The organism is Neolewinella litorea, assembly GCF_004803465.1.
Lineage (GTDB): Bacteria > Bacteroidota > Bacteroidia > Chitinophagales > Saprospiraceae > Neolewinella > Neolewinella litorea.
The window spans coordinates 57,672-113,678 of record NZ_SRSF01000009.1 but is presented as its reverse complement, the minus strand read 5'-3'; the positions used below and the strand labels follow the sequence as shown (position 1 = coordinate 113,678).

Here is a 56,007-nt window from a genome sequence, read left to right as displayed (position 1 = left end):
GGGGGCAAGCGGGCTGAGCGACTCCAGGCGCGATTTTTATCGGGCTTGAAAGCGTTTAACCCGTGGAGGTAAGCGGGCTGCGCGACTCCAGGCGCGATTTTTATCGGGCTTGAAAGTCCTCAACCCGAGTGGGAAAGCGGGCTGAGCGACTCCAGGCGCGATCATTCTCGGGCTGGAAAGCCCTCAACCTGTGTTGGCAAGCGGGCTGAGCGACTCCAGGCACGACTGTAATCGGGMTTGAAAGCCCTCAACCCGTGGGGGCAAGCGGGCTGARCGACTCCAGGCGCGATTATGATCGGACTTGGAAGCCCTCAACCCGTGGGGGCAAGTGGGCTGAGCGACTCCAGGCGCGATTATGATCGGGCTTGAAAGCCCTCAACCTGTGTTGGCAAGCGGGCTGAGCGACTCCAGGCGCGACTGTAATCGGGCTTGAAAGCCCTCAACCCGTGTGGGGCAAGCGGGCTGAGCGACTCCAGGCGCGATTTTTGTCAAGCTTGAACGCCCTCAACCCGTGGGGGCAAGCGGGCTGAGCGACTCCAGGCGCGATCATGCTCGGGCTTGCAAGCCCTCAACCCGTGGGGGCAAGTGGGCTGAACGACTCCAGGCGCAATTATGATCGGACTTGGAAGCCCTCAACCCGTGGGGGCAACGGGCTGAGCGACTCCAGGCGAGACTGTGTTCCGTAAGAAACAATACATCTTATCTTCGACCATCCCCTTTTGCTCCAAACCATGGCTTTTATGCGACTACTCCTACTCTGCCTTTTTCTGACCACCGGACTGCTCCAGGCACAGGACAGCGATAAGAAAGAAACCCCCTCCATAGCCGATAAAACCGCAAAGCTGGAAAAGCAGGAAGGCTTTTTCGATTACTACTGGAGCGACGAAGAAGGAAAACTCTACCTGGAGATCGATCGGTGGGACGAGGATTTCCTTTACGTGAACAGTCTGGCCGCCGGACTCGGCAGTAACGACATTGGACTCGATCGCAATCAGCTTGGCGACAGTCGCGTAGTGTTCTTCCGGCGCGTTGGTCCCAAGGTGCTGCTGCAGCAGCGCAACCTGGATTACCGGGCCGTTTCCGACAATCCGGATGAGGCGAAGAGCGTATCGGAAGCCTTCGCCCAATCGGTACTCGAAGGCTTCAAAGTGGTGGCGCGCACCGACGACCGCGTACTGATCGACCTGACGCCCCTGCTCCTCAGCGACGCCCACGGCGTGGCCGCCCGGCTGAAATCGGCCAAGGAAGGCACCTACAAGGTGGCCGACGACCGCAGCGCCATATATCCCGAGAACACGAAAAATTTCCCGAAAAACACCGAATTCGAAGCCACCATCACCTTCACCGGCGAGCCCACCGGCCGCAACGTGCGCAGCGTGACCCCCACCCCGGAAAGCTTTACGCTGCGCATGCACCACAGCTTCGTAGAACTGCCAGACGACGATTACGAGCCCCGGGTGTTCGACCCGCGCTCCGGCTACTACGCCCGCGGCTACGCCGACTACGCTACGCCCATCGACCAGCCCCTGCAAAAACGCTTCATCACCCGCCACCGGCTGGAGAAGAAAGATCCCTCCGCGGCCCTGAGCGAACCGGTGGAACCCATTGTCTATTACCTAGACCGCGGGGCCCCGGAACCCATCCGCAGCGCCCTGTTGGAGGGTGCCCGCTGGTGGAACCAGGCCTACGAGGCGGCCGGCTACCGCGATGCCTTCCGGGTGGAGGTGCTGCCGGAAGGCGCCGATCCGCTGGACGTGCGCTACAACGTGATCAACTGGGTGCACCGCAGCACCCGCGGCTGGAGCTACGGCTCCTCGGTCACCGACCCCCGTACGGGCGAGATCATCAAGGGTCACGTACTGCTGGGCAGTCTGCGGGTGCGGCAGGACTTCCTGATCGCCCAGGGGCTTGTGGCGGCTTACGGACAGGACGGTACCACCCCCGACCCCCGACTGGAAGAACTAGCCCTCGCCCGGCTGCGGCAGCTCAGCGCCCACGAAGTCGGCCATACCCTGGGCCTGACCCACAACTTCGCCGCTTCCACCAACGACCGGGCCTCGGTAATGGATTATCCCCACCCCTACGTCACCTTGGGTCCCAACAACGAGATGGACTTCAGCGAAGCCTACGCCACCGGCATCGGTGAGTGGGACAAGCAGGCCATCAAGTACGGCTACACCGACTTCCCCGCCGGCACCGACGAGCGGGCCGCCCTGAATGAGATCCTGGCCGAGAACGAGCGGCTGGGACTGCGCTTCGTCAGCGACGCCGACGCCCGCCCCGCGGGGAGTAGCCAACCCGAAGGTCACCTCTGGGACAACGGCCAGGAGCCGGTCGCGGAAATGGACCGACTGCTCAAGCTGCGGGAAGTGGCCCTGCAACGCTTCAGCGAGCAGAATATCCCGGTGGGCATGCCGCTGTCGGAACTTGAAAGCGTACTGGTGCCCGTCTACCTCATGCACCGCTACCAGGTCGAGGCCGTCGCGAAAGTGATCGGCGGCTACCAATACGACTACGGCGTTCGGCAAGCGGGGGTGAAACCCGACTATCAACCAGTTGACGCGGCCCGCCAGCAACAGGCACGACAGGCCCTGCTTCGCACCCTCTCCCCCGCCGTGCTGGACCTCCCGCAGAACCTCTACACCCTCATTCCGCCACCCGCCATGGGCTACGGTCGCAATCGCGAACTGTTCAACACCCAGAACGGCGGCGGACTCGATCCGCTCGGCATGGCACAGTCGGCGGCGGATAACTCCCTGTCCTTCCTCCTGCAGCCCGAGCGACTGGCACGGGTGGTGGAGCAGCGAGCGCTCTTCGGCGCGGGCTATCCTACGCTGGCCGAGTACCTTAAGAGCATCCAGGAGTACCTGCAAGCGCAGGAGCGACAGTCGCGCGCTAATGACTACGCCGCGGAAGTGGCAGCAATGACCGAGCGGCGCTTTGTACATCACCTGCTGCAACTGGCCGCGGACAAGAAAATCAGCGGTGCGGTCACGGCCGCTGCCCTGGGAAAATTACTCGATTACCGTCAGCCGGAAACCGCGCAGCTCAGCGACCACGCCGCCTACCTCGATCAGCTGGTGCGCAGTTTCCTGACCAACCCCGACAGCTACGAGCCGGTGCCGGCACCCGCGCTGCCCGACGGATCACCGATCGGAAATTAGGATTGGAACCGGATGCCCGAAGGTCTTGAGGTCACTTCGAGGGTCGGGTTGCAACGGGCGGGCAACTACGAGAGCGGATGAAGGCACACGCCTTTAAAACCACTTTCAAACATTTTGTTAGTGAAGTGAAATTTCGTACCTTCGTGCGCGCTAGCCGAACGTCCATCTGGGCGCGGCCGCGGGTGCAAGGGCCGTGGGGTAAACCGCGGTGCGAATAGAAGAAAGCAGATGGAGAATCAACACGGAATTGAGGCGGACGGTGAGGCAGCCGGACTGAAGGGAATGTACGAGGATTACTTCCTCGATTACGCCAGCTACGTGATTCTGGAGCGGGCCGTTCCCGCCATCGAGGACGGGCTGAAACCCGTACAGCGCCGCATCCTCCATGCCCTTAAGGAGATGGACGACGGCCGCTACCACAAGGTAGCCAACGTGATCGGGCAGACGATGCAGTACCACCCCCATGGCGATGCCGCCATCGGCGACGCCCTGGTCAATCTGGGACAAAAAGAACTGATGATCGACCCCCAGGGCAACTGGGGCAATACGCTTACCGGCGACTCCGCAGCGGCCAGTCGGTACATCGAGGCCCGCCTTACGAAATTTGCCCTGGAGGTGGTCTTCAACCCCCAGACGACCGAGTGGCAGCTCAGCTACGACGGCCGCAAGAAGGAGCCGGTGAACCTGCCGATGAAGTTCCCCATGCTGCTCGCGCAGGGCGCCGAAGGAATCGCGGTGGGCCTGAGTACGAAGATCCTGCCCCACAACTTCATCGAACTGTGCAAGGCCAGCATCAAAATCCTGGAAGGCAAGAAGGTGAAGATCTACCCGGACTTCCCCACCGGCGGCACCATCGACGTCAGCGACTACCAAAGTGGCAAGCGCGGCGGCCGGGTCAAGATCCGCGCCACCATCGAAAAGATCGACAACAAGTTTATCGCCATCCGGGAGATCCCCTACGGGATGACCACCCAGACGCTGATCGACAGCATCATCAAGGCCAACGACAAAGGCAAGATCAAGATCAAGAAGGTAACCGATAATACGGCCGCCGAGGTGGAACTGCTGATCGAACTGGCCCCGGGGATCAGTCCGGACGTCACCATCGACGCCCTGTACGCCTTCACGAACTGCGAACTGTCGGTCTCGCCTAACGCTTGCGTAATTATCGAAGGCGACAAGCCCCACTTCGTCACCGTCGAAGATATTCTGCAGTACAACACCCAGCAGACTAAGGACCTGCTGCGGCAGGAACTCCTTATCCGCCAGGGGGAACTGGAAGAGAAGATCCACTTTGCCAGCCTCGAGAAGATTTTTATCGAGCGGCGCATCTACCGGGATATCGAGGAGGCGGAGAGTTTTGAACAGGTGCTCGAGATCATCCGCAAGGGATTGAGTAAGTACGTCCGCGAACCAAAAGAGAAAGCGAAGAAGAACGACGACCGCCTGCTGCTGTACCGGGCCGTCAGCGATGAGGACATCACCCGCCTCACCGAGATCCGTATCAAGCGCATCTCGAAATACAACAGTTTCAAGGCCGATGAACTGATGGCCAAGCTGGAGGAGGAACTGAAGGAAGTGCGCCATCACCTGCAGCACCTTACGGAGTACGCCATCAACTGGTACCAGGGCCTGCTCGACAAGTACGGCAAAGGCCGCGAGCGCAAGACCACCATCGGCACCTTCGAGAAAGTGGAGGTAGCCGCGGTGGCCGCCAACAACACCAAACTGTACGTCGACCGCAAGGAAGGCTTCGTGGGGCAGGGACTGAAAAAGGAGGAATTCGTCTGCGATTGCTCCGACGTCGACGACATCATCGTCTTCCGCCGCGACGGCGTGATGACGGTCACGCGGATCGACGACAAGACCTTCGTAGGGAAGGACATCATCCACGTCAACGTCTGGAAGAAGGGGGACGAACGGACGACCTACAACCTCGTATATCTCGACGGCAAGACGGGCCGTGCCATGGCCAAACGCTTCAACGTGACGGCCATCACCCGCGATCGGGAATACGACCTGACCAAAGGCAACAAGGGCTCCAAACTACTCTACTTCAGCGCCAACCCGAACGGTGAAGCGGAGATCATCACCGCCCAGCTGAGCCAGTCGTCAAAGGCCCGGCAGAAGAACTTCGACTTCGATTTCTCGGAACTGGCCATCAAGAGCCGCGGGGCCGCCGGTAACATCATGACCCGCTACCCCGTCCGGAAGGTGACGCTCAAGGAAGTGGGCAAGAGCACCCTCGGTGCCATGAAGGTGTGGATGGACGAAGTAAGCGGCCGGCTGAACCTGGACGAGCGCGGACAATACCTCGGCGGATTCGATACCGGCGACCTCATCCTCGCCCTCTACAAGGACGGCAGCTACGAGCGGGAAGAGTTGGACCTCACCCGTCGCTACGAACCCGATAACCTCTACTTCATCGGGAAGTACCACGAGGACATGGTGGTGAGCGCCGTTTACTTCGAAGGCGAGCGCGGCGTAACTCTCGTCAAGCGCTTCCAGATCGAAACGAGTTCGCCGGGTCAGGCCTTCAGTTTCATCACCGACCACAAGCAGAGTAAGCTCTACATTGCCAGCGTCCACCCGGATCCGGAGGTACGCTACGCCTGGCGGGAGAAGCGGGAGAAACGGGAAAAGACCGTCAAACTCGCCGAATTCATCGACGTGAAAGGGTGGAAATCACTCGGCAACAAGCTCCACGACGGGAAGCTCATCAGCGCTAAGGAGCTGAACGAGCCTTACTTACCCACGGAGTCTTCGTCGGAAAGCAAGAAATCGAAAGGATCCAATGGACAGGGTGGAAAGGAAGACCTGAAGCCCGGCGACACGATCGAACTCGACTTCTAGCGGCGGGACTACCTTTACCGAATGGGAAAGCAATCTACCAGGCACCGCTACCGCACCCGGCGGGAAAAGAATCAGGCCGTAGCCCGGATCGCGCGCATCCTGCTGATTGGCGGAGTCGTCTTCTTCCTCCTGCTATTGATCAAGAATTGGCGGGAGTGGTGGGCCTACTATAAGACCTACTTCTACTAAGGTCGAGCCCCTGCGGGGCGAGCGCAGGAAACAGGACTACCTATATCGGGCACTGGATAAAATACACCCTCCAGCCCATGACATCGGGCCTGGAGTCCCTCCACCCTAACCCATTAAGGTCGAGCCCCTGCGGGGCGAGCGCAGAAAAAGAACAACTCATACTGAGTACCGAAAAAATGCTACTTCCAGCCAGGCCATCGGGCCTGAAGACCCGTTACCCCATACCTAGCGCAGGTCCAGGATATTCCCCATGCGGAAGCACTTCCGGCAGCGGGCTTCGTAGAGGTCCTTCTCACCCAATACCACCGTATCCTGATCCGGAGTAAGGCGGTACGAATGGGTGGCCAGGTTACCGCAGTGGGAACAGATGGCGTGGACCTTGGTGATGTATTCGGCCACCGCCAGCAGATCCCCCATCGGGCCGAAGGGCTTGCCCCGGAAATCCATGTCCAGGCCGGCGATGATAATGCGCTTGCCCCGATGCGCGAGGTCTTGCGTGTGCTTGACGATGTCGGCGTCGAAGAACTGGGTTTCGTCCAGGCCAATGACCGACACCTCGTCGGACAGGTCAAGCAACTGAGCGGAACGCGTAATGGGGGTGGCCACGAAGGAGTTACTGTCGTGAGATACCACGTTCCGTTCCGCGTAGCGGGTATCGAGAGCGGGCTTGAAGACGGCTACTTCCTGCCCGGCGATGCGGGCCCGTTTGAGACGGCGAATGAGCTCCTCGGTCTTGCCCGAAAACATCGAGCCGCAGATAACTTCCAGCCAGCCACTGCGTTGACCGCTGAAGTGAGGTTCTAAAAACATAAGCGCCGCCGTATTTTGGCGGCCGAAGGTATCAAAAATTCCAGCAGTCATGCTCCAAACCAAAGCCGACAAACTCCTCAGCCGCATCACCGCCCTCCACCGCAGTCTGCAGCTCGACGACGAAGACGACGCCCCCTCCGCCCTGGAGCGCGACCTGATGCTGGGTTACCTGCGCGACCTCTACGCCCTGTACCTGGAGGTGGGTGAAAAGAAGGCCTCCAGCCCCCGGGAAATGCCACCCCGCCCTGCCACCCCCCCGGCCACGCCGGCACCCGAACCCCCACCACCACCGCCGGCGCCGGTGAAGACGCCGGAACCGGAGGTCCCCGCTACCCCGCGGCAACCCACCCCGGCACCCGCGGCCCCGCCCGAAGTCCCCGACGTCCCCGTACCGCCGCCGCCCGCCCCGGCCATGGCCGCGCACACCGCCCGCGTCGAACCGCAAACGAAGCCAACCAATGGCAAAGCATCCGGTAGTAATGCGCCGGCCGCCGTGGAGTCCCTTTTCCGCGAACCGGAAGAAAGCAGCCTCACCAACCGCCTCATGCGGCAACGGGTGACGGACCTCACGCGCTCCCTGAGCATCAACAATCGCGTGCTCTTTTCCAACAAACTATTCGGAGGCAATGAAGAGCTCAATGCCGCGCTCAAGGACCTGAACCTGCGCGGAAGTTTTGCCAACGCCAAGCCCCTGCTCGTGGAGCTGGCCCGCGAACACGAGTGGGCCGAAGAAGAGCGGCAGGAGACCGCCCGGGAATTTATCGACCTGGTACGCCGGCGGTATGCTTAGAAAGGTACTTACGGTAGTGACGCTGCTGGCGTCGGTGTTTCTCGTTTATCTGTTCGCCAAGGCGTACACCTCGCATTCGGCGGATATTCCCGCCGACCAGAGTATGCAGGTATCCGCTCCCCGGGTGTTGACGATCGCCTTTGGCAGTTGCAACCGGGAGAACCGTCCGCAAGGCTACTGGAATACCATCGCCTCGCACCGCCCCGATGCCTGGCTGTGGCTGGGCGATAATGTGTACGCGGATACCGGCGACCGGGACGCCATGGCGGCCGCCTACGCCACCCAACGCCAGGCCGTCGCCTACGACTCCTTCGTGAAGACAACCCCGGTCATTTACGGGACCTGGGACGATCACGATTACGGCAGCAACGACGCGGGACGGGAATGGCAGGGCCGCGATATGGCCAAGGAACTGATGCTCGATTTCCTGGATGTGCCCGACACCGCCGAGGTACGGCAGCGCGCGGGTGTGTACCAGTCGTACCGCATCGGTGAGGTGAAGGTCATACTGCTGGATACCCGCTACTTTCGGGATGCTCTCGCCCCGCCCGTGCGCCCCGGCGACCGTTACGGACCCAACCCCAAAGGCGACATACTAGGCGAGGCGCAGTGGAATTGGCTGCGCCAGGAACTGACCAACAGCGACGCGGCAGCGCACGTGATAGTAAGCAGCATACAGGTACTACCCACCGACCACGGCTACGAAAAGTGGGATCTCTTCCCCGCGGCCCGGGCCCGCCTGTTGGCCCTCCTGAAGGAACTGCGGCCCGCCCTGCCCCTGCTGCTGAGTGGCGACCGGCACCTGGCGGAGATCATGGTGGACAGCCTCGACAATTACCCGGTCTACGAGATCACCTCCAGCGGACTTACCCATTCGTACACGGGCAGCAACGAGGCCAACGACAAGCGGATCGGGCCCCTCATCACCGAGCGGAATTTCGGACTCCTGCATTACGTACCAACGGACCAGGGCCTGCAATTGCTGGCGGAAATCCGGGCCATCGACAACAACGAGGTGCTCGCCAGCCTGGCGCTCCCCACCGGGAATGAGAACAAAAGCAAGCTGAAGTCAATTGTCTACCCAAAAGAAACCATGACGCGCCAGCTCCAGCCCTGCCCCGAATCCCCCAACTGCGTCAGTACCCAGTCGCGTCAGGAACGAAAGAAACGCGACCCCATCCCGTTCACCGGATCGGTGAGCGCCGCCCGGGAAAAGCTTAAACGGGTGGTCGACAATATGCCGCGCACCACCCTCATCGAAGAAGATGAGCACTACCTCCACTATACCTTTCAGACCTGGCCCGTCCCCTATATCGACGATGTGGAATTTTTGATCTCACCCGAGGAAGGCGTAATCCACTACCGCAGCGCCAGCCGCGTCGGACACAGCGACCTCGGCGTCAACAGTCGGCGAATGAAAAAAGTAGTAGCTGCCTTCGAGAAGGCCCGGTAGGCCCTAACGGGGTACCTCGAGGGCCCGGATGATCTCCTCAATCACGTCTTGGGCGGAGTAGCCTTCCATCTCCCTTTCCGGGATGAGCAGGATCCGGTGATTCAGCGCCGGGCCGGCTACCGACTGAATATCGTCGGGGGTTACGAAGTCACGGCCGTCCAGTGCCGCCCGGGCCTTGGCGAGGCGCAGGATGGCCAGGGAGGCACGCGGACTGGCCCCGAGGTACAAGTCGGGATGGGCCCGGGTCCGGTGCACCAGATCGGCAATGTAATCGAGCAGTTCATCGCGTATGTAGATGGCTTCCACCACCTGGCGGAAGCGGGAAATTTCCGCTTGCGAAAGGACGCGCTGCACGTCATCCAGCTGCCGGTGCCGGAAATCGCTGCGGAAGCGGTACAGAATGTCGCGTTCTTCCTGCCGGTCGGGATAGTCGACAAGGATACGCAGGAGAAAACGGTCGAGCTGAGCCTCCGGCAGGCGGTAGGTACCCTCCTGGTCGATGGGGTTTTGGGTGGCGATGACGAAGAAGGGGTCGGGCAGGGGGTGCGTGGTGCCGTCCACGGTCACCTGCTGCTCAGCCATGACTTCAAAAAGGGCGGCCTGGGTCTTGGCGGGTGCCCGGTTGATCTCGTCGATGAGGACGAGGTTACCGAAGATGGGACCAGGGTTGAAAGTAAATCGCCCCTCCGCGGCATTCAGGATACTGCTGCCCGTTACGTCGCTGGGCATCAGGTCGGGGGTGAACTGGATCCGGCGGTAGGTAGCGTCGATCGTGCGGGCGATCAGGCGGGCGGTCAGGGTCTTGGCGATGCCGGGCACGCCTTCCACAAGTACATGTCCCCCGGCGAGCAGGGCAACAATGAGCAGATCAATCAGGTCACGCTGCCCTACGATCAGCTTGCCCACCTCCCCGCGGATGCGTTCGGCGGCGTTGTGAAGCGCGACCAGGGCTTCACGATCGGGCCGGTCATCCGGGAGTGGAATTTGGGCGGGGTCGCGGGTGCTGGGGTCTTCCATGGTGCAGATTGGGGTGGTTGCGGGGCCGGATACCCTGCGGCGGCGACTTACCGCGCGGTGAGGGGGGGCAGTTGAAAATAGTCGGCAAGGGCCATAAACCGTTTCGGATACCGGGCCGCGAAGCCGGGTGCGTGCGTGTGGAACACGGCCAGGGTAATGGCGGCGGGGTCGATGTCCGGCAGGCCGATGAACCCTTTGAGGGCCTCTTCCGAAAAGTCGGTGAGGCGGTGGATTTCTTCGAAGGAGAGGGCCTGGGCCTCGATGGCGGTGCGTACCCCGGCATCCGTATGGAAGAGGGCGCGGGCGTACTCGTAGAAGCCCAGCTGGAGGTACTTCTGAGGTTCCACTACCGAGCGCAGGAAGTATTTCAGGGTCCAGATGATGACCCCATCGGCCGGATAGAGTTCGGAGGCGTGGAGTACGTCGTGCTCCGGGGTGGGAAACTGGTGGGGGTAGAAAATGACGTTCTCGAAGCCCGGCACCAGAAAATCTTCCCGGTAGTAGGTAATCGTGGCGGCCGAGGCGGCCACCATCAGGCGCACGTCGGCCGGAATATTCTCGATGGCCATGCCCTGGAAGTCGGTCGCCTCCCGGATCAGGAAAGCGCGGCGACGGAAGTCGCGTTTGCCGTCGAGGTCGAGGGCCCGGTAGAGAGGAAATCGATCCAGAATGGGCGCCAGCTCGGTGGAGAGGTCCGGCGGGTGTCGTTTCCAGTACCACCAGCGCAACTGGGGCGCCAGGGTATAGGCGCCGGCGGCGGCCAGGGCGGGAAGGAGCAGGAGCTCGGACTGTACCTCCCCGGTCTGCCAGGTGAGGACGACGCCGAGCAGGATCAGACAGGTGGCGGCAAGGTATATAGCGCGTACGGGATCCATGGGTGGAGGGTGCCTGAATGGTACGCCAATATACCCGGAATTGTTGCCGACCGGTACTCCGGGAATCGGGGGGAAATCCGTACCTTAAGGGGAATAACCCCACTGAGCCGCCAAAGCCCTTTGCATATGATGAACGAAGCCGTGCGGACGATCATGACGACGGAGGTCGTAACCGCCTACCCTGAACAAACCGTCGGTGAAATCGCCGAGCTCATGCTCCGCGACCAATTGCAACAACTGCCCGTGGTCGACCACGAAGGCCGGTTGGTGGGACTGATCACTTCCTACGATATGTGGCGCGACTGCCGCGTGAACCCCGACAGCGAATCGCGCCTCGTCGGCGAGGTGATGAATACCCGCGTCATCAAGCTCGCCCCCAAAGATAAGGTGGGCACCGCCGCCGAACTCTTTATGGACCGCCGCTTCAAGACGATCCCCGTCGTCAACCTGAACGGCAAACTCAAGGGCGTAATCACGGCCTTCGACGTCATCCGCTACACCCTGCGTAAAGAGTACAAGGAGCCCATTCTCTTCCGCGATGTCATCCTTTGACCGGTACGATGCGGTTTCCCAGATAGCTGTTGAAGGTAAGAAGAATACCAGGCATTCTCAGTAGCTTGTCCACACACTGCTACTGAACCTCTCTATGCGTACCCTCTTACTCGGCTGCTTCCTACTATTTGCCTGCACCTGCGTCCGCGGCCAGGCCGTATTTTCCGTTCTGTTGCCGGAAAACCTGGCCGACAGTGCCCTTGATGGTCGGCTGATGCTCCTGCTCTCCACCGACGACAGCGCCGAGCCCCGCTTCCAGATATCCGACGGTCCGGAGACCCAATTGCTCTTCGGGCGGAACGTGACCGACTGGGAGCCCGGCACCCGCATGATGGTGGACGCTACCGCCTACGGGTACCCCTTTGAATCGCTGGCCGAACTGCCCGCCGGTACCTACCGTGCGCAGGTGTTGTTGCACAAGTACGAAACCTTCCACCGCGGCGACGGGCATACGGTAAAGCTGCCGATGGACCGCGGCGAAGGACAGCAGTGGAACCTCGCCCCCGGTAACCTGCTGAGTACGCCGGTGGAAATAACCGTCGCCGCCGATCGCTCGGCCCCGATTGAACTGGCGTTTGACGGTGCCATACCGCCTATCGCCGAGCCCGAGGACACCGAGTACGTCAAGCACATCAAGATCCGCTCCGAACGGCTCAGTGAATTCTGGGGGCGCGACATGTACCTCGGCGCCCACGTACTGCTCCCCGAAGGCTGGGCCGAGCATCCCGAGGTGGAATATCCACTGGCCATCATGCATGGCCACTTCCCGGACGACTTCGGCGGCTGGCGGACCACCCCGCCCGACACCACGCAGCCGTGTGCCTATAGCGCCCGCTTCGGCCTGGACTGCTACAACCGCACCGTGGAACAGGAGGCCTACGACTTTTACCGGATGTGGACGGGCCCCGACTTCCCCCGCGTCATCGCCATCGAGATACAGCACGCCAACCCCTACTACGACGACAGCTACGCCGTCAATTCCGAGAACCTGGGCCCCTACGGCGATGCCATCACTTACGAATTGATCCCCGAAATCGAGCGGCGCTTCCGGGGCATCGGGGAGGGCTGGGCCCGCTTCGTATACGGGGGTAGTACGGGCGGCTGGGAAGCCCTGGCCGTGCAGGTGAAATATCCGGACGAATACGGTACCTGCTACGCCGCCTGTCCGGACCCCATCGACTTTCACGACTACACCGTAGTGAACCTGTACGAAGACGCCAACGCCTACTACCTCGACAGCAAGTACAAACGCACCGAGCGACCGGGTCACCGCGATAGTCTGGGTCACCTCTCCAGCACCCTCCGCGAAATGAACCAACGCGAACTGGCCCTAGGCGACAACAGTCGCAGCGGGCAGCAGTGGGACATCTGGGAAGCCGTATACAGTCCGGTAGGACCGGACGGCTACCCCCGGCGCATCTGGGACAAGCGCTCCGGCAAGATCAACCCGGAAGTGGCCGAGTACTGGCGGGAGAACTACGACCTGACGCATATCCTGCAGCGCGACTGGTCGGACCTAGGGCCCAAGTTGAAGGGTAAGCTGAATATTTACGTTGGCGACATGGACAACTACTACCTGAACAATGCCGTCTACCGCACGGAAAAGTTCCTCCGCTCGGTAGACTTCGGCGGGGAAATCACCTATGGCGACCGCGCCGAGCACTGCTGGAACGGCGACCCTACCCAGCCCAACGCGATCAGCCGCCTGCGCTACCATCGGATGTTTATTCCGAAATGGGCGGAAAAGGTGAGAGAGTTGGCGCCTGCCGGGGCTGATTTGGAGGCTTGGCGGTATTGAATCAAACGGTATTCACCGTAATTGATATCTATTGAACCGCAGATACCTTGGATTAGAGCGCAATTTAATTAAGTGGATTACTTGCCTTTGGCAAGTCGCGGATGGTGGTTGAGATAATGTGTGCATTAATTCTAGTGATCATCGGTCGGCCGTGTCCGAGGGCATGAACCGCAGATGCCGCCGATTGGGGCGCGGATTTTATTAAGCGGATTACTGCCTTCGGCAAGTCGCGGATGGTGGTTGGGATAATGTGTGCACTAATTCTAGAGGCCATCGGTTGGCCGTGTACAAGGGGATGAACCGCAGATGCCGCTGATTGTGGCGCGGATTTAGGCTCGGATTTTATTGAGCGGATCACTTGCCTGGGGCAAGTGTCAGATTGTGGTTTGGACAGTGCGGTGCATTGCTCCTGGCGTTTCTCGGTCGGCCGTGTACGAGGACATGAACCGCAGATGCCGCGGATTGGGGCGCAGATTTTATTAAGCTGATTACTTGCCTTCGGCAAGTCTTAGACGGTGGGTGGTTTGGATAGTGTGGTGCATTGCTCCTGGCGTTTCTCGGTCGGCCGTGTACGAGGACATGAACCGCAGATGCCGCTGATTGGGGCGCGGATTCAGGCGCGGATTTAATTAGGCGGATTACTTGCCTTCGGCAAGTGGCGGATGGCGGTTTGAATAGTGTGGTGCATTGCTCCTGGCGTTTCTCGGTCGGCCATGTACGAGGGCATGAACCGCAGATGCCGCGGATTGGGGCGCGGATTCAGGCGCAGATTTAATTAAGCGGATTACTTGCCTTCGGCAAGTGGCAGATTCTTCTACAAGAAATCACCAGCTATAAGGAGTGTCACTTCATTCCCTTTTCCATGATGTAGCGTTTGATGCCGGTCTGCATGTTACTTACGTTGAAGTTCATAAGTAGGCCGAGGCTGATTTTAGACAGCCGCATGTATGTCAGCAGTTGAGCGGAGTGAATGGGGAGTATTTTTTCAGTGGCTTTCAATTCAATGACGACGGTATTTTCAACCACTATATCCATGCGGTAGCCGACGTCAATTTGTAGGGTGTCGTAGGTGAAGGGCACCGCCAACTGGGTTTCCACGTGGAAGCGTTTTCTTAGCTCATAAGTCAAGCAACGCTCGTAGACGCTTTCCAGTAGTCCGGGGCCCAACTTGGAATGTACCTTAAACGCCGCTCCCCGTATAGCATAGGTTAATTCATTGCGATCCATAATGCAAGAATCGTACATCCTACTCTACTACGGGTGGAGTCATGTTAAATCTTGGAGATCTCCGCAGTTTGCAAAGCAAGCTATCCGCTTAATCCTATCCGACAGGTTCGGGTTAAAAATCTGCGCAAGAATCTGCGCCTTAATCGGCGGAATCTGCGGTTCCCCTGCAAGCGCAGCAGGTAATTGATTGCAAAACCTACTTGCAACCGAACACGCAGAGATGCCAAACTAGCATAGGTCAGCTCACCGCGATCCATAATGTGAAAATCGGCTAACCAATTCTACTACAGGCGGAGTCACATTGAATCTTGGACCATATCAGCGGCTTGCAAAGCGAGCTATCCGCTTAATCCTATCTGACAGGTTCGGGTTAAAAATCTGCGCCTGAATCTGCGCCTTAATCGGCGGAATCTGCGGTTCCCCTACAAGCGCAGCAAGCAGTAGATTGCAAAACCTATTTGCAACCGAACACGCAGAGATGCCACACTAGCATAGGTCAGCTCACCGCGATCCATGATGCAAGAATTGGCTACCCCGCACTACCACGAGTGGAGTTGTATTAAATCGTGGACCATTCCGCGGCTTGCAAAGCAAGCCATCTGCTTAATTCCTTCAGCAGGGTCGGTTTGAAAATCTGCGCCTGAATCTGCGCCCCAATCAGCGGAATCTGCGGTTCCCCTGCAAGCGCAGCAAGCAGTTAATTGCAAAACCTATTTGCAACCGAACACGCAGAGATGCCACACTAGCATAGGTCAGCTCACCGCGATCCATGATGCAAGAATCGGCTACCCTACACTATCACGCGTGGAGTTGTATTAAATCGTGGACCATATCAGCGGCTTGCAAAGCAAGCTATCTGCTTAATTTTCTTGAGCCAAGTAGGGTTGAAAATCTGCGCCTGAATCTGCGCCCCAATCAGCGAAATCCGCGGTTCCCCTACTAGCGCAGCAACCCAGATATAGCAAAGTCTGCTTGCCACCCAACACAGAAGGCGTCGTACTACCCTAGGTCAATTCACCGCGATCCGTGATGCAAGAATTGGCTACCCCACACTACCACGGGTGGAGGTGTACTAAATCTTGAACCATTCCGCGGCTTGCAAAGCAAGCTATCCGCTCAATCCTATCCAGCGGGATCGGGTTAAAATCAGCGCCCGAATCAACGAAATCCGCGGTTCCCCAACGAGCGCAGCCAGCAATTGGAAAGTTTGCTTGCGACCTAACACACAGAGGTGCCCTAACCGTGTCAAGGCACCTCCGAGGTTCTTATCCAAACAGAAAAAGGACGAATACGTACGAAATCAACGGTAAAAACTACACCACATTGATTTCACCGGCGCGGAACATCTCACCGACCTTCTCGTAGGTGCCGTCTTCCAGCTTGTTGCGTACGGCCTTGAAGGCGTCGATGGTAGTCTGGATGTCCTCTTCGCTGTGCTCGGCAGTGGGGATCAAGCGCAGGATCAATTGTCCCTTGGGGATGACGGGCGGGAGTACGACCGAGCAGAAAATGTTGTAAGTCTCCCGCAAGTCGTAAATCAGGGCACCGGCCTCGTAGGTGCTACCCTTGAGGAAGACCGGCGTGACACAGGCTCCGGTGTTGCCGATGTCGAAACCGGCTTCCCGCAGTCCGTTTTGCAGGTGATGGACGTTCTTCCAGAGCTTTTCGCGCAGCTCCGGCTGTTCGCGGAGGAGCTTGAGGCGGGCAAGCCCGCCCTTGACCATCGGCATACAGAGGCTCTTGGCGAAGACCTGGCTGCGGAGGTTATAGCGGAAGAATTCTATGATCTCCTTGTCGGCGCTCACGAAGGCTCCGAAGCCCGACATGGCCTTGGCGAAGGTCGAGAAGTAGATGTCGATCTGATCCTGGACGCCCTGTTCCTCTCCGGCACCGGCGCCGGTAGCTCCCATAGTCCCGAAGCCGTGCGCGTCGTCGACCAGCAGACGGAAGCCGTACTTTTCCTTGTACTGGCAAATCTCCTTTATAATACCCTGTTCGCCGCGCATGCCGAAGACGCCCTCGGTAATGACCAGGATGCCGGAGCCCCGCTTTTCAGCTTCTTTCTTGGCTTGCTCCATCCGGACCAGGAAGTGGTCGATGTCGTTGTGGGTAAAGGCAAACTTGGGGCCCTGGTGCATACGGATGCCATCCATGATGCAGGCGTGGTCGTCACGGTCGTAGACAACCACGTCGTGGCGCGTGAGGCAGGCGTCGACGATCGACATGATGCCCTGGTAGCCGAAGTTGAGCAGCAGTGCTGCCTCTTTCTGGGTGAAGTCCGCCAGTTCCCGTTCAAGTTGCTCGTGGGCGTCGGTTTCGCCGCTCATGATTCGGGCACCCATGGGGTAGGCCAGGCCATATTCGGCGGCGGCTTCGGCGTCCGCCTTGCGGACGTCGGGGTGGTTGGTGATGCCAAGGTAGGAGTTGATGCTCCAGATGATGCATTCCTTGCCCCGGAACTTCATGCGGGGGCCGAGCTCTCCTTCGAGCTTGGGAAAGGAGAAGTAGCCGTGGGCTACATCCTGGTACTGACCCAGCGGGCCCTTGGATTCGCGGAATTTATCAAAGAGGTCTTTCATGCTTTCGCTTTTCGGGGGGCAAAGATACGATTTACGGAAGTATTGTTGAGTCCCATCTGGACGAATGCCAAAAGCTTCGTCTCCGCTCCACACTGCTGCGCCGGAAAGCCTACTGGATAAGCGAGGCGGCATTAAACGCCTGATGCTAAACCTTCTGTCGCAGAAATAAACGAATCGGGTACGGCGTTCTATGGAAGTTCTCATGAAAATTTCCACCGCGCGATAGGTGTCGATCGTCATCATGACCGATTATTCGGTTTGATCCCGATCCGGAATTTTTGCTTTGCGCGCGGTGACCGGCTTTTGCCCAAACCTATTCGACCGTATTTACCCAATGAAGTTTCTACTGCTGCCTGTCCTGGCCCTGCTCCCCCTTTTGCTGGGCGGCCAGACCATCCCTCACCAAATTAGCGTACTCGACATCCAGCCCGCTGGGGCCGACAAGGAGATCCTTGAGCTTGGCACCCTCGGCGGTAAAGTGTTCTGGTCGGTATCGGGAGATATCAACTACCTGTCCAGCGGTACCGTGTCGACCACGACCGCCTTTCCCGGCGGCCTCGGCTTCCGCGATGGCCTGCAAACCCTCGGACAGGCAGGCGATCTCTATTATTTCTACTACGCCCACCAGGGCAAGGGCTACTACGCTGAAGTCGACGGTCGCCTGCCCGCGCCCCGGGCGTTGCGCTTTCCCCTCATCAATAAGGACGGCTACACTTACACCAATCCGGTCATGAGCCGCAACAAGCTCTACCTCCTACGTGAGCAGCGGCAGGGCAGTCCGGCCCGGCACGTACTCCAGGTCCTCGAACTCGATCCGGTCACTGAAGGCGCGAGCATCGTCTACGCCGACACGGTCAACAGCACCGCCCTGCCCCTCAACGGCACCCTGGCCGAACTGGAAGGAAAACTATACTTCACCCACGCGCAGACAGGTGGCTCCGGTCCGGCCAGCTTCGACGTGACAACGGGCATCATAACCGATTTCGGTACCGTCGATGCCACCACGGCCCTCACCTTTCGCCGGGTTGGCAACCGGATGTTGTTCAACTACGTGGATGCCGCCGACCGGGCGGTAAGCCGATTCGTTGCCGAGACCGGTACCGGTCCGGCACACCAAACGGCCCTACAGACCACCACCGCCATAACGCTCACCTCCGGTCTGCTGGCCCTGGGGCACGACGGCCACCTGTACGCTACCGACTACTCGAGCGGGTCTTCCACGCAGCTGCTTGCCGGCACCTCCAGCCAGACGCTTAAACTGTTCCAGGTGGGCGATGCGGAAGCTCTATACGCGCGTCCCGACGGTTCCGGGCAGTGGGTACTGGGTCGTACCGACGGGACGCCGACAGGTACCCGCGACGTAGTGACCATACCCGCCTGCGCCGCGACGGGCCCCCGGGAGTTCGTCAGTCTGGGCGAATTTGTTGCTTTCGTCTCTACCAATCACCCCCTCTACCTCTTCGATCTCGGATCGGAAGTGCTGCAGGAGGTAGATGCGGACTGCACGCGCACCATTGCCGATCCCGGCTTGGGCACGATCGGCGACCGCCTCTACTTCGCGGCCGACCACCCCGAGTACGGGCATGAGGTACATTATCTGACGATCCCCAACCAAAGTCACTTCAGTGGGACGGCCTTCCGCGACGACAACGGAAACGGAACCCAGGAGGCGGATGAGCCGGGACTGGCCAATATCCCGATCGTCGTCACCGGCGGTGAGGACACCCGGATATATACCGATACCGCAGGGCGGTTCAGCTTGCTGGCCGACCACGGGGCCGAGTATTCCATCACAACCGATGCGCCGGATTGCTACCTCAACACCAGCACTCAGGAAACCTACACTTTCACCTACAGTGTTTCCGCTCCCCCGCCGGTACACTTCGGCTTTCAGCCGGAGGACGGGGCCGCCAGTCTGCGCCTAAAGCTTAATTCCGGCCGCGTGCGCTGTAACACTGAGGTTCCCTACTGGCTTACCGTCTACAACGACGGCTGCCTGCCCGCCGCCGGTACCGCCACCATTACCCTGCCGGAGCACGTCGGTTACCTGGAGGCCGATCCCGCTCCCGCATCCCAGTCCGGGCGGGAATTCACCTTCCATTTTGATACGCTGCAGCCCGGGCAGACCTTCTACACCGTGCTGAAGCTGAAAATGCCCGACGAAACCTTTGCCGGCGTAGACATCGAAGTGGGCGCGTCCGCGGGTGCCAGGACCGCCACCGGTATCCACGCTACGGGGTCCCATACCTACACCACCCCACTCCGCTGCGCCGTGGACCCGAACGACAAACTGGTGAGCCCCTTCCGCGAAGATCCCACCCAGAGCAATTATACCCAACTGGACGAAACGATCACCTACACGATTCGCTTCCAGAACACGGGTAACGATACCGCTTTCGACGTACGAATCGAAGACCAGCTTTCCGAGTACCTCGACCTGAACACCTTTCGGCCGCTGTCGGCCAGTCATCCCTACACCCTGCGGATACAGGAAGGCGGCCACCTCGTCTTCCGCTTCGACAATATCTTCCTGCCCGACAGCAACGTCAACTTGGTCGGCAGTGAAGGCTTCGTAAACTTTGAGATCAAGGCCCACCAGCACTTGCCCGACTTCACGGTGGTGGAGAATACGGCGGCGATCTATTTCGACTTTAACAAGCCGGTTTGGACAAATACTGTGGTGTCCACCTTGGTCGAGGAACTCGATATGGATAAGGACGGCTACAATTTCTACGAGGATTGTGACGACAATAACCCAGCGATAAATCCCGCCGCCCGGGAAATGGCCAACAGCGGATACGACGAGAATTGTGACGGCGTACAAGCCACTACGGCAGTGACCGAAGCCCTTGGCGGTACCTTCACGGTATATCCCAACCCGGCGGGCAACTGGCTGCACCTGGAGTACTCCGAACCACTGCCGCTACAGGCCCGGCTCATCGACGCTACCGGCAGGGAATTGCACCAGGTCACCTTCACCGGGGGGCTCCGTATCCCTACTACCGAGTTTCCCGCGGGAGTCTACCTCCTGCGGGTCACCAACGAGCAATCGGGCACCGGCACCGTACGTCGGGTAGTGATTGGCGGCTGATGATCCTGACTGCGGTACCGCCCTCTTAATGGGCAAGCTGCACCACCGGGCCGTCGGGCATACGCACTGTAGCGCCGACTTGAGTCGGCAAGCTGCTCTATCGGGCCGTCGGGCCTGTGGCCCGGGGTGGATTTTCGTGCTGCGGGCAGGCGAGTGTCTGGTGTTTCAGGCAGCGTGACGGCTGAAACCGTCGCTACGGGAAGTAGCCCCGACTTGAGTAGGTAGGCTGCACCATCGGGCCGTCGGGCCTGTGGCCCGGGGTGGATTTTCGTGTTGCGAGAAGGCAATTGTCCGGTGTTATAGGCAGCGTGACGGCTGAAGCCGTCGCTACGGGAAGTAGCCCCGACTTGAGTAGGCAAGATGCCCTACTGGGCCGTCCGGCCTGTGGCCCGGGGTTAGATTATCGCGCTGCGGGTAGGCGATTGTCTAGTGTTTCAGGCAGCATGACGGCTGAAGCCGTCGCTACGGGAAGTAGCCCCGACTTGAGTTGGCAAGCTGCACCATCGGGCCGTCGGGCCTGTGGCCCGGGGTTAGACTATCGCGCTGCGGGCAGGCGAGTGTCGGGTGTTATAGGCAGCATGACGGCTGAAGCCGTCGCTACGGGAAGTAGCGCCGACTTGAGTCGGCAAGCTGCACCATCGGGCCGTCAGGCCTGTGGCCCGGGGTTAGAGTATTGCGCTGCGGGCAGGCGAGTGTCGGGTGTTATAGGCAGCATGACGGCTGAAGCCATTGCTACGCACTGTAGCACCCACCTGGGTCGGCGAGCTGCCCTACTGGGCCGTCGGGCCTGTGGCCCGGGGTGGATTATTGCGCTGCGGGCAGGCGGGTGTCGGGTGTTATAGGCAGCGTGACGGCTGAAGCCGTCGCTACGGGAAGTAGCGCCGACTTGAGTCGGCAAGCTGCTCTATCGGGCCATCGGGCCTGTGGCCCGGGGTTAGACTATCGCGCTGCGGGCAGGCGAGTGTCGGGTGTTATAGGCAGCATGACGGCTGAAGCCATTGCTACGCGCTGTAGCCCCGACTTGAGTAGGCAAGATGCCCTACTGGGCCGTCGGGCCTGTGGCGCAGGGTTAGATTATCGCGCTGCGGGCAGGCGGGTGTCGGGTGTTATAGGCAGCATGACGACTGAAGCCGTCGCTACGGTACCGGCAACATGACCGCTCAAGCCGTCGCTACTCGATCAAAACAAAACTACCCGAATATTGCCGGATGATGCCATCCAGGAAGGCGACCTCGGCCACGTACACGTAGGTGCCCGGTGGTACGGGTTGGCCGTTTAGGAGGCCGTCCCAACCGGCGGAAGGGTCGTTGACGGGCAGGTCGGTGGCGCTGTAAACCTCGCCGCCCCAGCGGTTGAAAATCTTCAGGCTGGGCACGAACTGCACGTTCGGCACTTTACCGAATACCGTGAATTGGTCGTTTGAGCCGTCGCCGTCCGGAGAAAAGGCAGTGGGGATGTACACCAGACGGTCGGCTACCACGAGGATGCGCAAGGAATCACTGGCCAGGCAGCCGTCGGGCGAGGTGGCCTCCAGGCCAAGGGTAAAAGAATTCGCCGGGAGTATCTCGAGCGTGACGCAGGAGGAATCGCAGGTCACGGCCCCCTCCGGTGTCCAGCGGTAATTGGTGATGGGCTGGGAGTTGCGTACGGTCACCGTCACGGTTTCCCCGAGTACGACTTCCTGGTTTTCGCCCAGGTTTATGACAAAGGGGAAGGGACTGGTAAGCTGTAAAGTATCCGAAGTGCGGCAACCGTAGCGGTCTTCAAGGGCGTAGGGGTAGGCGCCCTCGCCGAGACTGTCGATCAGACTCCCGATCTGCCGAGGCAGCCCGTCGAAAGTAAAGGTATAGGGCGGCCGGCCGCGCAGGATGCTGTCCAATACCACGCTGCCGTCGGTCAGGTAGCTGCAGCTGGGGTCCTGGGTAGTGAAGCGACCGCTCAGGAAGGGGTCCGGCACGACGGTCAGTTCAAGACGAACGATGCTGTCGCAGCCCAGGGAGGAAACGAGGGTATCCACGTAAACGCCCCCCTGATCGTAGGTAGAGTTGCCGACGGTGACGCTGAGGCCGGAGCATATTGTGTCCGTCAACGTGTAGTTCTTCGGGACCACGTTTACCACCTTGGTATTGGAGATGATCTGGCACTTGCTGTTGCCCAGGTTGGCTTCGCTGTTGGCCAGCAGGTAGCGGTAGGGGTAGGCACCACTGCTCAGCTGGGTATGCTGGTAGGTGAGGTCGTTCGCACCGGGGATGTCGGTCCAGGTGGTACCGCCGTCGGTGCTGCGCTGCCACTGCACGGCGGGGGTGGGAAACTGGTCGCCGTTGATGGTGGCTTCCAGCGGTATCGGGTCGCCGTCTTCGCAGATGTTGGCCACTTCCCGCGGCAGAATGAGGGCCTCAGGGCCGCAGGCGCGGAAGCTGATGTTGTCGAGGGCCAGGTCGTTTCCAAAGCCGCCAGGGGCGTTGTTGCGCAGGGCCAGGGTGACGGAGGTCTGACCCGGCACGGTAGTGAAGGTGAAGCCGTAGGTCTTCCACTGCTCGTCTTCGGGGATGAACCCGGTAGTGAAGTACTCCTGATCGTCGATGAGGAACGAGACGTTGGGCAGGAGATTATTGCTGCCGCGGCGCAGGACGTTGATGATGTCGGCGGTGAATTGGTAGAGGGTGTTTTCGCACAGTCCGTCGACCACCTGCTCGTAGAAAAGGCCGGGTTCGAAGCTGGCGTTGACGACCATCATGTACCCGTTGGGGTCGTTGCTGTTGTCACCGATCTGTATCCAGGTGCCGAAAATATTGTCCCAGCGCCCCATGTCGTTGGTGATGGTGTAGTAGCCGTCATCGGGGGGTGGGGAGGCCGCATAGCGGAAACCCGGCGCGATCCCCGGGTCGGGCGTCAGTACATTGGCGGTGCCGCTGCCAAAATCGCCGTCGGTGAAGATGTTTTCCCCCAGGTTGCCATTGCATTGCTGGGCCGGCAGAGCGAACCCCAGGAGCAGGAGAAACAGGGGGAGAAGAAAAGCGCGCATGTGTGGGGGGAAAGTCAATTGGCGTGGCGGATAAAGGTAGGCTTTCCCCGGCGCCCCGTAAGGTCAGCAAGTGGCAGAAGCGGGGAATAGGGGCGTTTCCGCGGGTGCTGTGGGCGGCTCGATTGCCGGGCAGGGTGGTTTCCTACGGGCGGCGCGGGTGGGAACCACTCATTGTGGCACTGGGTCATTGCTGCGGCACCTGCGCTCCGTCGCCCTACGGTAAGTCGGGCGGAAAGGAAAAACCCCTTACTTTCGGTGGACACCCATAATGGGACCTAAACACCCAAGCATGAAAAAGATAGCCCTGGTGCTCAGTGGCGGCGGTTTCAAGGGCGCCTTCCAGGTAGGAGCCCTGCAGTACCTCCGCGAAAACTGGGACCGCATTGCCCCCCACCGCCCGCCTCTCTCCTTCGACATCGTGGCGGGGGTATCAGTGGGCTCCCTCAACGGGCTGATGGTGGCCCTGGATAAATTCGATGACCTCGTGCAGTTGTGGGACGACGTGGCCGAGCGGGGCGTGAGCGAAATTTACACCTCGGATTTCATCGATACGTCCACCGATCCGAACGACCCCAACCCGGAATTGAAGTTTCGCCTCGACTGGAACACGCTGCGCGACCGCTTCCCGCGCACCACCCGCAACCTGCTGCTGCGGGCGATCTTCAACCGGCAGTCGCTGCTGCGCACCTTCACCGCGGAATTCCAGCAGTTCAAGTCGATTGCCGACAACACCCCCCTGCAACGCAAGCTCAACCGGCTGGCCAAACGCGGGGAGATCCGCGACACCGTCTTCAAGTGCGGCTTCGTATCACTGCGCGATGGCAAGTATTATTCCCTCGACCAGAACGACTTCAAGTCTGACCTCGACTTCGCGAACGGCGTGCTCGCCTCTACGGCCATGCCCATCATCTGGAGCCCGGTCAACGGCGTGGCCACCAACCGGGGCATCCCCGAGAGTCTGGTGGACGGAGGTATACGCGACGTCTCGCCGCTGGGCGACGTCATCGATGAGATCGTGAAGGACGATTCGCCCGAAGACTACACCATCGTGATCATCAACTGCAGTTCCGGCAAGGTGACGGAGGAGAACTTCCTCGACAAGAACATCGTGCAAATCGCGCTGCGTGCGTTGGTGGACATTGCCATCACCGAGATCTTCAACAACGACATCCGGGAATTTATGGACAAGAACTACATCCTGGAGCAGTTCAAACGCAAACTGCCAGGAGAGGACCTGTACGACTACGACTATGATACGGGCGGGCGGGGGAACAAGCTGAAGTTCTTCAACGCCCTGGTCATCCAGCCGGAGTCCAACATCCTGGGGGACACCCTCACGGCCAGCCGTCCGCTGATCGAATACCGGCTGGCCCACGGCCGGGCCCGGGCCGAAATTGCCCTGAACGTACACCTGAACAAGACCGGCGGCAACAAGATGACGGTGGTATAAGCGGCGATCACTCAGCCGGCTACGGTGTGGAAGGAGAATTAGTGGTCCCACACTGCGCGTTTACACACTATCCTGGAAAAGCGGTGCGTTGTTGAGTCGGTTGTCGACCTTCCTGAAGGAATCGGCCACCCAGTCGAAGCAGGCACGGAATCCGGAGCACGTCGATGCCTCTTTCCCGCCCGACCCTTTCTTGTCCCAATAACTATTTGCCTATATCCACCTTTACACCGCAAGATTATACTGATCCGGACGCGATAATGCGACCACCCATCAGTGACGAGGATGCCTGATTTTTTCCGGTTTCCTTTCCGATAATCTAATATATCCCTGGCCCCTTGGCTGGTGCCCCGTTTCGGGATATGCAGGTTTGCACAGCCTCTGATTTTTAGCGGATACCCTCCGTGAAGGTCACCCTTATGCGGTGCGGAGTTGGGCTTTACTGTCTTGTCTCATGAAAAATACACTCTTATACCTCATAATTAGCTTGCTTTCGTTCTGCCCGATGTATGGCTTTGCCCAGTGCACACCTGGGTTGATTACTGTCATACACGCCACCTCGGGCTTCGATTCGCTGCTCGATCCCGACGGTGATGGATACATCACGGAATCTGGATTGCCTTTCACAACGGATTCGACAGAAGCAGCTGAGTTCGAAATTATTCCACACAGCGTTACTGGCTGGCTAGAAGTTGCGGACGTTGATGAAGTCTCCAATGATGTTACTTCTCCATGCGCGAACACCGACTTAATTACTGATGCGAATGGTGGTGATTTTGCGTATTATAACATTGTTGACCCTAGCCCAACATCACCAACTAGTGGAGATGAATATATTTTGTTTCGCTTTCGGTTAGCACAACCCCCAAACGGTAGTTTTGGCTACAACTTTCTGGTTGATACGGATTCCAAATATGGGGAGGGTATAGACGCAAATTCAACTTGTGGAAATAGGGGATTCGAGCGAGAGGTTCAATTTTCCAATGCTGGAGGCAAGATGGGTGTAAGCGTATATGAAGTAGATGGAGCAACTAGCACGTCGCCATTGGCGCCCACTCCATGTGATCAATGTGTGAGTGTATCTGATGTTCAACAGGCATGTGCAAAATCGGCAGGCGGATGTACAAGTACAAATGCTCAGTTTGTCACCTTTCCCCTGCCCCTTTTCTGGTTGGGTATACCTTCAGATGTAAACATTGGGGGCTTATTTATATCGGCAGCTACTGCTAAATCCGGGAATGGCAGTAGTGCTTTAGGGGGAGGTAATGTCGCCGACTTAGGTGGGTTGAATGGGGGTACTAGTGTATGTGGATGTGACGATCCAAATCTAACTGCGTGTGCAAAGTACGACTGTCAGACCCAATGCCTAAACACCGCCTTCGTAGCCCTGCCCGTCTCCTACCACTACTTCACTGCTGAGGCGGGTGCCCGTGACGTCTACCTACGCTGGGCTACGGCCACCGAGTCGAACAACAGTCACTTTGACGTGGAGCACAGCACCGACGGGGTAAGTTTCACCGCCCTGAGCCGGGTGTTCGGGGTGGGCACCAGTGCGACCGCGACGGAATATGACTTCACCCACCAGGCCCCGCCCCCCGGCACCCACTACTATCGCCTGCGTCAGGTTGACGTTGACGGTACTTTCCGGTACAGCCCCATCGAAGCCGTGACCTTCGGAGCCGTTGCTGCCGGCGACTTCACGATCATCCCCAGTATAGTCACCGCCAACTCCCTGCGGGTGGAACGCTCCGGCGTGGCCAGTGACGTCCCGGCCGAACTGGCGGTTTTTGACGCTATGGGCCGCCTGTTGCTGCAGAAGCGCCACATGGGGGGCAATGAGTTGATCCTCGACGTAGCCAGTCTCCGCCCGGGGGCCTACTTCCTGCAGTTGCGCAGCGGGGGCGTGATGGCTACTAAGCGGTTCCTGAAACAGTAGATACGCCGGGAACGTCCGTGTAAACCGCTAGCTTTAGCGCACCAACGGTCTCTGCCATGCTCCAGTCCAACCTGCGTTATCGCTCCGCCACCCCCTTCGATGCTCCGCGCATCGCCCAGCTCCATGCGCGCAGCTGGCGGGAGAATTACCGCGGTGCCATGACCGATACCTTCCTGGATCAGGAGGCCCGCGCGGACCGGCTTGCGGTGTGGACGCGGCGGTTTTCGGACGACGATCCCCGCATGCGCGTCCTGCTGGCCGAAGAAGGCAAGATACTGGTTGGCTTCTGTTGTCTTTACCTGGACGAGGAGCCGGAAGACGGCACTCTGCTCGACAATCTGCACGTGCACGCCAATTACCACGGGCGGGGCGTGGGCAAGCAACTCATGCACTGGGCCGCCGAAACGGTGCTCGCCTATGACCCCGCGGGGAAGCTTTACCTGTGGGTACTGGAACAGAATACCCCCGCCCGGAGGGTGTACGCCGCGCTGGGCGGACACGTCGGCCGCTGCGAGCATCGCGGTCTGCCGGGCACGGGACCCGGGGGTGCCCCCGCCCTGGCCGTACACTTCGACCCGCGCAACCTGCTGGAGCGTACCCGGTAGCCCCATGCAACGGGGTGATGTCTGCGGCACCTTTATCTTCGGGCACCTCACCATCGCCATCCGCCATGATACGCCCCTACATCCTCGCCGAAACCAACTGGAAACACCTCAAGGACGCCACCGTCGACCTGGCCATTCTGCCCTGGGGTGCCACGGAGGCACACAACTATCACCTGCCCTACGGAACGGACAACATCGAGGCCGACGGACTAGTCGAAGAAGCCGCCCGCCTGGCGTGGGAGCGCGGTGCCAGGATCATGGTGCTGCCGACCATCCCCTTCGGGATCAATACCGGGCAGACCGACATCTTTCTCGACATGAACCTCAACCCCTCCACCCAGCTGGCCATCCTGCGCGACGTGGCCGAAACGCTGAACCGGCAAGGGGTAAAGAAACTACTCGTCTTCAACAGCCACGGAGGAAACAGCTTTAAACTGCTGCTTAAGGAACTGGGCCTGGAGTACCCCGAGATGTTCTTCTGTACGTCCGACTGGTTCCGCTCCCTGGACAAGACGAAGTACTTCGAGGAGGCCGGCGACCACGCCGACGAAATGGAGACGAGCCTGGTGATGTACCTGCGGCCCGACCTGGTACTACCGCTTGAAGAGGCCGGTCCGGGCACCGAAAAGAAACACAGGATCAAGGCCTTCGCCGAGGGTTGGGTGACGCACGAGCGCCGCTGGTCGCAGGTGACCGACGATACGGGAATCGGTGACCCGAGCAAGGCGAGTGCCGAGAAGGGAGAACGTTACTTCCGGGACGTGACGCGGAAATTCGCCGACCTGTTCGTCGAGCTCGCCGATCTGGACCCCCAAAATATGTACCACTAGCCCTGCCCCGCCCGGTGCATGACGTACAGCATCTCGCGTCCGATCTCCTGTACGGATGCGTCGTAGGCTGCGGCTTCGCGGGGCGTCCCATCGGAGGCTTTGGGATCTTCAAAGGGCAGGGCAACGCGCAGATCGCAACCCGCTACCACCGGGCAGGCCGCGTCGGCTTCGGAACAGACCATCACGGCCGCGAAATCCTTACGGGGATTGGGCGCGGCGTTCCAGACCTTGGAGAAGGCGCGGTAAGGTGACATGTCTTCCCGCCAGCGTACCCGATATATGGGGTTCTGCCCTTCTGCATCTTCACGATCGGTTTCCAGGCCCGCGCGCCGCAGGGCGGCCACGGCATTCGGGTGGAAGGCGGTGGCTTCGGTACCGCCGGAGTAGGTCTCGACGTTCGGGATGCCGTAAAAATCGGCCGCCATCGCCAGCCAGAGCTGAGTGAGGTGGCTGCGCCGGGAATTGTGGGTACAGATGGCCGTGAGGCGCGCGATCCATCCCGCATCAATGCGGTGGCGGACATAGCCGGACAATCTGTTCAGTCTCACCCTGCGGCTTTCCGGAATCTCCGCGAAGGTATTTTCCAATGATTGGCAAAGACTTAGGAGGTCGGGGAACATGCCGTAAAAGTACGGTCAATACCCCGGGTAGAACCGAACGGGACGGCCGTTTGCGGAGGGCTACGGCACCCGCGCGCCGCCGCCCCGAAGCGCCTGAACACGGTCAGGGCCGGCCGGGTTGCAAAGAGAAAAAGCCATGGCTAAAGATCACGGACCCAGTGTCAAGAACGACGCCCAGTATGAGGCCCTCCGCGACGAGGGCATGAGCAAGCAAAAAGCCGCCCGCATCTCAAACACCCCGGACGCGAGCAAAAAGGGCGGCCACGCCAAGAAATACGAGGAACGCACCAAGCAGGAACTCTACGACGAAGCCAAAAAGGTAGGCATCGAAGGCCGGTCCAAGATGAGCAAGGAGGAGTTGATCGAGGCACTGCGGGGTAGTTAGGGTGGTAGTATTTTAGTTCTTTAGTCTTTTAGGGGCTGAGAAAACCGGAATCTTGGACTTTGATTACATTGATCCCCCCACCCCGAGCGAAGCGAGGGACAAACACAACCCCCTTACCCCTTAACTCCCTCCCCCCATGCCCTGGAAAGAAAAAGACAACGCCCTCCACCGCGACTTCACCTTTGCCGATTTTCGGCAGGCCTTTGCTTTCATGACCGAAGTGGCCTTTGCCGCCGAGAAGATGGACCACCACCCCGACTGGTCGAACGTCTACAACCGCGTAAGTATCAAACTGAACACCCACGACGCCGGCAATACCGTTACCGACCGCGACCGAAAATTGGCCGAGCGGATAGACGGTATCTTTGCGCGATATGCGTAACACCCTGTTGCTTTTGCTGCTTACCCTGGGTACGGCGTGCCTGTCGGCCGCCGAATACCACTACGACTTCGGTAGGGAAGCCAGGGCAGTGTACGGCGACATTCTTCGCCTGGAGCTGGATCTCGCCGAGGCGGGTATTCAGCGGCTGAAGCATACGGAGCCCCGCAACCTGGCGGCCTATCACCTGGAAAGCTACGTCGACTTCTTCCGCCTGTACCTGAGCGGCGACGAGGGATTGGACGGGCAATTGGCCCGCCGCTTTGACCAGCGCGTGGCCATTCTGGAGCAGGGAGACAGCAGTTCGCCCTACTACCACTACGCGCTGGCTGAAGCGCGACTGCACCGCTGTCTGATCGAGCTGCGGTTCGAAAGGCACCTGGCGGCCTTCCGACAACTGAACCGGGCCTACAAGCACCTGAAGGATAACGTCACCCGCTTCCCCGATTTCCTGCTTACCTATAAGGACCTGGGCCTGCTGCACGCTGCCGTGGGTTCGATCCCACCCCAGTACAAATGGGGGGTGGAGCTTTTCTCATCCCTGACCGGCACCATTGCCCAGGGACGTAAGGAAATGCGACGGGCCCTGGCTGATGAGGGCAGTCCGTTTTATCTGGAAACCCAGGTGCTCTACGCCTTCATGGAGCTTTACCTGGCCGACCGCCCGGAGCGGGCCTACCAAACCGTGAAGCCCCTGCCTCTGCGGCCCGCGGAGAACAACCTTCATCTCTTTGTACGCGCCAACCTGGCCATGCGGACCAACCGCAACGCCGAGGCGCTTACCTTGCTCGAAAAGCAGCAGCGCGGGGGAACCACCGCTGACTTTCCCTACCTCGATTTTTTGCTTGGGCAGGCTAAACTGCGCAACCTCAATCCGCAGGCCCGTCTACACTTCAAGTCCTTTCTCCTACGCTACCCTGGACGCCACTTCCGGGAGGAGGCCCTACAAAAAATCGCCTGGTCGTACCTGCTCCAGGGCGACGAGGCCACTTACCGCCGCACCATGGCGGAAATCGAAGGTGGGAGCCGGGATGGTGGGGATGAAAATGCCATTCGGGAAGCGGCGCACGACCGGCCGCCCAACCTAAACCTGCTACGGGCACGCTTGCTCTTCGACGGCGGCTACTTCACCCGCGCAAGGGCTGAACTGGACAAGGTGAATATGGCTACGCTGACGGCGGAAGAGCAGCTCGAGCACCGCTACCGCACCGGCCGGGTACTGGACGGTTTGGGCGACCACGCCGGGGCCATGTCGTTCTACGAACGAACCATCACCCTAGGCCGTGACCATCCGGCGTATTTCGCGTGTAATGCTGCCTTGCAGGCGGGACTGCTGCAGGAAAAAAAGGAGAACTGGAAGGCCGCCGCCCAATACTTTCGCACCTGTCTGGAGATGAACCCGGCCGAATACCGGGTAGGCCTCCACATGATGGCCAAGGCGGGGCTGGACCGCGTCGCGGGCAAAAAGAAGTAGGGCCTCAGGCCGTTTTCAGGCGGGTCTTGGTTACGCCGGCGGTTCCGGCGAGTACCTCGGGGGTGAGGCTGGCGAAGGCGTAGCCCAGGCTGGTGTAATGCTCCAGGATGCGGGGCAGGATCTCGCGGACGTTCTCTTCGGCCTTGAGGCTGTCGTGCAGGACGACAATGCTGCCGGGGCCGGCGTTGTCGACTACGTTGTCGTAGCAGTCCTCGGGGGTAAGCTCGGGATCGAAGTCGCCGCTCAGCACGTCCCACATTACGATCTGGTAGTGGCGCTGCAGGAACTGGGCCTGACTGGGCTTCAACCGGCCGTAGGGGGGGCGGAAGAGCGTGGTCTTGAGCTGGACGGCGCAGTGGCGCACGTCGTGGAAGTAGGGGACGTTGTCCGTCTTCCAGCCGTCGAGGTGGTGGGTGGTGTGGTTGCCGACCACGTGACCGGCGTCGAGCGTTTGCTGCAGGACATCGGGGTAGCGGCGCACGTTGTTGCCGACGCAGAAGAAGGTAGCCTTGGCCCGGTATTGCTCAAGCTGCTCGAGGATCCAGGGGGTAAGGTGGGGGATGGGGCCGTCGTCGAAAGTCAGGTAGAGCGTGGGCTGCTCCTGCCGTTGCCCGACCCGCCAGTGGAAGTTCGGGAAGAGCTTCTGGATTACCCTTGGTGTCTTGATTAGGTACATTGTCTTTGAGGTATTGGGAGAATAAACAGGGTTCTGGAAAAGGGAAATCAATAACCAGGGTACGGGAACAATCTACGAGACGTATTAATCCGGTGGATTGCTTGTGGTAGGGGCAGCTTTAACTACCTTTGGCGGCGTTTGGATTCACATTTCGTGACAGTCTCCATTTAAACGTTTAAGTGGTGAAATAGGCTGCTTACCTAATAAAATTTTACCACGGTTCGTCCGAGAAACTACTATAGTATGGCAGATGTCCGCGTCCGTTTCGCCCCCTCGCCCACCGGGGCCCTCCACATCGGAGGCTTGCGCACCGCGCTCTACAACTACCTTTTCGCCCGCCGGGAGGGGGGCGCGTTCGTGCTGCGCGTAGAGGATACGGACCAGAAACGCTACGTACCGGGCGCCGAAGAATATATCCTCCAAGTCCTGGAATGGGCCGGTATCCGGCCGGACGAAGGACCGGGCATCGGGGGTGATTTCGGGCCATACCGGCAGAGTGAGCGAAAGGACATCTACGCCCGCTACACCCAGCACCTGCTGGACGCGGGCAAGGCCTACTACGCCTTCGACACCGAAGACGAGCTCGACCGCCGGCGGGAAGCGGAGAAATCGGCGGGGAACCACAACTTCCGCTACGACGCCGCCACGCGCGGCGATCTGCGCAACAGCCTGACGCTGGGCAAGGAACAAACGGAGGAGCTGTTGGCCGCGCAAACGCCCTACGTGGTACGCCTCCGGGTGGAGCCCGGACAGATGGTACACATCAGCGACATCGTGCGCGGCGACGTGGCCTTCCAGAGCGAGGAGGTCGACGACAAGGTGCTGATGAAGGCCGACGGACTGCCCACCTACCACCTGGCCAACGTGGTCGACGACCACCTGATGCAGATCACCCACGTGATCCGCGGAGAAGAGTGGCTGCCCAGCACCGCCCTGCACGTCCTGCTCTACCGCGCCTTCGGCTGGGAAAAATCAATGCCCGCCTTCGCCCACCTGCCCCTCCTGCTCAAGCCAAACGGCAAGGGCAAGTTGAGCAAGCGCGACGGACAGCAGATGGGTTTCCCAGTCTTTCCGCTCGACTGGAAGGCGGACGGCGAAACCCTCAGCGGGTTCCGGGAAGCCGGCTTCCTGCCCGCCGCCGTGGTGAATTTCCTGGCCTTCCTGGGCTGGAACCCGGGTACCGAGCAGGAGATCTTCAGTCTGCGCGAACTGGTGGAAGCCTTCGATCTGGACCGGATCAATAAATCGGGCGCGCAGTACGACTTCGAGAAAGCCCGCTGGTACAACCAGCAGTACCTCATCGCCACCCCCGACGACCACCTGGCACCGCGGATCGAGGAGGTCTTCGCCGCCCACGGCCACCCCATCAGCGAAGCGCTGGCGATCACCATCGCCGGACTGCTTAAGGAGCGGGTGCACACCCTGGAGGAGTTCTATGAGCACGGACTATACTTCGTGGACCGGGTAGGCATTATCGACGAGAAGATGGCCCGCAAGAAATGGAAACCGGAACTCCGCCCGCGCTTCGAGCAACTCCGCACCGCGCTGGGCGAACTCGATGCCTGGACCGCCGGGGCCATCAAGGAACGGACGGTAAGCTTCATGGAGTCGAACGGACTCGGCTTCGGTCAAGTATTGCCCATCCTCCGGCTCGCCGTCAGCGGCTCCACCAGCGGACCCGATGCCTTCGCCATCCTGGAGGCCGTAGGGCAGGAAGAAACCCTGGCCCGCCTAGGCGAGGGGTACAACCTCATGGACCGGATCAAGGCCGACTAGCGTTCCGAAGCCTCCTTGGGGTAACAGAGAAAATACTTGGTAAACGAGCGCGGGGCAATCCCGAAGTCGCTGATGCTCGACATGGGTACCACGGTACCCTCCTTGGTGCACACCATAATCTCCTCCTTGGTCAGGGTGTACGCGCTGTTGGTTTCCTGCCCCTGGATGATGAGGTGATCGGCGGCCTGGGCGGGCAGCCGGGCGCTGGCGTGGATGGCGCGGCGGATCTCTTCCACGTAGGCGGGATCGAAGGGGTCGTTGCTGAATTCCAGGCGGAAGAGCCGGCGGTTGACCAAGCCGTAACTGAGGTAGGAGAGCAGGGCGTCGGGATGGCGCTGCCAGGTCTTGACGGCGGCGCTCACGTCGGTATCGTCCAGGGCGGCGAAGCAGTCGAGCAGCTCGTTGCGGCGCTCGGTAAATTCGGTGGCCCCGACGGAATGGTTGAGGAAGTATTCCAGGGCCGGCGGGGCCCAGGGCGTTTGTCCCCGCGTGGCCAGTTCCCGGGCGCGGCGCAGGATCAGGCGCAGCATCTGCTCGGCGGCTACGACGGTCTTGTGCAGGTACACCTGCCAATACATAATGCGGCGGCTGGTCAGGAAGCGCTCCACGCTGTAGATGCCCTTTTGCTCCACCACCAGGCGACCGTCGACCACGTTCAGCATCTTGATGATGCGGTCGTAGCCGATCACCCCTTCGGCCACGCCGGTGAAGTAGCTGTCGCGGTTGAGGTAGTCCAGGCGGTCCATATCGAGCTGTCCGCTCACGAGTTGGTGCAGATAGGGCTTCGGGTAGCGACCGGTGAATACCTCGATGGCCAGTCCGAGGCGGCCCTGGAAGGCGTCGTTGAGCCGTTCCATGAAGAGCAGGCTGAGGGCTTCGTGGTTGACGCCAATGAGGGTATGCTCGAGGGTGTGGGAGAAGGGACCATGGCCGATGTCGTGGAGCAGGATCGCGATCATCACGGCCTCCGCTTCCTCGTCGCTGATCTCGACGCCCTTACCGCGCAGGCTGGTGACCGCCTGCTGCATGAGGTGCAGGGCGCCGAGGGCATGGTGGAAGCGGGTGTGCAGGGCGCCGGGGTAGACGTAGTGCGTGAGGCTGACCTGTTTGATGTTCCGGAGGCGCTGGAAGTAGGGGTGCTCCACCAAGTCGAAAAGGATACCGTAGGGGATGCTGACGAAGCCGTAAACGGGGTCGTTAAGAATCTTGGTTTTTTTCTCCATGGTGGTAAGTGGTGAAGGCTTCGCGGGTCATTTTGTTCGGATCAGGACCCCCCGTCTGCCGCAGGGAAATCTTGTAACCATCTGACCAAGATTACGTTACACAGAAAAAGCCCCCCGATGCGCCGAATTTTACTTTACGCTACCCTTTTCCTTGGAGGCCTGCTGCCCGCACAGTCTTTCCCTTTGGCGGGTACGCTGGTGCAAGACGAAAGTGGTCAACCGCTGGGCTTTGCCACCGCGATCGCCTATACGGCGGCCGACAGCGCGATGGCGGCCAATACCACCACGGGGGAGGACGGGAGCTTTACCCTGCAGGTGAAACCGGGGGACTATTACCTGGTCATACAATTCCTGGGATTTGATAACCTTACCGTCCCCGACCTTACGGTAGAAAATCCGGGGCTGGACCTCGGCACGCTGCGGATGGGTCAGAGCGGCGTAGCGCTGGAGACCGTGGAGGTCACCACCGAGCGGAGCCAGATGGTCATGAAACTCGACAAGCGGGTGTTTAACGTGGGCAAGGACCTGACCGGCGCGGGCAATACCGCGGCGGATATTCTCAACAACGTGCCCTCCGTCAACGTCGACCCAGAGGGCAACATCACCCTGCGCGGCAGCAACGGGGTGCGCATCCTCGTCGACGGCAAGCCATCCGCCATGCTGAGTTCGGGCGACCTGGATGCCTTGCGGCGCATGCAGGGCGACATCATTGAGAGCGTGGAGGTGATCACCAATCCTTCGGCCCGTTACGAAGCCGAGGGTGAAGCGGGCATCATCAACATCATCCTGAAGAAAGATCAGCGGAAAGGGATCAACGGTTCCTTCGGGGCCACGGTAGGCTATCCGGAGAACCTGGGAGCCAGCTACAGCCTCAATTACCGCCGCAACCGGTTCAACCTCTTTTCGAACTTCGGCATCAGCTACCGGCGCGCGCCGGGGGGCGGGAGTAGCCGGCAGCGCTTTCTGAACGCCGACGGAAGTCTGCAGGCCCTGTACGACAGCGAAACCGACCAGGATCGCGGGGGCGTCGGCGGGAATTTTCAGCTGGGCACCGACTGGTTCATCAACGACCGTAACCAGCTCACCGGATCCCTGCTCTACCGGCGCTCGGAGGACGACAACCTCGCGCTGGTGACCTATCGCGACTTCAACGACGACCGTGAGTTGATCTCGACGACGGTACGAGATACCCGGGAAGATTCGGGCAACCAGAACCTTGAATCTTCCCTGAGCTATAAACGCACCTTCGACGACCACGAGGATCACCTCTGGACCATTGATGCCCAATACATCCTGGACGATGACCTCGAACTGTCGGACATCACCCAGACCACCTCGGGGGTGGCCGATCCCCTGCTCCAGCGCGCCAGCAACACCGAGTACGAGACGAATCTGCTGCTGCAGACCGACTACGTACACCCCTTCAACGACAGCTTGAAAATTGAGGGTGGTCTGCGCTCGACCTTCCGGACGGTCCGCAACGCCTTCAGCGTGGAGGAGGCGGACGAGACCGGGGTGTACCGCGTCTTTGCCGAATTCGACGACGAACTGGAATACACCGAGAATATCGCGGCGGCCTACTTCATCGGCAGCGGTGAGTTTGGCAAGCTGGGCATCCAGGCGGGGCTGCGCGGTGAGCTTTCCGACGTCACGGCGGCCCTGCTCAAGTCGGGTTCCACCAACGAGCAGGACTACTTTAATCTGTTCCCGAGCGCTTCGGTGTCGTATCAGTTTACGGACGTCAGTCAAGTGCAGCTGAGCTACAGCCGCCGCCTCAGCCGGCCCTACTTCCGCCTGTTACTGCCCTTTTCCAATTTTAACGACCCCCGCAACAACACGGTCGGCAACCCCACGCTCCGCCCCGAGTATACTGATTCCTACGAGGCGGGACTGCTGCGGTACCTCCCCGCCGGATCGGTGCAGGCGAGCATGTACTACCGCTATACTACCGGGGTGATCGAACGGCTCGTACTGCCGGCCGACGACGGCACCACGATCCGCTTTCCCGTTAACCTCGGCAACCGGGATGCCTACGGAATCGAGGTGAATTTCAACTACGATCTTTTCGAGTGGTGGAAATTTACCTCCGACTTTAATCTCTACGCCGCCCGGGTGGAGGGCAGTTACGAGGACATCGACTACGCCGTAGACGTGAGCTCCTGGAACGGTCGCGCCGCGGCTACCTTTGACCTCACGGACCGGCTGCAAACCCAGGTAAGCTTCGAGTACGACGCCCCCCGTGAGACGCCCCAGGGGCGCGAACTGGCCACCTACGCCCTGGACGTGGGCGCTTCGCTCGATGTGCTCGACGGAAAGGGTACCCTGACCCTCAGTGGGCGCGACCTGTTCAACACCCGCGTACAACGGACGGTGATCAACCAGCCGACCTACGTGGCCACCTCCGACTTCCAATGGCGGCAGGCGCGGCAGGTAGTTTTGAGCTTTGTCTACCGGCTGAATCAGGCGAAGTCGGACCAGCCCGGAATCGACGGAAGAGGCGAGGGAGACACACCCAATTAGCCCGGCGAGGTGTTATACTGTACTGCACCTGCGTAACCGCCCCCTGATTCTAGTGGGGAATGACGAACTTTGCGGGTGCTAAACCCCTTAGCCAACGATGAATATAGTAATTGCCGGGGCCGGCGATGTAGGCTTTCACCTTGCCGAATTGCTGGTGACCGAAAACCAGAACATCACCCTGATCGACAACGATCAGGACGTGCTGGACTATGCCGGTTCCCACCTGGACGTGCTCACCGTGCGCGGCGATGCTACCAGTCTTTCCACCCTGGAAACCGCGCGCGTCCGCAACGCCGACCTGCACCTCGCCGTGACGACGAGCGAGCAGACGAACATGATGTCGGCCATCCTGGCCAAAAAACTCGGGGCGGGCCGCGTGATCGCACGCGTAGACAACGAGGAATACCTGGAGAGCGAGAACCAACAGACGGTCTGCTCCCTGGGCATCGACCAACTCATCAGTCCGCGCCAACTCGCCGCCCTGGAGATCGAGCGCCTGGTGAAGAAGTGCTCCTTTACGGATATCTACGAATTTGAGGACGGCAAGCTCTCGCTGGTGGGCATCACGCTCGACAGCAACTCACCGCTGGTCGGCAGCAAGCTCAGCGAAATCGAAGGCCTCAACCAGCGCGACCAGTTGCAGCTGATCGCTATCCTGCGCGGTCACCAGACGCTGATCCCGCGGGGGCAGACCGAACTCCGGCGCAACGACCACATCTACTTCATTACCAAGCCGGAGCATACGAAGCTGGTGGAACGCTTCGTGGGCAAACAGCCGGTGAAGGTGACCAACGCCATGATCATGGGCGGTACCGACCTGGCCATCGCCACGGCCCGCCGGCTGCAGCGCCACTACCAGGTGACCATCGTGGAGAACGACAAGGCGCGTTGCAAGTACATCAACGAGATGCTCGACAACGTGCTGGTGGTCAAGGGCGACTATACCAACTTTGACCTGCTGGAGGAGGAGGGACTCTCGCGTATGGATGCGTTCATGGCCCTGACGGAGAACAGCGAGACCAACATCATCGCCTGCCTGACCGCTCACAACCACGGGGTGTACAAGACCATCGCGCAGGTGGAGAACAAGGAGTACGTCCACATCAGCCAGAACATCGGGGTAGACACCCTGATCAACAAGAAACTGCTGGCGGCTAACGACATCTTCCGCTACGTCCGTAAGGGCAACGTGGAGGCCATCACCAGTCTGCAGGGCGTGGACGCCGAGGTGATTGAGTTCGTGATCCGCAAAAGCAACCAGCTCACGCGCAAGCCCCTGCGCGACCTGCACTTCCCGGACACGGCCCTCATTGGGGGCATCATCCGGGGGGAGGAGACCATAATTCCGAACGGCTCCTCGCAGCTGGAGCTCAACGACCGGGTCATCGTATTTGCCAAGCCGCAGGCCATCCGGCGGCTCGAGGAACTATTCCGTTGATCCATGACCAGTGGATTGATCAACTTCCGGCCCATTGCGCGGGTCATCAGCGTGTTGCTCTTCATCATTGGTGGATTGATGTGGACGGGCATCCCCTTCAGCCTGTACTACGGTGAGACGCCCCTGCCGCTCCTCAACGCTGGCTTGGCCACCGTGGCCGGCGCCGCCCTGCTGTGGATCGTGCCCCGCGCCCCGCGCGGTTCCCTTCCGCAGCCCAGTGACCTGACCATCCGGAAGCGCGAGGGATACCTGATCGTGGCCCTGAGCTGGACGGCGATGGTGTTGTTCGGGATGCTGCCCTACCTGTTCAGCGGGATGTTGCCCGCGGTGCCGGATGCCCTTTTCGAGACCGTCTCGGGCATGACCACCACCGGCGCTTCGACCCTGACCGATATCGAAATCCAACCGCGGGGCCTGCTGTACTGGCGTAGCCTCACGCAGTGGATCGGGGGCATGGGCATCATCGTGCTTACGGTGGCGATCTTTCCCCTGCTGGGCATCGGGGGCATCGAACTCTTTGCGGCCGAGGCACCGGGGCCTACTTCCGACAAGCTCCACCCGCGGATCAGCGAGACGGCCAAGCGGTTGTGGCTCATTTACGTCGGGCTTACGGTGCTGCTCGGGGTGCTGCTGGTCTTATTCGGCATGAGCCCCTACGAGGCCATCAATCATGCCTTCACCACCATGGCCACCGGGGGATTCAGTACGCGCAACGCCAGCGCGGCGGCCTTTTCGCCGGCCATACAGTACCTACTGGTGTTCTTCATGTTCCTGGCCGGCGTCAACTATACGGTGCTGTACCTGAGCCTGAAGCGGCGGTGGTCGGAGGTGTGGCGGAGCGACGAACTGAAGGCCTACGTCAGTCTGATCGCCATAATGGCTTTGTTTCTCACCGCCCGGGTCTGGTACATTACGGGGATGCCCCTGGAGCAGAGTTTTCGCGACAGCATTTTCCAGGTGGTGAGTCTGATCACTACTACCGGATTCGTGACGGCCGACTATACCAGCTGGGCGCCGAGCCTTACGATGATCTGCTTCGTGCTGCTGTTCGTGGGGGCCTGCGCGGGCTCTACCTCGGGGGGGATCAAGATCATCCGTAATCTCGTCTTCCTGAAAAACAGCTACCTGGAGTTCCGCCGGATCGTGCACCCGCAGGCCATCATTCCGCTGCGCCTGAATGGGCAGATCGTCTCGGGGCGCATCATCACCCACATCTTCAATTTCCTGCTGCTGTATCTGATCCTGTTCGTTTTCGGGTCGGTGGTGCTCAGCGTACTGGGGCTTGACTTTCTGACGGCGATCGGGGCCATGGCCACCAGCCTGGGCAACGTGGGGCCGGGCATCGGCAACGTGGGTCCGATGGACAATTTCGCCTGGCTTTCCGGGTCGGTGAAGATCTTCCTGAGTTTCGTCATGATCATCGGGCGCCTGGAGGTCTTTACGGTTTTGGTGCTGTTTACTCCCTATTTCTGGCGACTCAACTAGTCGGGGACGCCAGGATGCCGGGGCAACTATCCGGATGCCGGGCGGTTTCTTAATGGCCTATGATCGACTTTGAAAGCTATTCCCTGGACAACGGTCTTACCGTCTTGTTGCACCACGATGAGCAGCGTACCGTAGCTACCGTAAACGTCCTTTACAAGGTCGGCAGCCGCAACGATCCGCCGCACCGCACGGGCTTTGCCCACCTTTTCGAGCACCTGATGTTTGCCGGTTCGGAGAACGTGCCCAACTTCGACGATGCCCTACAGCTCGCCGGCGGCGAGAACAATGCCCTGACCAGCAGCGACTACACCCTCTACTACGATACCCTTCCGGCCGAGAACCTGGAAACGGCCCTGTGGCTGGAAAGCGACCGCATGCGGAAATTGCGGTTCAGCGAGGCGTCGCTGGCCAATGAGAAACGGATCGTGATTGAAGAGTTCCGGGAGACCTGTCTGGAGCAACCCTACGGCGACCTGTACCACCACCTCAACGGACTGATCTACAAGGAGCACCCTTACCGCTGGCCGGTAATTGGTCAGGACATCAGTCATATCCGCGGGGCGCGCCTGGGGGAGATCAAGGACTTCTACTACCGATATTATCGCCCGGACAACGCCATCCTGTGCATTGCGGGTAACTTCGACCGGGCCACTATCCGGGAGCGCATCGCCTACTGGTTCGGCAGCATCCCGCCCTCCGAACCCGATCTGCCGCGGCCCGAGATCGCCCCGGAACCGCCGCAGGAAGAATATCGCCACCTGCGGGTGACCGCGGACGTGCCGAGCCCGGTGATTTATCTGCATTTCCGGACGGTGGACCGGCTTCATCCGGATTTCCCGGCTACCGACATTCTGAGTTTCCTGCTGGGTGGCGGGCGATCCTCCCTCCTGTATCGCCGGCTCGTCCGCGATACGGAACTATTCGCCGAGGTCAGTGCCGGCGTCAACGACAACCTGGAAGCCGGCGGCATCATCGTGGAGGCGCGGCCGAGCGAGGACGTGGACTACGAAACGGCGCGCCAGGCCCTGCACGCGGCCATCGCCGAGATGGTGGAGGAGGGCATCTCACAGGAGGAACTCGACAAGGTCGTCAACCGCCTGGAGCAGCGCAACCACTACCGGGAGGCCAACATAAGCACCCGGGCCAACGAACTGATCCTTTTCGCCCTGTTGGGCCAACCCGATCTGATCAATACGGAGATGGACAGCTACCTGGCACTTACCGTCGACGACCTGAACCGCGTGGCGCGCCGCTACCTGCGCCCGGAATGCAGCGTAGAACTCGAATACCTCAGCGAGCCAGTAGCGTAGTCGTACCCATCGAGCGTCGCATTTCGCCGTCGAAGAGGCGGTACTCCGCTACCCAGACGTAGGTGCCACTGCTAGCGGGCCGGTTCCTGAACTGTCCGTCCCAACCCCGGCGGGCACTGTTGGGCGGGAACTCCATATCTGAGAAGACCAGTTCACCCCAGCGGGTGTAGATCGTAAAGGATACAATCTCGGTGACCAGGTCGGAACTGGCGAAAACGGCCATATAGTCGTTCGTGCCGTCACCATCCGGACTGAAGGCGTTGGGTACGTAGAGGGGCGAGCTGTCGTCGACCGCAATGTTGGTGGCCACGCTATCTACGCAGCCGAAAATGTCCCTCACGGTCAACTTGACCCGCTGCGAATAGGGGGTGGTGACGGTGGGATTCGGACAGGTAGCGCAGTCGAACAATTCCGCGGGTTGCCAACTGTAGGTAGCGATCTGATTAGCGGGGACCAGGTAATTGGGCTGAATCTGGACACTGCCCCCCACATCCTGGGAGAAGATGCCGGGAATCTGCACCGTCTGCCGCGAAGCCTGGGGAAAGAACAGTTGATTCTGCTCGAGTTCACAACCGTTGGCGTCGCGGATGATCAGGTCGTAGGTCTGCCCACCCACCAGTGAACTCCAGATATCCGCCGAATACGTCTGCCCGTCCACGCTGTAGGTATAGGGCGGCTGCCCCCCGGAGGCCCGCAGGCGCAGGGGCGGGACCCGCAGATCACGGCAGGTATAACTCACGGGCTGGAGCGGTTCGGGGGAAAAGAGGTCGATCGACAGGGTATCCTGGCAACCTGCGGAATCGGTAACTTCGAGCAGGTAGGTACCTGCCGTGAGGTCATCCACTGTTGGGCCCGGAACCGGCGCACCGTTGATGCGGTAGTTGTAGGGCCCGGCGGTCCGGAGATGGTTCATGGTGACCGTTCCATTGTCCACGCCGAAGCAGGTAGGATCGGTGTAGTCGGCATCCATGACCGGCTTGAACAGTTGGACCTCGGTAATTTCGTTTACGTCGGTCCCGCAGGCGGCATCGTCTACCCGAATGACCTGATAGGTACCTCCTTCGGTTACGGGCCACAGGGTAGTCGTACTATCGGGCAGCACTACCGTGCGCGGGGAGCGCCCCTCGAGTCGATAGGTAAGGGTAAAGGGACCGGTACCGGTGAGTTCGACGGGTATCTGTTCTACTTCGCCCCAGCAAGCAATCAGTTCGTTTGCCGGCAACTTAACGTTTGGCGGATCGCTGGCTTGGGTGGCGACCTCCCGGTACTGGCTCATACCGCAGGCGTCGGTGACCCGGAGACTAATGGTGTCGGACAGTGACCCGGAATATTCGGGTTCCGCTTCCGTGCTGCCGAAGCTCCAGTCGTAGGAGTAGGGTGGTACGCCACCGGATACGTCGGCGGTGAGCCGTTTGCCTACGGTGGGACAATATTGGAAGGGATCACCGAGCCCGAGTTTGAGGGTGTCCGGCTCGCGAATGATAAGTTGGACGCTGTCGCTGAAGCAGGCGCAAGGAACGTCAAGGGTGATCCAGGCGAATTCATCGCCCTCCTTGAGGGTATCCGCAAAGGCGCGGATGGGTACCTCAGCAAATGTCGCACCGGCGGGAATGGTGACCGTTCCGCTGCCGGCGGAAAAATCCAGGCTATCGGAAGCCACTGACCCTTTGGTCACGCGGTAGTTGACGTTCTGATCGCGGTCGATGTCGCTGTCCGGCCCGCGCATCACGCGCATCGTGGCCGGCGTACATCCTTCGTAGGCGATGATGGGAGCCCGCTCACCCCCGTTCTTGTCTTCCAGACTGGCGCTGGCCCCGAGATCGAAACTGCCGGCTTCGAGGAAAACGGCGGAATCCAGGTCAGAGTCATTTACGTCGGCCACCAGAAGGCGAATGTGGTAGGTTTCGCATACCTGCAGTTTCAGGGTGGCGGTGAGGATGACGGTCTGCCCGTCGTATTCGATGCTCTGGAAGCGGGGCCCGTTGGTGGTTCCGCCGCCGCAGTTGGCCTCCTGGCGGGTTTTGACCGATTCGTTGTCCAGGTAGTATTGCTTGTTGACCTGGTAGTTGACGTTGTTAATCGAGACGGGCCGCCTGGTACCGGGAATCAGGGCTACGTTCTCGGCGCCGTTGCTGTAGGGGCCGTTAAAGCCGGGCCCGCTGATGAAGAATCCGAAGATGTCGTTGAAGGCGGCACCGACGAATTCGCAGTACTCTTCGGAGGCGAAGACGTAGCGGAAGGTCACCTCCGATTCCAGGGGTACGAAATCGAATTCCAGGCCGCTATGATCAAAAACGCCCTGATTGGCAATGAGGTCCAGGTCGGGATCGGGGGTGGGGCCGCTGAGTTTCGAGCCGGTGTTGGTGGCCTTGTTGGGGCCTACGGCGTCCTTCACCTTACCGGTAGAGAGGATGATGCCCCGGTTGAAACCAACCACATCCTCCGATCCGGAAAAGTAGCCGATACCCGAGGGGTTGGTACCGATCTGCCGGATGTTGAAGATCGTCTGGCACCGGTCGTTGGCGAATACTTCCCGTACTAGTCGCTCCGCGTCGTAGTTCGGATCGACCTGTATCGAGGGTGCAGCCGACTGGGCGAGGAGTCCCGCCGCCGCCCAGCAAAGCGCCGTAAAAAAGAAAAATCGTAAACCCATTTAGGTTTTATCTGGTCAAAGGGACAGGCTGGGAGACAGGTGCTTTCACTATAAAGTGTCCGTAAGTAAGCATTAGTTCGGACCGCGACCAACTATATTTGTAAAGTAAGTGGGGTAAAGGTAGAACCGTCGGGATGCCTACTTAATTGTCTGTCGCAACGCATATTAAGAGTTCGGATCACCGCAACTTCCCTGCTTTCAAGTTGTGTTCAATGTCATGTTCGTAGTCCTAATTACCATCGTAATCGCCCTGTTCCTGGCGATGCTGTTCGTGAACCTGTACTTCCGGGCTAAAGTTTTGCGGGCCTACCGGGAACTGGTGCGGACCGACGTCGATTTCACCGCCGCCCAGATCCTCAGTCAGCGGCGTATGGAGGAAGAGATCGTGACCGCCTACCCCGTCCACGCCGCGGCCATCCGTGATTTCGGCAATTACCTGCGGCGCAGTATTCGCATGGCTACGGTCCTGCTGGTGCTGATCACCCTCTTTGGTGGCATACTGATGTACTACCGTCACTGATCGGCCACCGTCAGGGTGAATCCCACCCCGTGGATGTTCTCGATCTTCAGGCGGGGGTCCTGGCGCAGGTATTTGCGCAGCCGGCTGACGAATACGTCCAGGCTGCGGCCCAGGAAATAATCGTTTTCTCCCCAGATGCGCTCCAGGATTTCCCCGCGTTCCAGCACCTTTTCCCGGTTGGTGCTCAGGAGTTGCAATAACTCAGCCTCCCGCTGGGTAAGGCGGCGCGTTTCGCCGGTGGGCCGGTGGGTGAGCAGCAGCTGGTCCATATCGAAGCGGTAGTCCCCCAGACAATCGGGATCGAAGGATGGGGAGGCCGGCCTTATCCGGTTGCGGCGGAGGAAGACTTCGATCTTGAGGATCAGTTCCTCGATGCTGAACGGTTTGGTGATGTAGTCGTCGGCGCCGAGGCGTAGTCCGTGCAGGCGGTCTTCCTTGAGGCTTTTGGCGGTGAGGAACAGGATGGGAACATCCCGGTTTTGGTCCCGGATCAGGCGGGCAAGCGTGAAGCCGTCCGTGCCCGGGAGCATCACGTCGAGGAGACAGAGGTCAAAGTCGAGTTCCCCGGCGGCGATACGTTGGGCGGCCTGCTGTCCGTCGGCCAGGTGCACCACCTCAAAACCGCTCAGTTCGAGGTTGTCGCGGGTGACGAATCCCAGGCTTTCGTCGTCTTCCACGTATAGCAGGCGGGCTTTACTCACGCGGGTACGGCTTCGGGGGAGGTGGATAGTGGCAGGCGCAGGTGCAAGGTCGTCCCACGGCCCGGCTTGCTCTCCACGCGAATGTCCCAGCGGTGTGCCCGGCAGATCTGGGCGACGTAGTAGAGCCCCAGTCCGAAACCCTTGACGTCGTGGACGTCGCCGGTCGGTACCCGGTAGAACTTCTCGAACAGCCGATCCTGGTGTTCCGGGGCAATGCCGGGCCCGTTGTCGCTCACGGCCAGGTGAAGGTGGTCGTGGGCCACGCGGCCGATCACGGCAATGCGGGGGGAGGGGCCGCCGTACTTGACGGCGTTGTCCAGTAGGTTGTGCAGGATATTGGCCAGGTGGAGGGGGTCGGCGTACAGGGGCAGCGGCCGCTCCGGCAGCTGCCAGGTAAGGTGGCCGTCGCGTTCCTCGGTGCGGGCCCGGGCGCTGCTGAGCAAGGGCGGGAGGATTTCCTGTAAATCGATCCGCTCGCGTTTGATATTGAAATCCCCCTTTTCAATGCTGGCGATCTGGAGCACCTTTTCCACCTGCCCGTTAAGGCGCTCGTATTGCTCGTGGATCAAGCGGGCGTAGCGCGACAGGCGGGCATCGCGGGCGACGCGCTCGTCCCGTGCCAGCACCGTGGCGGCAATGCGGATGGTAGAGAGGGGCGTTTTGAACTCGTGCGTCATGTTGTCGATGAACTCCTTCTGCATGGTGGCGAGCCGCCGCTGCCGCAGGATGACCACCAGGGAATAGGAGAAGAAGGCCACCGTAAGGATGAGGATGACCGACAGGAATACCACCAGTTGCATCTTCTGCCAGATGTAACCGATGCGGGTGGGGAACTTGACGCCGAAGTAGTAGAGCAGGTTCTCGTCGGGCGGCAGGTTACCGGCCCTGGCCGCGGGGGGGCGGGGTTCGGAATCGGCGAAACAGTAGCCGCCGTAGGCCATCTCGTTCGTCGAGCAGTCGAAAATGGCGTACTCGAAGTCGATGTCCAGATTCAGCCGCTGCAGCTCCTGCTGCATGAGAAATTCCAGGCGCTGGGCGTCAATCTCGCTTTCGGTATTGACGATGAAGTAGTTGCTGCTGCGCTGCCGAACGATGTCCCGCTTGGGCAGGCTGGTGTTGTTCTCCGCGGCCAGCTGCCGGGCCACGCCGTAAAGGGCCAGTTGGGCTTTTTGGCTGAACTCGGTATCGTTCAGGTTCCAGGTGGTGGCTACCCAATACGTTTGCATACCAACGATGCCCAGGATGGCCACGGTGCCGAGAAGAATGACCCGCCTTAGTACCTGCTCGTGCATGATTGCATTGTTAACAAAGCGGGAGCGAAAGGGATGACACCCCTAAGGCTCGTGCGCCGCGAAGGTGTGCCAGGAGAAGGTGGAAAGAACCTCCGGATCAGGCTCGCCATCAAAGACTACGAAGCGGTAACGCGCCACGTAGGTCTGCCCGGGCGGAAGGGCGAACCCTTCGTCCACCACCGGGCTTACCGAAAGGTAGGGCATATCCGGGTGGACACGCACAAATTGCGGTGCCCGAAAATTGTCCGGGTGGGGGAATACCGCCAGTCCGCCCGTCCCGCCCCCGTCCCTGGCGGATAGCGGTCCGTAGATCGCGACCCAGTCGGGCCGTGTGTGGTTGGCGGCCTCCCGGTCGAGCCCCTCGCTGGTCAGGAAGCGTGCTTCGCCGGTAAATGCCACACTGTCCGACGCGTACCATGCGGCGCTGCCGCGCACACCGAGTCCGCCGTAAGTGTACTTTTCTAGGTATAGGGTATCGTTGGTCACGTTGGTCTGGGCGCTGCGAAGGTCCCAGACATAGGGATCGCCGTGATCGTAGACCCGCACGCGCCAGTCCTCGCTGAGGACCGGGCCGTCGCGCAAGCTCACCTGCTCCAGTCTCGTGCGGAAGCCGGCCACCCCCGCCGAGTCGTAGGTTTCGAGGAGCTCGGCGTGGCGGACGGTACCCGTTTCCTTGTGCTGGTTCCAGAAGTCCACGGCCTCACCCCGGAAAGTGGTGCCGGTCCAGGCCGTGAAGATACCATGCTGGTGGGTATGACCAAGGGGGAAATCGTCGGTGACCATCCGTCCGGCGGGGGTATACACGGGATGGATGAAGCCACTGCGGGCGTAGTGTTCTTCCTCTCCCGCGGGGAGCTGGGTAGCGGTGGCGTAGCTGAGTACGGGCCTGTCGTTGACGCGGATGGTTACTTCCCCTTCGGGGGTAGTGAGGGAGATCCGGTCCGGCTCCCGCGAGGTTCCGCAGGCCGCCCACCAAAAGATACTGGCCAATGCCAACCCGGTCGCTGTTCTCATCCGTTATCTTTACAACTTCGCACTAAAATACCATCCCTATGGAAGATGTCCCGCCGCCGTCCTGCCCCATTCCCCGCTGGCAGCTGCTTAAGCAGGAACTCAAGAACGTGGGTCCGGAGGAATTCGACCGTCTGCGCGCCGCGGCCGAGCCGGGTACGGTGATCGACGTGCGCAACGCCCGGGAATTCGCCGAATTCCACCTGGAGGGGGCCCGGAACATCAACTACCTGGGATCCGACTTCCTGGAACAGATGGAAGCCCTGGACCCCGACAAAACCTACCTCGTCTACTGCCGCAGCGGACGGCGCAGCGTACGTGCCTGCACCCTGATGAAGAACGCCGGACTCAAGAACCTCATCCACCTCGACGGTGGCATCAACGCCTACACCCCATGAAATACCTACCGATGCTGCTGGCAGTTGCCCTGCTGGCCTGCGGACCCGAGACCGACACCGCGACCACGCCGCCGCCATCCGCAGCGGAAAATGCCGTTGCGCCCGTGGCCCCGGCACCCGCGCCCGCGCACGAAAACCTTTCACCGGCGGAATTTGCGGAAAAGATGAAGGGGGAGAACGTGGTGGTACTGGACGTGCGGACGCCCGGAGAAATCCGCGACGGCAAGATCGACGGGGCACTGGAACTTGACTTTCGCGACCCGCAGTTCGCGACGAAGTTGGCGGAACTCGACCGCGACCCGACCTACCTAGTGTACTGCGCCGTCGGTGGCCGCAGCAACCAGGCCTGCGAGCTCATGACCGAGGCCGGCTTCCAGAAGGTGTACAACCTAGACGGCGGCTATACCGCGTGGGCGGGGCGGTAAACAAACATTTGCCGCGGGGGCCTGCTTAGCAAAGGAAACTTCCGCATGGAAAACTGGCTAACTGCTCCTATGTCGACACTACTGGAGACGGTAGCGAGCGTCTTCATCTTTTTCTCCATCGTGATCGTGATCGTTCGCCTCTCGGGGCTGCGCACCTTTGCGAAGATGAGCAGCTTTGACTTTGCGTCGACCATCGCTATGGGCACGGTGATCGCCTCGGTAGTCATGAACGGGGGGCAATCCATACTCAAGGGCGCGATCGCCTTCGGTACGATCGCCTTTTTCCAGCAGGTGTATGCCAAGCTGAAGCTTCACTATCCCACCGTGCAGGACGTGGCGGAAAACGAACCCACCCTCTTGATGGACGGGCCGGAATTTCTCGTTGAGAACATGCGCAAGACCAACGTGAGCCGCTCGGAGATCATCGCCAAACTGCGGGAGGCCAACGTGATCACCATGAGCCAGGTGCGGGCCGTGGTACTGGAAACGACGGGGGACATATCGGTGCTCCACGCCGACGACGGTACCCGCTTGGAAGAGGTCTTGCTCGAAGGCGTCGTCCGGTAGGGGAAGGCATAACTCCCTGCCTTGCTACCTTTGCGCGCATGGCGGACTACCGAATAGAGGAGAACAGAAACTGGAAAGACTGGCACGGCGTACTCGACACCGTCTACGCCGGCAACCGGCAGTACGTCTACCCCCTGCGCAGCGACATTGAAGGCATCCTGGGCGAGAAAAATTCCGCCTACCGGGGCGACAACCTCATGCGATGGGTGGTAAAGGACGGCAAACGCCCCGTGGGCCGCATCGCCGCCTTCGTGGATACGGAAAGGAACCAGCAACTCGAACTGCCGGCGGGCGGTATCGGCTTTTTTGAGTCGGTGGAGGATGCCGCAGTGGCCCGGCAACTGTTCGCGGTAGCGGAAGATTGGCTGCGCGCCCGCGGTATGCAGGCCGTTGACGGTCCCATCAACTTCGGGGAGCGCGACAAGTTCTGGGGACTGCTGGTGCGGGGGTGGTACCGGCCGATCTACCAGGAAACTTACAACCCGCCCTACTACCAAAGTTTCTTCGAGGAAGCCGGTTACCAGCCCCACGAGCAGTGCCTGACAATGCGGGGCGTGGTATCGGAATTCCCCGGCGAACGGCTCGGCAAACTGGCCGCCCGCGTGCGGGAACGCTACGGGCTCTACACCGAGCAGATCCAGGCCAACAACCTGCGCAAGGGGGCCGACGACTTTGCCGAGGCCTACAACGCCGCCTTTAACCACTGGCCCTACTTCAAGCCGCTGACGGGCGACGACATCTACCCCACCTTCCAGCAGATGAAGCCCATCATGGACCCCCACCTGACCTGCATCGCCTACAACCGCGAAGGACGGCCCATCGGGCTGGCGGGGCTGATCCCCGACATCAACTGTTTCCTGCAGGGACTCAAGGGGCGCCTCAACTGGGTCGGGATGCCCAAATTTCTCTACCGCCTGAAGTTCCAGAAGCACCCGCGCAACTGCAAGGGCATCGCTTTCGGCATCGCGAAGGACTACCAGCGGCAGGGCGTGTACCCGCTCATGGTCGACGCCATGTTCCAGAGCGGCGACCGCCACACGAGCCGCACCTACCGCTACGTGGATATGGCCACCATCCGGGGGCACAACAAGCTGATGGTGGACACCTGTCGGCAAATGAACACCGACATCCACCGCGTGCATCTGGCCTACCGCAAGGCACTGGTGCCCGGGGCAAGCTGGGAGCCGTTTGAAATGATGGACGTCAGCGAGGTGCCCGCGGGCGAATACGGCGTAAGCCAATAAGGATAAGCGGGGCACCCGACCAGAAAAAGTCCCCAATTTGGCGGACCAGAAATGTGCATAACGGGGAACGTTATCCACAGGACAATTTGGTTCTCCACAGTGTTATCAACAACAAATTGTTAGAAAAAGGGAGTACCTTTGGGATAAGATGGCGAAGGATAAAAAATACGAACGCAGGAGCAACGGCAACGGCAGCACGGCCCTGGCTTACAACAGTCGCAGCCGACTGGAGGAAGCAAACCTGCCCGCTTACAGCAAACTTCCGCCCCAGGCTCCGGACCTGGAGGAGGCGATCCTGTCCGCCATCCTGATTGAGAAGGAAGCGATGACCAAGGTGCTGGACATCATCTCGCCGGAGTCGTTCTACAAGCCCGCGCACCAGGCGATCTACCGCAGCATGCGCCGCCTCTTCGAGCGCAGCCAGCCCATCGACCTGCTGATGGTTATGGAGGACCTGCGCAAGCACGAGGAGCTGGAAGTAGTGGGTGGCGCCGCCTACCTGGCCCAGCTTACGAGCAAGGTGACCAGCTCGGCCAACATCGAGTACCACGCCCGCATCGTTACCGAGAAATTCATCCAGCGGGAGCTGATCCGCACCAGCACGGAGATTATCCGCGATGCCTACGAAGACAGCACCGACGTGCTCGACCTGCTCGACAAGGCCGGCAACTACGTCTTCGAGATCACCGAGCGTAACATGGGCAAGCAGGTAGCCGATATGGGCACCCTGGCCAACCAGTTGCTCGATCAGCTGACCATGCTGCGCGAAAAGGAGGACGGGCTCACTGGTATCCCGACGGGCTTCACCGACCTTGACCGCCTTACCTCGGGACTGCAACCCTCCGACCTCATCATCGTAGCGGCCCGCCCGGCCATGGGCAAGACGAGTTTTGTACTTTCCATGGCCCGTAATGCGGCCGCCGAATACGGACACGGCGTCGCCGTGTTCAGCCTGGAGATGAGCGCCGCCCAGTTGGCCGGCCGGATCTTCAGCCAGGACGCCGAGGTGAACGGCCAGAAGATGCGCAACGGCAAGTTCACCGATGACGAGTGGACCCGCCTGGTCAACGCCATGAACCACATCGGCGAGGCCCCTATCTACATCGACGACACCCCGGGCATCAACGTCTTCGAATTGCGGGCCAAGTGCCGCCGCCTCAAGCTCGAAAAGGGGATCAGTATGGTGATCATCGACTACCTGCAGCTAATGTCGGGCAGCGGAGAGGCCAACAAGGGCGGCAACCGCGAACAGGAAGTATCGGCCATCAGCCGCTCGCTGAAGGGCCTGGCCAAGGAACTGGAAGTGCCCGTTATCGCCCTTTCGCAGCTGAGCCGGGCGGTGGAAACCCGGGGCGGCGACAAGCGGCCACAGCTCAGTGACTTGCGGGAATCGGGATGTCTCACCGGAGATTCACTGGTTACCCTCGCCGGAGACGGGCGCCGCGTGCCCATTCGGCAGTTGGTCGAACAGTATCCCCGCGGCGGCTTTCGTGTCTGGGCCACCGACGACAACTACAAGTTGGTGCCCAGCATGGTCAGCGCCGCTTTCAGCACCGGAAGAAAACAGGCTTACCGCCTCACTACCCGGTTGGGCCGGACCATCAAGGCCACGGCCAACCACAAATTCCTCACCGTTGACGGCTGGAAGCGATTGGATGAACTTACTACGGGAGAACACTTGGCTACACCACGCTGTGTCCCTAATGTTGAGGGTAACCGCAATTTGATGTCGGACGACGAGTTAGCACTATTGGGCCACCTGATCGGCGACGGTTGTACGTTGCCCAACCATTCCGTTCAGTACACTACACGGGAGAGGGATCTAGCTGATACGGTTGCGGATCTGACTTCCCGTTGTTTCGGGAATAAGATTCGTCCCCGGGTGAAACTTGAATCGTCGGCCGCTTCAGGCTCCCGTTGGTACCAAGTGTACCTTACCTCGACCCGGAACCATACACATGGTGTACGAAATGCCGTGGCGGAATGGCTTGACAAAATGGGAATTTGGGGTCTTCGATCATACGAAAAGTTCGTTCCCGACTCGGTATTCCAAACCGGCAAGGATCAACAGGGTCGTTTCCTGCGCCACTTGTGGGCAACGGACGGCTGCGTAAAAATGGTAGGGGGTAAGCGTCCCTACCCCGGAGTATACTATGCCACCAGCAGTACGCGACTGGCTAATGACGTCCAGCATTTGTTACTGTCGATGGGGATCACTGCCAAAATACAGGTTGTTCCCCAACCCGAAAAGGGACGTGACCAGTACCACGTGATCGTTACCGGGAAGTCCAATATCCTGAAATTTTGCGACCGGATAGGTGCCGTAGGTGCCTATAAAATGGCAGCGTTAGAAGAGATACGCGCTTATATGGAAGCGCGGGAAGAAAATACCAACCGCGACGTCATTCCGAAATCAGTCTGGCAAACAATTGTTAAGCGAGATCTAGATCTTTACGGCATCCCTACCCGACGCTTACAGTCAGCACTGGGTATGCAATACTGTGGAACAGCGCTCTATAAATCTAATCTTAGTCGGGATAGGGCTTTGGCCGTAGCCACCGCTGCCAACAGCTATTCCCTGGCCCAATTATCGGGCAGTGACATCTACTGGGATCAAATCGCTTCCATCGAGGCAGCCGGTATGGAAGAGGTATTTGATTTGACCGTGCCGGGCCCCCACAACTTTGTAGCCAATGACGTGGTGGTTCACAATAGCATAGAGCAAGACGCGGATATGGTCATGTTCCTCTACCGCCCCGAGTACTACAAGATTACCGAAGACGAGCAAGGCAACAGCCTCGCGGGTGTTGCCGAGGTGATCATCGGGAAAAACCGCCACGGTGAGGCCCGCGATATCCGGTTGCGGTTCGACAGTGATTTTGCCCGCTTCAGCGATCTGGACGACCCGGACTTCGACCTTCTACCGTCCAACGCCATCACCGGCGGTCAGCCCCAACAACCCTACGGAGGCGGTACCCTGCCGAGCAAGATGAATACCGACGACGATATTCCTTTCTAGCATTTGCGCGGCAATAGGAAGGTAGGACTGGAGTATGGTATCTTTCCCGGGCACCATCCCCACCCGCCATGCAGTTGATCAACGACTTCGTCGAGTACCTGGCCACGCTTACCACGCAGTACCTGCTGATCTTTGCGATCCTCGGACTGCTCCTTTTTACCCTCGGATTACTGGTCGGCTGGCTGATCCAGCGCCGGCAAACCGGGCGGCTGCGGCACCAGCTCCGGCAGTCGGATAAGGAAAAGGACTCCCTGCAGCACCGCCTTACCTCGACCGACGAAGAGCAGAAATCCCTAGCCCGCGAACTGGTCAGCATAACCTCGGAAAAGGACGAGATTCTCGTGCAACAACGGGAGTTCCGCAAGAATCTCGACGGCATCAGCAACGAACTACGCAAACTCCGCGCCAGCAACGAGCAACTCAACGCCACCAACCAAAGCTACGCCTCCACCATCGAGGACCTCAACGACCAGATCATCGGCCTCAAGACCCGTAACGAGCAATTGTTGCGCGGGGACGCAGGTGCCGGTGAACGCCGCGAAGCCGGGGCCGGTGGCAACCCCGAACTGGAACAACGGCTGCGGGCCCTCGAAGACCGCGTGGCACGGCTCAGTCCCGACCAACCCGAACCGGTGGTCGACCTCGGGAAACCCACCCACGAGGTCCGCATCGGTGAATCGTACCGGGAAGTGAACCAGCGGCGCGACGACCTGACCCGAATCCGCACTATTGGCCCCTTCAACCAGTCGAAACTGTACGAGGCAGGCGTGTACACCTTTGAGCAGATCGCCGACTGGGACGACGAAGACCTTGAATCCTACGCCGCGCGAATCGGTTACGTAGCCCAGCTGATGCGCGAGGAAGACTGGATCGGGCAGGCCCGTAAACTCGCCGACGACCGGCAGCGCCACCCCGAACAACCGGCCGAGCCACGGCACCCGGAGGGATTACGCGCGGTCGAGGGGATCGGCCCGGAAATTGAAACGGTACTGAAGGAAGCCGGGATCCACGACCTGACCACGCTGGCCGAAACCCCGGTGGACGAACTGGAAGCTATGCTGCAGCAGGCCGGCAGTCGCTTTGCCATGCACGACCCCGGCAGCTGGCCACGACAGGCGGCACTGGCCGCCGCCGGAAAGTGGGACGACCTGCAGCGCCTGCAGGTGGAACTGCACGCAGGGAAATAAGGGATTGACGATTACCGGATCACCGTGACATCCCCCCGGTACAGCAGGGTCACGCCGTCAATGAAAGCAACCTCGACCGTATAAACGTACACGCCCAGATCGACCGGCTGGCCGTTGGGCGTCATACCGTCCCAGAGCAGGGTGCCGTCCAGACAGTTGGCGGGAATGTCAACCGCTTCGTAGACCAGTCCGCCCCAGCGGTTGAAAATGTTTACCCGGGGCACGCCCACTACGCCCTGACAGGCATAGACGCGGAAGTCCTCGTTTCGGCCATCCTGGTTTGGACTGAAGGCATTGGGCAGGTAAACGTTGCGGTTGGCGTCCACCTCGACGAGAATGTCTTCCATAGCTTGACAGCCATTCTCATTGGTGACGGTAAGCGTGTAAATGCGGGTTTGCAGGGGCGTCACGAAGGGGTTGGCCACGCTGTCGGACGACAGAAATTCCGCCGGCGTCCACAGGTAGCGGTAAGTGCTGTTCATGGGATTCACCACGGGTGTGAGCTGCTGCAAGGTATCCCCGAGATCAACGAGCAGGCGCTCTGGCAGGTCGATCACGATCTCTTCGGGCTGCTCTACGTTGAGCGTCAGGTCGGACCGGCACCCCACCGAGTCGAACACCGTCACCACGACCTCGCCGGCGAAGGTGCTGCCGGGCTGGTCGATGGGCATCAGGAAGCCGTCGTTGTTTAGGGTGAAGGTGAAGTCGTCGAATCCAGACGACTGCCCGCCGAAGGCGGTATCGATCAGCACCGTGGTCATTTCCCCGAAGCACAGGGGTGGCTGGATGTCCTCGACCGCGAAGGTGATGGGCTGGGGATCGATGATGGTGTACTGCAGACTGTCGCGACAACCCTCCACGTCGGTGACCGTGACCGCGTAGGTGCCGGGCGTCAGGTTGCCGGCTACATTGTCGTCGTTATCGGCTACGTTGGAAGACCAGCGGTAAGGGCGGTCGGCCAGAGGGTTATTGTTGGTGCTGCTCACGAAGACCGCTACTACCCCATTTGAGTCGCCCGCACAGGTTACCGTTGGGGTGGTCAGGGTGGGATTGATGGAAAGCGTAAGCGGATCGGGCTGGTTTACTATTGCCTGGGCGGTGTCCGGGCTGCAACCCTGGGCGTCGGTCACGAGCAGGCTGTAGCTGCCGGCGGGCAGACTGTCGATCCCGCTGCCCGTTTCTGGCCGGTCGATCCACTCGTAGGTATAAGCAGGGGTGCCGCCCGTCACGTTGGCGACTACCGAGCCGTCGGATTGCCCGAAGCAGTTGACGTCCTCGGTAGTGAAGGCGATGTTGAATTCTTCCGGACTGGTGATGGTGTCGGTAAACACCTGGGGGCAGATCCCGTCGGTCACTGTAACGCTGATGGGGCCGCGGGTGAGTCCGGTCACCGTAGCACTGGTGGCACCCGTGATGGTGTCGCCGCTGGACCAGTAAAAATCGAAGGACCCACTGCTGCCGTC

General features: G+C 60.2%; 41 protein-coding genes (1 of these 41 cut by a window edge). 27 read left to right on the top strand and 14 right to left on the bottom strand.

The features are described from left to right. The first annotated feature begins 740 nt into the window (after window positions 1–740). From E4021_RS15375 to E4021_RS18190, 3 genes are all read left to right on the top strand, one after another. Entirely contained in the window at window positions 741–3,164 is a 2,424-nt protein-coding gene (locus E4021_RS15375) for a zinc-dependent metalloprotease (RefSeq protein ID WP_136460261.1), read from the top strand. A 228-nt stretch (window positions 3,165–3,392) separates the two neighbouring features. Further along, window positions 3,393–6,017 (top strand): DNA gyrase/topoisomerase IV subunit A, encoded by a 2,625-nt coding sequence (locus E4021_RS15370; RefSeq protein WP_136460260.1) that lies wholly within the window; start codon window positions 3,393–3,395, stop codon window positions 6,015–6,017. 21 nt (window positions 6,018–6,038) lie between these two features. Next, the gene (locus E4021_RS18190) at window positions 6,039–6,206 is read left to right on the top strand and encodes a hypothetical protein (RefSeq protein WP_168797637.1); all 168 of its coding nucleotides are present in this window, start codon (window positions 6,039–6,041) and stop codon (window positions 6,204–6,206) included. 225 nt (window positions 6,207–6,431) lie between these two features. Here E4021_RS18190 and E4021_RS15365 read toward each other — a convergent pair whose 3' ends face one another. Further along, window positions 6,432–7,016, bottom strand: coding sequence for a thymidine kinase (locus E4021_RS15365; RefSeq protein ID WP_136460259.1), 585 nt, complete (start codon window positions 7,014–7,016; stop codon window positions 6,432–6,434). Between the two features lie 49 nt (window positions 7,017–7,065). Between E4021_RS15365 and E4021_RS15360 the strand changes: the two genes are divergently transcribed. After that, window positions 7,066–7,806, top strand: a complete 741-nt coding sequence (locus E4021_RS15360; RefSeq protein WP_136460258.1) for a hypothetical protein — start codon at window positions 7,066–7,068, stop codon at window positions 7,804–7,806. After that, the gene (locus E4021_RS15355) at window positions 7,799–9,259 is read left to right on the top strand and encodes a DUF1499 domain-containing protein (protein ID WP_136460257.1); all 1,461 of its coding nucleotides are present in this window, start codon (window positions 7,799–7,801) and stop codon (window positions 9,257–9,259) included. The genes E4021_RS15360 and E4021_RS15355 overlap by 8 nt, the downstream gene beginning before the upstream one ends. 3 nt (window positions 9,260–9,262) lie before the next feature. Here the strand turns inward: E4021_RS15355 and E4021_RS15350 are convergent, their stop codons facing one another. Next, window positions 9,263–10,276, bottom strand: a complete 1,014-nt coding sequence (locus E4021_RS15350; RefSeq protein ID WP_136460256.1) for an AAA family ATPase — start codon at window positions 10,274–10,276, stop codon at window positions 9,263–9,265. A 47-nt stretch (window positions 10,277–10,323) separates the two neighbouring features. Beyond that, complete coding sequence (locus E4021_RS18185) at window positions 10,324–11,151, bottom strand: zinc-dependent peptidase (protein WP_168797636.1); 828 nt, start codon at window positions 11,149–11,151, stop codon at window positions 10,324–10,326. 126 nt (window positions 11,152–11,277) lie between these two features. On the opposite strand from E4021_RS18185, the gene E4021_RS18180 reads away from it, so the two are divergent. Together E4021_RS18180 and E4021_RS15335 are read left to right on the top strand one after the other, a co-directional pair. Continuing rightward, complete coding sequence (locus tag E4021_RS18180; RefSeq protein WP_168797635.1) at window positions 11,278–11,703, top strand: CBS domain-containing protein; 426 nt, start codon at window positions 11,278–11,280, stop codon at window positions 11,701–11,703. Window positions 11,704–11,797: 94 nt separating this feature from the next. Then, entirely contained in the window at window positions 11,798–13,501 is a 1,704-nt protein-coding gene (locus E4021_RS15335; RefSeq protein WP_136460253.1) for an alpha/beta hydrolase-fold protein, read from the top strand. Between the two features lie 843 nt (window positions 13,502–14,344). On the opposite strand, the gene E4021_RS15330 is transcribed toward E4021_RS15335, so the two are convergent. Together E4021_RS15330 and E4021_RS15325 are read right to left on the bottom strand one after the other, a co-directional pair. Continuing rightward, window positions 14,345–14,728: a GxxExxY protein gene (locus E4021_RS15330; RefSeq protein WP_168797634.1), complete on the bottom strand. Its 384-nt coding sequence runs from the start codon at window positions 14,726–14,728 to the stop codon at window positions 14,345–14,347. Between the two features lie 1,313 nt (window positions 14,729–16,041). Next, window positions 16,042–17,307 (bottom strand): aminotransferase class I/II-fold pyridoxal phosphate-dependent enzyme, encoded by a 1,266-nt coding sequence (locus tag E4021_RS15325; protein ID WP_136460252.1) that lies wholly within the window; start codon window positions 17,305–17,307, stop codon window positions 16,042–16,044. 334 nt (window positions 17,308–17,641) lie between these two features. Here E4021_RS15325 and E4021_RS15320 point away from each other — a divergent pair, with 334 nt between their 5' ends. After that, window positions 17,642–20,398 (top strand): DUF7619 domain-containing protein, encoded by a 2,757-nt coding sequence (locus tag E4021_RS15320; protein ID WP_136460251.1) that lies wholly within the window; start codon window positions 17,642–17,644, stop codon window positions 20,396–20,398. A 1,171-nt stretch (window positions 20,399–21,569) separates the two neighbouring features. Here E4021_RS15320 and E4021_RS15315 read toward each other — a convergent pair. Next, complete coding sequence (locus E4021_RS15315; RefSeq protein WP_136460250.1) at window positions 21,570–23,423, bottom strand: gliding motility-associated C-terminal domain-containing protein; 1,854 nt, start codon at window positions 23,421–23,423, stop codon at window positions 21,570–21,572. A gap of 289 nt (window positions 23,424–23,712) precedes the next feature. On the opposite strand from E4021_RS15315, the gene E4021_RS15310 reads away from it, so the two are divergent. The 4 genes from E4021_RS15310 (at window position 23,713) to E4021_RS15295 (ending at window position 28,241) form a co-directional block, all read left to right on the top strand. Continuing rightward, complete coding sequence (locus tag E4021_RS15310; RefSeq protein WP_136460249.1) at window positions 23,713–24,873, top strand: patatin-like phospholipase family protein; 1,161 nt, start codon at window positions 23,713–23,715, stop codon at window positions 24,871–24,873. Between the two features lie 1,282 nt (window positions 24,874–26,155). Then, window positions 26,156–26,806: a T9SS type A sorting domain-containing protein gene (locus E4021_RS18175; protein WP_168797633.1), complete on the top strand. Its 651-nt coding sequence runs from the start codon at window positions 26,156–26,158 to the stop codon at window positions 26,804–26,806. Between the two features lie 56 nt (window positions 26,807–26,862). Beyond that, window positions 26,863–27,411, top strand: a complete 549-nt coding sequence (locus tag E4021_RS15300) for a GNAT family N-acetyltransferase (RefSeq protein WP_136460247.1) — start codon at window positions 26,863–26,865, stop codon at window positions 27,409–27,411. Window positions 27,412–27,479: 68 nt separating this feature from the next. Continuing rightward, window positions 27,480–28,241, top strand: coding sequence for a creatininase family protein (locus tag E4021_RS15295; protein WP_136460268.1), 762 nt, complete (start codon window positions 27,480–27,482; stop codon window positions 28,239–28,241). Here the strand turns inward: E4021_RS15295 and E4021_RS15290 are convergent. Beyond that, window positions 28,238–28,861 carry a low molecular weight phosphatase family protein gene (locus tag E4021_RS15290; RefSeq protein WP_211097035.1) on the bottom strand — a complete coding sequence of 208 codons (624 nt, stop codon included), beginning with the start codon at window positions 28,859–28,861 and terminating at the stop codon, window positions 28,238–28,240. The two genes, E4021_RS15295 and E4021_RS15290, sit on opposite strands and share 4 nt — an antisense overlap. A 136-nt stretch (window positions 28,862–28,997) precedes the next feature. Here E4021_RS15290 and E4021_RS15285 point away from each other — a divergent pair, with 136 nt between their 5' ends. From E4021_RS15285 to E4021_RS15275, 3 genes are all read left to right on the top strand, one after another. After that, complete coding sequence (locus tag E4021_RS15285; RefSeq protein ID WP_136460246.1) at window positions 28,998–29,246, top strand: DUF7218 family protein; 249 nt, start codon at window positions 28,998–29,000, stop codon at window positions 29,244–29,246. A 136-nt stretch (window positions 29,247–29,382) separates the two neighbouring features. Beyond that, window positions 29,383–29,628 carry a 4a-hydroxytetrahydrobiopterin dehydratase gene (locus tag E4021_RS15280; protein WP_136460245.1) on the top strand — a complete coding sequence of 82 codons (246 nt, stop codon included), beginning with the start codon at window positions 29,383–29,385 and terminating at the stop codon, window positions 29,626–29,628. Next, on the top strand, window positions 29,621–31,099 hold the full coding sequence (locus E4021_RS15275) for a hypothetical protein (protein ID WP_136460244.1): 1,479 nt from the start codon (window positions 29,621–29,623) through the stop codon (window positions 31,097–31,099). Before E4021_RS15280 ends, E4021_RS15275 begins: the two co-directional genes overlap by 8 nt. Window positions 31,100–31,103: 4 nt before the next feature. Here E4021_RS15275 and E4021_RS15270 read toward each other — a convergent pair whose 3' ends face one another. Continuing rightward, window positions 31,104–31,775, bottom strand: coding sequence for a polysaccharide deacetylase family protein (locus tag E4021_RS15270; protein WP_136460243.1), 672 nt, complete (start codon window positions 31,773–31,775; stop codon window positions 31,104–31,106). A 243-nt stretch (window positions 31,776–32,018) separates the two neighbouring features. On the opposite strand from E4021_RS15270, the gene gltX reads away from it, so the two are divergent. After that, window positions 32,019–33,551 carry a glutamate--tRNA ligase gene (gene gltX / locus E4021_RS15265; protein ID WP_136460242.1) on the top strand — a complete coding sequence of 511 codons (1,533 nt, stop codon included), beginning with the start codon at window positions 32,019–32,021 and terminating at the stop codon, window positions 33,549–33,551. Here gltX and E4021_RS15260 read toward each other — a convergent pair. After that, window positions 33,548–34,774: an HD domain-containing protein gene (locus E4021_RS15260; RefSeq protein WP_136460241.1), complete on the bottom strand. Its 1,227-nt coding sequence runs from the start codon at window positions 34,772–34,774 to the stop codon at window positions 33,548–33,550. The genes gltX and E4021_RS15260 overlap by 4 nt on opposite strands. Window positions 34,775–34,891: 117 nt before the next feature. Here E4021_RS15260 and E4021_RS15255 point away from each other — a divergent pair, with 117 nt between their 5' ends. The 4 genes from E4021_RS15255 to E4021_RS15240 all read left to right on the top strand — a co-directional run bounded on the left by E4021_RS15255 (window position 34,892) and on the right by E4021_RS15240 (window position 41,527). Then, a complete protein-coding gene (locus E4021_RS15255; RefSeq protein WP_136460240.1) occupies window positions 34,892–37,294 on the top strand; it encodes a TonB-dependent receptor domain-containing protein in 2,403 nt (800 codons plus the stop codon). Window positions 37,295–37,391: 97 nt separating this feature from the next. Next, window positions 37,392–38,732, top strand: a complete 1,341-nt coding sequence (gene trkA / locus E4021_RS15250; protein ID WP_136460239.1) for a Trk system potassium transporter TrkA — start codon at window positions 37,392–37,394, stop codon at window positions 38,730–38,732. Between the two features lie 15 nt (window positions 38,733–38,747). After that, window positions 38,748–40,217, top strand: coding sequence for a TrkH family potassium uptake protein (locus E4021_RS15245; protein WP_136460266.1), 1,470 nt, complete (start codon window positions 38,748–38,750; stop codon window positions 40,215–40,217). Between the two features lie 59 nt (window positions 40,218–40,276). Next, window positions 40,277–41,527 carry a M16 family metallopeptidase gene (locus E4021_RS15240; protein WP_136460238.1) on the top strand — a complete coding sequence of 417 codons (1,251 nt, stop codon included), beginning with the start codon at window positions 40,277–40,279 and terminating at the stop codon, window positions 41,525–41,527. Here the strand turns inward: E4021_RS15240 and E4021_RS15235 are convergent. Then, window positions 41,508–44,180: a choice-of-anchor L domain-containing protein gene (locus tag E4021_RS15235; protein ID WP_136460237.1), complete on the bottom strand. Its 2,673-nt coding sequence runs from the start codon at window positions 44,178–44,180 to the stop codon at window positions 41,508–41,510. The two genes, E4021_RS15240 and E4021_RS15235, sit on opposite strands and share 20 nt — an antisense overlap. Before the next feature lie 217 nt (window positions 44,181–44,397). Between E4021_RS15235 and E4021_RS15230 the strand changes: the two genes are divergently transcribed. Next, window positions 44,398–44,700 carry a hypothetical protein gene (locus tag E4021_RS15230; protein ID WP_136460236.1) on the top strand — a complete coding sequence of 101 codons (303 nt, stop codon included), beginning with the start codon at window positions 44,398–44,400 and terminating at the stop codon, window positions 44,698–44,700. Here the strand turns inward: E4021_RS15230 and E4021_RS15225 are convergent. The 3 genes from E4021_RS15225 to E4021_RS15215 are packed head-to-tail and all read right to left on the bottom strand — an operon-like array spanning window position 44,694 to window position 47,707. After that, window positions 44,694–45,401, bottom strand: coding sequence for a response regulator transcription factor (locus E4021_RS15225; RefSeq protein ID WP_136460235.1), 708 nt, complete (start codon window positions 45,399–45,401; stop codon window positions 44,694–44,696). The two genes, E4021_RS15230 and E4021_RS15225, sit on opposite strands and share 7 nt — an antisense overlap. Further along, window positions 45,398–46,693, bottom strand: a complete 1,296-nt coding sequence (locus E4021_RS15220; protein WP_136460234.1) for a sensor histidine kinase — start codon at window positions 46,691–46,693, stop codon at window positions 45,398–45,400. The genes E4021_RS15225 and E4021_RS15220 overlap by 4 nt, the downstream gene beginning before the upstream one ends. Window positions 46,694–46,735: 42 nt before the next feature. After that, window positions 46,736–47,707, bottom strand: a complete 972-nt coding sequence (locus tag E4021_RS15215; protein ID WP_136460233.1) for a DUF6807 domain-containing protein — start codon at window positions 47,705–47,707, stop codon at window positions 46,736–46,738. 38 nt (window positions 47,708–47,745) lie between these two features. On the opposite strand from E4021_RS15215, the gene E4021_RS15210 reads away from it, so the two are divergent. From E4021_RS15210 to E4021_RS15185, 6 genes are all read left to right on the top strand, one after another. Further along, window positions 47,746–48,102 carry a rhodanese-like domain-containing protein gene (locus tag E4021_RS15210; protein WP_136460232.1) on the top strand — a complete coding sequence of 119 codons (357 nt, stop codon included), beginning with the start codon at window positions 47,746–47,748 and terminating at the stop codon, window positions 48,100–48,102. Next, window positions 48,099–48,527, top strand: a complete 429-nt coding sequence (locus tag E4021_RS15205; RefSeq protein ID WP_246050310.1) for a rhodanese-like domain-containing protein — start codon at window positions 48,099–48,101, stop codon at window positions 48,525–48,527. Before E4021_RS15210 ends, E4021_RS15205 begins: the two co-directional genes overlap by 4 nt. A gap of 69 nt (window positions 48,528–48,596) precedes the next feature. Then, a complete protein-coding gene (locus tag E4021_RS15200; protein ID WP_211097034.1) occupies window positions 48,597–49,094 on the top strand; it encodes a DUF421 domain-containing protein in 498 nt (165 codons plus the stop codon). 38 nt (window positions 49,095–49,132) lie between these two features. Beyond that, window positions 49,133–50,338, top strand: a complete 1,206-nt coding sequence (locus tag E4021_RS15195) for a hypothetical protein (protein ID WP_136460230.1) — start codon at window positions 49,133–49,135, stop codon at window positions 50,336–50,338. A gap of 148 nt (window positions 50,339–50,486) precedes the next feature. Then, window positions 50,487–53,357 carry a replicative DNA helicase gene (locus E4021_RS15190; RefSeq protein WP_211097033.1) on the top strand — a complete coding sequence of 957 codons (2,871 nt, stop codon included), beginning with the start codon at window positions 50,487–50,489 and terminating at the stop codon, window positions 53,355–53,357. Window positions 53,358–53,425: 68 nt separating this feature from the next. Then, window positions 53,426–54,544, top strand: coding sequence for a helix-hairpin-helix domain-containing protein (locus E4021_RS15185; protein ID WP_136460229.1), 1,119 nt, complete (start codon window positions 53,426–53,428; stop codon window positions 54,542–54,544). Window positions 54,545–54,555: 11 nt separating this feature from the next. Here the strand turns inward: E4021_RS15185 and E4021_RS15180 are convergent, their stop codons facing one another. Beyond that, a protein-coding gene (locus E4021_RS15180) for a T9SS type B sorting domain-containing protein (RefSeq protein ID WP_168797632.1) crosses the window boundary here: on the bottom strand, window positions 54,556–56,007 show its 3' portion. It continues 2,019 nt past the right edge of the window; the window shows 1,452 of its 3,471 coding nt (coding positions 2,020–3,471); the start codon falls outside the window, past its right edge; the stop codon is at window positions 54,556–54,558.

Bases quoted from the DNA above. Each gene is read 5' to 3' on its own strand.
- E4021_RS15315 (WP_136460250.1), bottom strand. From the start codon at position 23,423: ATGCGCGCTTTTCTTCTCCCCCTGTTTCTCCTGCTCCTGGGGTTCGCT.
- E4021_RS15235 (WP_136460237.1), bottom strand. From the start codon at position 44,180: ATGGGTTTACGATTTTTCTTTTTTACGGCGCTTTGCTGGGCGGCGGCG.
- E4021_RS15215 (WP_136460233.1), bottom strand. From the start codon at position 47,707: ATGAGAACAGCGACCGGGTTGGCATTGGCCAGTATCTTTTGGTGGGCG.
- E4021_RS15330 (WP_168797634.1), bottom strand. From the start codon at position 14,728: ATGGATCGCAATGAATTAACCTATGCTATACGGGGAGCGGCGTTTAAG.
- E4021_RS15195 (WP_136460230.1), top strand. From the start codon at position 49,133: ATGGCGGACTACCGAATAGAGGAGAACAGAAACTGGAAAGACTGGCAC.
- trkA (WP_136460239.1), top strand. From the start codon at position 37,392: ATGAATATAGTAATTGCCGGGGCCGGCGATGTAGGCTTTCACCTTGCC.
- E4021_RS15200 (WP_211097034.1), top strand. From the start codon at position 48,597: ATGTCGACACTACTGGAGACGGTAGCGAGCGTCTTCATCTTTTTCTCC.
- E4021_RS15355 (WP_136460257.1), top strand. From the start codon at position 7,799: ATGCTTAGAAAGGTACTTACGGTAGTGACGCTGCTGGCGTCGGTGTTT.
- E4021_RS15375 (WP_136460261.1), top strand. From the start codon at position 741: ATGCGACTACTCCTACTCTGCCTTTTTCTGACCACCGGACTGCTCCAG.
- E4021_RS15230 (WP_136460236.1), top strand. From the start codon at position 44,398: ATGTTCGTAGTCCTAATTACCATCGTAATCGCCCTGTTCCTGGCGATG.
- E4021_RS15205 (WP_246050310.1), top strand. From the start codon at position 48,099: ATGAAATACCTACCGATGCTGCTGGCAGTTGCCCTGCTGGCCTGCGGA.
- E4021_RS18185 (WP_168797636.1), bottom strand. From the start codon at position 11,151: ATGGATCCCGTACGCGCTATATACCTTGCCGCCACCTGTCTGATCCTG.
- E4021_RS15325 (WP_136460252.1), bottom strand. From the start codon at position 17,307: ATGAAAGACCTCTTTGATAAATTCCGCGAATCCAAGGGCCCGCTGGGT.
- E4021_RS15210 (WP_136460232.1), top strand. From the start codon at position 47,746: ATGGAAGATGTCCCGCCGCCGTCCTGCCCCATTCCCCGCTGGCAGCTG.
- E4021_RS15280 (WP_136460245.1), top strand. From the start codon at position 29,383: ATGCCCTGGAAAGAAAAAGACAACGCCCTCCACCGCGACTTCACCTTT.
- E4021_RS15290 (WP_211097035.1), bottom strand. From the start codon at position 28,861: ATGTTCCCCGACCTCCTAAGTCTTTGCCAATCATTGGAAAATACCTTC.
- E4021_RS15260 (WP_136460241.1), bottom strand. From the start codon at position 34,774: ATGGAGAAAAAAACCAAGATTCTTAACGACCCCGTTTACGGCTTCGTC.
- E4021_RS15370 (WP_136460260.1), top strand. From the start codon at position 3,393: ATGGAGAATCAACACGGAATTGAGGCGGACGGTGAGGCAGCCGGACTG.
- E4021_RS15285 (WP_136460246.1), top strand. From the start codon at position 28,998: ATGGCTAAAGATCACGGACCCAGTGTCAAGAACGACGCCCAGTATGAG.
- E4021_RS15220 (WP_136460234.1), bottom strand. From the start codon at position 46,693: ATGCACGAGCAGGTACTAAGGCGGGTCATTCTTCTCGGCACCGTGGCC.
- E4021_RS15240 (WP_136460238.1), top strand. From the start codon at position 40,277: ATGATCGACTTTGAAAGCTATTCCCTGGACAACGGTCTTACCGTCTTG.
- E4021_RS15320 (WP_136460251.1), top strand. From the start codon at position 17,642: ATGAAGTTTCTACTGCTGCCTGTCCTGGCCCTGCTCCCCCTTTTGCTG.
- E4021_RS15255 (WP_136460240.1), top strand. From the start codon at position 34,892: ATGCGCCGAATTTTACTTTACGCTACCCTTTTCCTTGGAGGCCTGCTG.
- E4021_RS18190 (WP_168797637.1), top strand. From the start codon at position 6,039: ATGGGAAAGCAATCTACCAGGCACCGCTACCGCACCCGGCGGGAAAAG.
- E4021_RS15270 (WP_136460243.1), bottom strand. From the start codon at position 31,775: ATGTACCTAATCAAGACACCAAGGGTAATCCAGAAGCTCTTCCCGAAC.
- E4021_RS15300 (WP_136460247.1), top strand. From the start codon at position 26,863: ATGCTCCAGTCCAACCTGCGTTATCGCTCCGCCACCCCCTTCGATGCT.
- E4021_RS15350 (WP_136460256.1), bottom strand. From the start codon at position 10,276: ATGGAAGACCCCAGCACCCGCGACCCCGCCCAAATTCCACTCCCGGAT.
- gltX (WP_136460242.1), top strand. From the start codon at position 32,019: ATGGCAGATGTCCGCGTCCGTTTCGCCCCCTCGCCCACCGGGGCCCTC.
- E4021_RS15335 (WP_136460253.1), top strand. From the start codon at position 11,798: ATGCGTACCCTCTTACTCGGCTGCTTCCTACTATTTGCCTGCACCTGC.
- E4021_RS15185 (WP_136460229.1), top strand. From the start codon at position 53,426: ATGCAGTTGATCAACGACTTCGTCGAGTACCTGGCCACGCTTACCACG.
- E4021_RS18180 (WP_168797635.1), top strand. From the start codon at position 11,278: ATGATGAACGAAGCCGTGCGGACGATCATGACGACGGAGGTCGTAACC.
- E4021_RS15190 (WP_211097033.1), top strand. From the start codon at position 50,487: ATGGCGAAGGATAAAAAATACGAACGCAGGAGCAACGGCAACGGCAGC.
- E4021_RS15310 (WP_136460249.1), top strand. From the start codon at position 23,713: ATGAAAAAGATAGCCCTGGTGCTCAGTGGCGGCGGTTTCAAGGGCGCC.
- E4021_RS15360 (WP_136460258.1), top strand. From the start codon at position 7,066: ATGCTCCAAACCAAAGCCGACAAACTCCTCAGCCGCATCACCGCCCTC.
- E4021_RS15275 (WP_136460244.1), top strand. From the start codon at position 29,621: ATGCGTAACACCCTGTTGCTTTTGCTGCTTACCCTGGGTACGGCGTGC.
- E4021_RS15365 (WP_136460259.1), bottom strand. From the start codon at position 7,016: ATGTTTTTAGAACCTCACTTCAGCGGTCAACGCAGTGGCTGGCTGGAA.